Genomic DNA, 56,674 nt, shown 5'->3' on the forward strand with positions numbered 1-56,674 from the left:
CTATCTGGGCGCGCACTTGGTCCCCAGCGGCTCAGATCCGGAAGAATACACCGACCTGGTCTGCGGCCCCATGCTCGACGCCGTCCTCCCGTACGTCCGCTGGGCTGATGTCTTCTGCGAGCGGGGCGCGTTCACGGAGGACCAGTCCCGTCGGGTCCTCACTGCAGCGCGTGCCGCCGGCCTGGGCCTGAGGGTCCACGGCAACCAGTTGGGCGAGGGCCCAGGTGTTGCCCTGGCCGTAGAGTTCGCCGCAGCGAGCGTCGACCACGTTAACTACTTGTCGGACCCGGACATCCGGGACCTCGCAGGAACCTGGGCCGACTGGGATCCGGCCACCGGAATGGGCACCAGAGGCACGGTGGCCACCTGCCTTCCCGCCTGCGACCTCTCCACCCGTCAACCCTTGGCACCAGGCCGTGAATTGATCGACGCCGGTGTCCAGATCGCCCTGGCCGCCAACTGCAATCCAGGGACCTCGTACACCAGCTCCATGGCCTTCTGCGTCACCACTGCTGTGCTGCAAATGCACTTGAGCGTCCACGAAGCCGTCCGGGCGGCGACGTACGGCGGCGCCTTGGCGCTGGGCCGGGAGTCAGGGAACGACGTCGACGGCGAACGGGCGGTGGGTTCGCTCGCCGTCGGACATCGGGCAGACCTGCACCTGCTCAAGGCACCGTCGGCCACACACCTGGCTTACCGACCGGGGATCCCGCTGACGCACTCGGTGTGGCGGGCCGGGGTCCGGGCTGTCTGACAAAAGCACAAAACAGGGGCGGTGTTCCGGTAGGAACACCGCCCCTGTTTGTGGGGGATGAAGGACTACGCGCAGCTGAACTTCGCGTCGGCCCAGTCGCCCCAGTCGTCGCCGGCGTCGTCGCCGTTCTTGTCAGCGATCAGCTCGACGTTGCGGACACCGGTGATGTCCACGGTGAGGGGGAGTGCGGCGGAGTCGGCGCTCAGGACGGGGGTCCGCAGTAGTTCGCGCCCATCACCCTTGACAATGAACACCACGGAACCGTGGAGGCCCTTGGTGAGCTTGGCGTCGTCCACTCCCGCCATGGCAGTGAAAGCGTTGCACTTGGCCTCGGTGGCGATGCTGATCTTGGAGTCGGCATGGACGCCGATGCCCTTGGAGTACACGACGCCGTCCAGCCGCAGTGCGGGCCCGTCACCGGCGTTCTGCTCACCGTTGGCCCGGTCCCGTTCTGCAGGTCCCCAACCGTTGGTGCTGCCGATCCAGGGCAGGTCGGAGGCGAACACGGTGCCCGACAGGACGGGTGCCGGCGGCTCCTGCGAGGTGGTGGAACAGGTGAACTTGGCATCGGCCCAGTCCGCGTGGTCGTTGCCGTTGGAATCGCCGGCATCGTTGGCCACCAGTTCCACGTACTGGGCGCCGGTGACGTCCACCGTAAGTGGCAGGGGAGCGCTCGCAGCGCCCAGAACCGGTGTAGTCACCTTGGTGGTGCCGTCAGCCACCACGGAGAACTTCACGCTTCCCCGCGTCGGTTGGGCGTCGTCTATGCCCACGGTCGCGGTGAAGGCGGTGCAGTAGCCGCCCAGGTAGTAGCGGACGGTACCGTTGGCGTGGGCTCCCAAGCCCTTGGCGTAGACAGTTCCGTTCAGTGTGAGCGGAGTGCCGTCACCGGCCCCGGTTCCTCCATTGGACTGGTCCTTTTCCACAGGACCCCAGCCATTGGTGGCGCTGACCCACGGGTGGTCGCTGGCGAACACGGTGGACTGCGGAGGCTTGGGCAGCGTCCGGACGGCCGTGGTGGTGCTGATGGTTCGGCTGCCTGCGGGTGAAGAAGTGGTGCTGTAGGAAGCCGTCGCCGTGATGGGGTAGTCGCCGTCAGCCGAAGCGGGGGCGGTGACCTTCCAGGTGGTGGTCAAGGTGCCGCCGGCTGGCAGCGTCGAGGCCGTTGCGGGCGTGGAAGGTGTAGCCGTCCACCCCTCGGCAAGGTCAAGCGACACGGTCAGGTCATTGATGGCGGCCGGTTCGTCGGAAACAAAAGTGGTAACGAAGTCCTGGGCCTTGCCCTGCTGGACCACGTCGCCCTGGAGCGACGCCGAGAGTTGCGCGCAGGCCGGGACGGATTCGGAAGCGCCGAGATCCTCCACCAGGAAGTTGTCCAGGGTGAAGTCAGAACCATTTGCACTGCCCGTGCGCTGCAGTCCCACAAAGTAGTCTCCGCAGAAGCCGGTATCCAGGGTCTGCTCGAAGCGTGTGGTGGACGTCGCGGCATCGATCGCCTGGCTGCCTGTCACTGCGGGACCGGCCTGCGAGTCGTAGCCGGAAACCCAGGCGTATTGGCCGTCCTTGGAGTTTTGGTAGTCGAAGGAAACCTTGTATTTGTGGCCCGCCTGGAAGTGAACTGTTGCCTCCGTGGTCCGGTACACCATGCCCGGTCCGCCGTCGGGTGCGCGATTTTCATCGTGCGCGATCAGCGACCACGTTCCGTCCAGTACTTCGTCGATCACGTTGGTGTGCCAGCCCTTTTGAGTGAAGGGTTCGTTGCGTTCGGTGATGTGGGTGCGCGGGTCCGTGGAGCCGCCGGCATCACCCTTCACAAAGGGTCCCCAGCCTTGGTCCACGTTTTCGAAGTCTTCGCTGAGCACGCCGGTGGTGGCCACCCTGGCGGTTTTCACCGCCCGGAAGTCATCGACGCGTACCGTGGCATCGCCGTCGGCCGCTGTGACGGTGACCTTGGCCTTGGTGTTCTTGTGGGGAACGTCCACCAGGACGCGGATGCGCTGGAAGGCTGTCCCGTGTTTCTCGTCCCCGGCTACGAAGTTCTCTGCGTTGGACGAATCAATGGTGACGCTTTCGCTCTTGCCGTTGATGTCCACGGACAGCGTGGTGGGTCGGGTCTTGCCGGGCTGGATTTCCACCCAGGCGCTCACGGACTGGGTTCCGGCGTCCAGCTTTACTTCCTGGCTGATCGACGACGGCGTTGCCCCCATCTCTGCGTAGCGGCGGCCCTTGTCATCGCGGACCTGGGTGACGGTGCCCGTGGGGGTCCACGGGGAGAGATCTGCACTATTGAAGCCGGGATCATTGAAGGCAGTGCCTTCGCCGAAGTCGGCCTTCTTGGGCAGCTCAGATTTGCTGTTCTTCGGAGCCAGGACGTAGGGCTGTTTGGCGTCGGCCGTGACGGTGACCTGTCCGTTGACCACGGGCACATCGGCCACCTTCACGCGTCCGTTGTCCGTCAGTTTGAAGAGTTCAAGCGAGCCGGACGTGGCGAACTCCTTGGTGAGGGTCCAGGTGCTGGCACCACCGGCAGGGTTGTAGTGGTAGAGCTTGTCTGCCGTGCCGTTTTCCTTGGAGGACCACGGGAGCAAGTAGGTTCCACCCTGCAGGACGGAGGCGCCTCCTACGGTGATGTTGCGTTCTGCTGCCGTGTTTCCGGTGACGACCACGCCATCTGCGAGGTCGATCCGGTCAGCCGTCCACTTGGTGATCTGGTGGTGCTGCAGGAATTTGGCCGGCACGTTGGCCGTCCACACGTTCTCGCTGAACGCATTGAAGTCGTTCTGCCCGGTCCAGCCTTCGAACTCCACAATGTGGCTGACGCCAAGCTTGGGATCGGGGTTCCAGACGTCTGACTGGGTGTTGTTGATGAAGCGCAGGATCTGCGAGTTGATGCCCTTGTTGGTGGAGCCCCCGTACTTTTCATCGTTGGCCCAGTGGGACCAGGTGTTGTTCCGGGAAAGGTGGTCAGCCCATTCAGAGCCCACCCGGAAACCGTTCTTGACCAGTTCCTGCTGCAGGCGCTCGGCGAGCCAGCCGAATTCGTAGTAGACGTCCACGTACACGAAGTCCAGGTTCTTGTCCGTAGCTTCGCGTAGTTCCTTGATGCGCTGGGCGAGTTTGCCGGAATTGATGTCCTCGCGCTGGTTCATGTAGTACGACTGGTCCAGCCAGTTCCACCCCAGGCCCTTGTCCGCGCGCAACAGGTCCTCGCTGAAGGATTTGGCTTCAGGGTAGATTTCCGTGGCGTTGATGTGGACGCCGAAGCTGGCGTTCCAGTCCTTGCCCTCTTTCACCAGCTTGTTGAGGTCTTCCAGTCCGCCTGCGCGGGCGTTGAAGTTGTTGCCGTAGTCCGTGTTGGCGGAGTCGTGCCCCTCGCTGGTGTAGCCCTTGAGCATGGCCACCTGCCCCAGTCCGTCGGTGGCCAGCGCGATGCGCTTGACGTCATCCAGAGTCCTCAGGAACGGGTGGGTTGCCTGCGAAGCAAAGTTGAACGGGATGTGCGTGATCACGTTGTCAGGGGTTTGTTCAGCCTTGTTGGCGCTGACCTGGATGGACCTCATGGCGATCGCCGCGTCCTGCCAGTCCACACCGCCGTCGGCATTGGCGTCAGCGGTGATGGCCACGCGAGTCCACGGAAGTTCCTCGGTGGTTGCGGAGCCTTCTGCGCGGTACAGCCATTGGCCACTGGCGACACCCATGGAGACGCCGCCGGCTCCGTCGCTGACGGCTTGCCGCCAGAAGCGCCCGCGGTCCTTCGCGCCCGGTCCAGACGACGTGTCGTACAAGGCGTTGGATTCCACAGCGGCGCCCAAAGCGGCGGTATTTGCCAGGGCGTAGGCGGAGCTCTTGGCGGTGGCGTCCAGGGGAGTGGAAGCGGTGATGGGCATGAACTCGTCACCGGTGACGCTCCGGTCCACGGACAGGTTCGCAGTGGAAACCTGGGCCCCGGGCTGGGTGGATCCGACCGTCACCAGGTTCAGGCGGGGGAGTTGCAGGGTTTTGACCTGATGATCAGCGGAGTCCTTGATCTCCGTGACATTGAAGGAGACCATGTTCTTCTTGACCGAGAGCCGGGCCTTAATAATGGTGTTGCCGAATTCCGGAACGGTCAGCACATACTCCCGTGCGTCGTTTCCGGATCTTGTGGAGGAACCGGTCACCGTGTATTCCACGCCATTGAGGGTGATGGTGCTGAGCCGGGTGACGGTGCCGTCCAACCGCGCCTTCGTGGCGGCATCGGTGTAGCCGAGAACCTGCGGGAAGGTGGTGGAGACATCAACTGCGAGCTGGCCGGAGGTGATGGTGGCAGCCTCGGCAGCACTGACAATGTCTGCTTGCGGAGCGAAAGGTGAGGATGGGGCTGCGGTGGCAGGTTGTACTGCCAGCAGTCCGAGTGAGGATGAGGCGACGACGCAGGCCAAACTCAGCGATGCGAGGCGTCTGGGGGATGACAAGCCGGGCATTATGCTCCTTCTTGATTTTTCCGAGCGAGTAACGATCATGTTCTTGCGGACGGTCTAAGACTGCTGCATAGGACAGAAGTTGACAAGAGTTAACAGGCGGTTAACTTAAATGCACATCCCAGCACACGCTTTCCGCGGTCCGCCGCCTATTCCGGCCGTGCGCACTTAATGATCGGACTTCCCCTGCGGATGATCCTTGTGAGATCGAAAATGATCGTTTAGTGTTTCTATAGATCAGAAAACGTCATTAAGCTGAGCGGGAGCGGAACACACGATGAGCGAGAACACACTGGGCGCCTTCATGGAGGAAGAGCTGGTTTCCCAGCCCGACGTATGGCAGCGGGCTGTGCAGCAAGCTCGTGCCGAGGACTTGCTTCCGGCTGACGGAAAGCGCATCGCCGTGATCGGTTGCGGGACGTCCTGGTTCATGGCCCAGAGCTACGCTGCCGCCCGCGAAGCCGCAGGGAAGGGCGTCACCGATGCCTTCGCCGCTTCCGAGGCTTTCCTCAACAGCAACAGCGCCGATCGCCAGTACGACGCCGTTGTGGCCATTACGCGGTCAGGCACCACCACTGAGGTACTTGAGATCCTGGCCGAGCTTCAGGGGATCGTCCCCACCGTGGCGATCATCGGCGACACCACATCCCCGATCATCGAACTGGCAGATGCCGTGATCGGACTGCAGTACGCCGATGAGCGTTCGGTGGTGCAGACCCGGTTTGCCACCACAGCGCTGGTTTACCTGCTGACCAGCCTTGGCATTGACGTGCAGCAGGCTATCGATGATGCCCGCGACGCCGTGGGCGCGCCGGTCCCGCAGGAACTCCTGGACGCCGAGCAGTTCACCTTCCTCGGCACTGGATGGACGGTTGGGCTGGCCCACGAGGCAGGCCTGAAAATGCGCGAGGCTGTACAGGGCTGGACCGAGTCCTATCCCGCCATGGAATACCGGCACGGGCCCATCTCCATCGCGGCACCGGGCCGGGTCACCTGGTTGTTCGGTGCGCAGCCTGAAGGGCTGGACGCCGACATGGCCGTGACCGGCGCCCTCTACATCCACACCGACAAGCACCCGTTGGCTGAGTTGGCCAGGGTTCACAAGGTCACCCTGGAGCGTGCGCGCGTCCGTGGCCTGAATCCCGATCTGCCCCGCAACCTGACGCGCTCCGTCATTCTCGACGCCTCCGCCTAGGCACCCGTCATGGTTCTTGGAGCCGCAGAATCACCGGTCCTCTCCTTCGACGTTGGCGGGACTGACATCAAGGCCGGCTTGGTGGATGCCCGGGGGAATGTCCTGGGCATGCGCCGCGTCCCTACGCCCTTGGATCCTGCACGTCCCGGGGAAGCGATCCTGGACAGGCTGGCCGAGCTTAAAATCGAACTGTCGACCGAATTTCCGGAGGCCACCGCCAAAGCGGCCGGCATCATCGTCCCGGGCATCGTGGACTCCGTGGCCGGCATCGGTGTCTACTCGGCCAATCTCGGCTGGCGCAATTTCCCGTTCACGGCAGAAGCCGAAAAGCGGCTGGGAATCCCGGTGGCGTTTGATCACGATGTCCGGTCTGCTGCGGCCGTAGAACACACCTTTGGTGGATCCAAAGAGTTCAAGGACGTTGTAGTGATGGTGGTGGGGACCGGCATCGCCGCAGCCGTTTTCTCCGGTGGCAAGGCGGTCACAGCAGGCGGCTTCGCCGGTGAGCTTGGCCATGCCCAGGTCCCGGACCCCGACGCCGGGCCTGGCTCCACGGGCTCCATCATCCTCGAATCAGTCGGTTCGGCCGGTGCCATCGCCAAGCGCTACTACAGGGCGTCCGGAAACAGGGTGAACGGTGCCCGCGGTGTCCTGCTCAGGGCCGGAGACGGCGATGAACTGGCCGCCCGCATCTGGGCCGATGCCGTGGATGCCCTCGCCTTCACCATCTGCCAGTGCGTCAACATCATGGGAACCGAAGCGGTGGTGATCGGCGGCGGCCTGGCTGAAGCCGGTGACGAACTGTTGGAGCCTCTCCGGGCCAAGGTGGACGGGATCCTCGACTTCCAGCGGCGCCCACAGCTGATTCGGGCCGAACTCGGGCAAGACGCCGGCCTGCTGGGTGCGGCCTTGAACGCACGGGCACTCCTGGGAGCAGCACAATGAAGCGAGCCAACGTGAACCGCATCATCACCGTCACCGCCAACCCGGCCATCGACATGACCTATACCGTGCAAGGAATCACCGAGGGCGCCAGCCACCGTGTGCCCACGCCTTTAAGCCGGGCCGGCGGCAAGGGCATCAACGTTGCCCGTGTGACGCACCAGGTGGGCTACCCTGTCCTGGCCATCGCACCCACCGGCGGCGCTGCGGGGCAGACCCTTGCAGCTGAGCTCTGGACCAGCGGCGTTCCCCACGCCCTGGTGGGAGTCGCCGCCGAGACCCGCCGCAGCATCGCCTTGGTGGACACGGTCGCCGGCGAAACGTCCATCTTCAACGAGGAAGGCCAGGCACTCCTGCCGGACGACTGGCGCTCACTCCGGATTGCCGTGGTCGAGGCCGTCAGCGGAAACCGAAACTTGCCGGCCTCCGTCCTGGTCGGGTCGGGAAGCCTGCCACCGGGTGCTCCAGCAGATTTCTATCCGGAACTGGTGCGCCTGGCCCACGACGCCGGTATCCCGGCCATCATCGATACCTCCGGTCCCGGAATCATCGCCGCAGCCAAAGCGGGTGCCGACGTCCTCAAGCCCAACCACCACGAACTCGCAGAGGCCACAGGGGAGTCCAGCCTGGAAGCTGCGGCCCTCTCTTTGATCGAGATGGGCGCCCGCACCGTTCTTGTCAGTGCCGGTGCGGACGGGATGCTCGCCTTCGATCACGCCGCTCCCGGCGGCTACTGGAGCGCGCGCCTGCCTGAGGCGCTGAGCGGCAACCCCACAGGAGCGGGCGACGCCGGCGTGGCGGCTGCCGCCGTCGCACTCGCCGAAGGCATCACGGAACCGCGCGAAATACTCCGCCGGGCCACCGCGTGGTCCGCCGCTGCCGTCCTCATGCCGGCCGCCGGCGAAATTTCGCCGCGGTACCAGGAACTTCAAGACCAACTGATCGTGACATGGAAGGAGACCCGGTGACCCTGGTCAACACGCGGGAACTCATGGACAAGGCCGCGGCCTCCGGCACAGGCCAAGGTGCGTTCAACATCATCCACATCGAAACAGCCGAGGGCCTGGTGGCCGGCGCCGAAGCAGCCGGTGTTCCGTTGATCCTGCAGATCTCCGAGAACTGCGCCAAGTACCACGGCGGGCTCGAACCGATAGCGTCAGCAGCCTTGGCGATCGCCCGCTCTGCCGCCGTCCCGGTCGCCCTCCACCTGGACCACGCGGAGTCCGAGGACCTCGCTCTGGCTGCCGTGGACCTTGGCTTCGGCTCGGTCATGTACGACGGTGCACATCTGCCGTACGAGTGGAACGTCGAAGTCACCCAACGCGTCGCCGCCTATGCCCACCATCGCGGTGTTTACGTGGAGGCCGAGCTCGGCAAAGTAGGAGGCAAGGACGGCGCCCATGCCCCGGGCGTCCGGACCGACCCTGCCGAGGCCCGGGAGTTTGTTGAAGCCACTGGCGTGGATGCGCTCGCCGTGGCCGTTGGTTCCTCCCACGCCATGACGGAACGAAGCGCTGCGTTGGACCTGCACCTGATCACCCGGCTGAAGACCGCTGTGGCAAAACCGCTGGTCCTGCACGGCTCCTCAGGCGTCACAGACGAGATGCTCGTAGCCGCTATCGGCGCGGGTATGACTAAAATCAACGTATCCACACATTTGAACGGGTTCTTTACCCGCGCCGTCCGTGAGTACCTCGATGCCAACCCTGCAGTGGTGGATTCCCGGAAGTACATCAAGGCCGGCCGGGATGCCCTTGTGCTGGAGTCCGCACGTATGCTGACGCTGTTCGCCAAAGCGAAATAGCTCCGAACCCGCGAAAGGCTCGTCATGACCCGCACCGATCGGCTGACCGCCATCCTCGATCTCCTGGCCGAGTCCGGCCATGTGGAAGTCGAGGACATCGTGACGCGTCTGGGTGTGTCACCAGCCACGGCCCGACGGGACCTGGACAGCCTCGCCAAGCAGAGATTGCTCAGCCGGACCCGGGGTGGCGCCACCACAGGATCGGTGGCCTACGACCTCCCGGGACGCTACAACCGCGACGACCACGCCCAGGCCAAGCAGGACATTGCCCAGGCTGCGTCCGCACTGATCCGACCCGGTGCTGTGATCGGCCTCAGCGGTGGCACCACCAACACCGCTCTGGCCCAGTTGCTCTCCACCCGCGAAGACCTCAACGCCCCGTCCAACAGGCCCACGCTGACGGTGGTGACCAACGCCATCAACATCGCCTCGCAACTGGCAGTACGGCCCAACATCAAGATCATGGTCACCGGTGGCATCCTGAATCCGCGCTCCTACGAGCTCGTAGGCCCTTACACGGACGTCATCATGCAGAAAGTAGCTTTGGACATTGCGTTCATCGGCGTCAATGGCGTGGACCCGGACCTCGGTCCCACCATCACCGACGAAGGCGAAGCCATGGTCAACACAGTGATGGCACGCCGCGCCACGGAGTCCTACGTGGTGGCTGACTCCTCCAAAGTGGGCCGCCGCTCCTTCGCTGCCATGGCCGGTTACGACTTCAGGCACCTGATCACCGATGCCGGGATCAGCGCCGAGGACAAGGCCGCCTTCGAAGCCAAGGGCACCGAAGTCATCGTCGCATCAGCCGGCTAGCCACCGGCAAGCTGGGTGCGCCGGCTAGAACCGCATCCTGGGCGCGTGCAGCACCGAATCGTCAACATCCCTGGGCACCCACTGGCTGAACGGTGAATCGAGGCTGTATTGGCCGTCGTCGTTCCTGATCAGTGTGCGCAACTCAGCGTTGTCCGGGTTGTTGAGGGATTCGAAGTACTCAACCGTCCAATGGAACCAGCGCATGCAGAACAGGCGCATGGTCAGTCCGTGCGTCACCAGGAGAGCGTTCGGCGCATACGTGGGCTTTTGCCAGTGGCGGTACAGCGTCTCCATGAAAGACGACACGCGGTCGTACACATCGGAACCGGATTCACCCTCGCGGAACCGGTAAAAGAAGTGGCCATAGAGGTTGCGGAGCTCCTTTTGATCCTCGATTTCCCCGGCAATCTGGAAGTTGGCCCAGTCCTGCTCACGAAGCCGGGGTTCCTCAATGACCCGTTCTATCAGCGAGCCCAGATTCAACGCCTCCAAGGTCTGGTACGCCCGCAAATACGGTGAAACGTAGACGCAGACTTGTTGCCCGTCGAGCTTGCGGCGAAGGTCTTCACCGGCAACGCGGGCTTGCTCCACACCGAGGTCCGTCAATGGGATCCGGTAGTCCGGGACACGGTTGTAGATGGACGTGTCGGCGTTCGCGGCGGACTGGCCGTGCCGGATCATGAAAATTCTCGCTGGGGCACCCATCCCACCAAGCATAGGTGCGCGGTTCCCGGCAAAGTGGCAGGAACTGCGGGCAAGATAGGTACATGTTCCTTGCTTCCCGCCGACGGCTGCGCGCCGAAGTACTTATTGTGCTGGGCCTGTCCTTGGGCCAGTCGGCCGTTTATTCCGTGGTGCAACTCCTGGACAAGATGACGCGGGCTCCCTTGGCCGACGCCACCTCCACCTTGAACCGGTCCCAAAGCACCCGCGAGTACTTTGACCTCACCTACCAACTGCTGGACATCATCTTCGCCCTGGTGCCTGTGGCTCTGGTGTTCTACTTCCTGTCCTCGCATCTCCAGGCAAACCGCGAAGGCGACAACGGCTCGGCGTTCGCCCGGCTCGGCTTCAACTTTGCCCGGCCGGGCAAGGACCTGCTCCACGGTGTGGGACTTGCCGCCCTGATCGGAATTCCCTCACTGGGACTCTATGCAGCCGGTCGGGCCCTCGGCATCACCACGGCGATTGTCCCCAGCGGCCTGGACGCCTACTGGTGGACCGTGCCGGTGCTCATCCTCTCGGCCATGCGGCACGCGATCGTGGAAGAAGTGATCGTGGTGGGGTACCTCATGGACCGTTTCGGCAAGTTCGGTTGGAGCATGCCTGTGGCCATTCTGGTCAGCGCCGTCCTGCGGGGGAGTTACCACCTGTACCAGGGCTTTGGGCCGTTCATCGGCAACGTGGTCATGGGTTTGGTGTTCGCCTGGATCTATACCAAGACCAAGCGGGTCATGCCCTTGGTGATTGCCCACGCGTTGCTGGACATCGTGGCGTTCGTCGGCTTCAGCCTGTTCGGCAAGGCGATGGGACTGGGGTAGCCGGCCGTCAACGGCAACGGGCGCTTAAAAATATCCGGCCGCCATCGGTGGGTGACGTCATTGGCACCCGCTGATGGCGGCCGAAGTTTTACCGGACAGTGGTGACCGGTGCCGGGACTTGCCCGGATGGACGGGATGGTCAGATGGTGACGGCTCCTGAGGCGGTTTCGAAAGTTACTGACATGATTCCCGGAGTGCCGTGCGGTGCCATCCACTGGACAGCGACGTCCTCAAGCGGCTTTTCCACCGGCTCTCCGAGCCATTCGGTGACACGTTCCGCCGAGCCCGCAATGGTGAGGCTGGACATCTTGACGTCGCTTTCATAGATCCTGGACGGGTGGAGTGAAGGGTCGCCCTCCCACTTGAGCAGGTACGGGACCTGGGGATCTGCGATCAAGCCCAGGATACCGATCTGCTGCCACACCAGTTCGCGGCCGTCAGGGAACTTGCGGTTGCCCGGAACAGCTGAGCGGCCAAGGCGGTCCTCGAACGGTGCCAGGTCGTCAACAGCGACGCACCAGCCCATCCAGCCACCACCGGCGGCAGAGCGGGCACGAACTGCTTGGCCAAAGGGTGCTTTGTCGGAAGCGGGGTGGTCCAGGACCTCCACCACTTCCAGGTACTTGTTATCCGCAAGGGGAATGATCATGTTCCGGGTGCCGAAGCGCGGGTGCACTCCGCCCCGGACAGCGTCCACTCCCAGTGCCGCGGAAATTCGTTCGGTAGTGGCCAAAAGGCCATCTCGTTCACAGGCGTAAGAGACGTGATCCATGCGCATGGCTTCATCTTGGCACTTTGTGATCGGGGTCTCAGCTAAGTCAAGCCTAACTAAGGTGGGATGTGTATAACCGGTGCCGTGTGGCGTCATGCAGGGACGCTGAAAGTCCGAAAGATTCCACCGGCGTCACAAAGCTGTCTAAGCCTCCGGACACTTCCTAGACTGGCCCCAGCTCACATGCAGCACGTTTCCACAGAATCCATGCGCCACGAACAGGAGAACTCCATGTCCCAAGGATGGTCTTTCGAAACCCGCCAGATCCACGCAGGTCAGGAGCCTGACTCTGCCACCGGAGCCCGGGCACTGCCGATCTACCAGACCACGTCCTTCGTGTTCCCCAGTGCCGAGAGCGCAGCCAACCGGTTCGCCCTGGCCGAGCTCGCGCCCATCTACACCCGGATCGGCAACCCGACGCAGGATGCCGTGGAGCAGCGGGTCGCGAGCCTGGAAGGCGGCTTGGGTGCCCTCCTGCTGAGCTCTGGCCAGGCCGCGGAGACCTTCGCGATCCTCAACATCGCGGAGGCCGGCGACCACATCGTGGCGAGCCCCAGCCTGTACGGCGGTACCTACAACCTGCTGGCGCACACCCTGAAGAAGTTCGGCATCTCGGTGACATTCGTGGAAGACCCGGACAATCTGGACCAGTGGCGGGACGCCGTCCAGCCGAACACCAAGCTGTTTTTCGGCGAGGTAGTTTCCAACCCGCGCCAGGACGTACTGGACATCGAGGGCGTCGCCCGCACTGCCCACGAGGCCGGTGTGCCACTTATCGTGGACAACACACTGTCCACTCCCTACCTCATCCGTCCCATCGAGTGGGGCGCCGACATCGTGGTCCACTCTGCCACCAAGTACCTTGGCGGGCATGGGTCTGCCATTGCCGGCGTGATTGTGGACTCCGGCAACTTCGACTTCGGCCAGGACCCGGAACGCTTCCCGGGTTTCAATACCCCTGACCCGAGCTACAACGGCCTGGTGTACGCCCGCGATCTTGGCAAGGACGGTGCGCTCGGCGCCAATCTTTCCTACGTCCTGAAGGCGCGGGTCCAGCTTCTTCGCGACCTCGGCTCCGCTGTGTCCCCGTTCAATGCTTTCCTGATCGCCCAGGGGCTGGAGACGTTGAGCTTGCGCGTCGAACGTCACGTAGCCAACGCCACCAAGGTGGCCGAGTGGCTGGAAGCCCACGACGACGTCGAATCGGTCGCCTATGCCGGCCTGCCGTCCAGCCCGTGGTACGACCGTGGCCGGAAGTACGGTCCACAGGGCACCGGCGCCATTGTTGCCTTCAACATCAAGGGCGGCGTTGAAGCGGGCAAGCGCTTCGTGGACGGACTGGAACTGCACTCGCATGTTGCCAACATCGGCGATGTCCGCTCGCTGGTCATCCACCCGGCGTCCACTACGCACAGCCAGCTGACGGTTGAACAGCAGTTGGTGGCCGGCGTGAACCCCGGCCTGGTGCGTTTGTCCGTGGGGATTGAGCACGTGGATGACATCATCGCCGACCTCGAAGCCGGGTTCCGGGCCGCCAAGGGAGCCTGAACCCAGCCCCGAAAGCAGCGGCCCGACCGCACCTGGCACTGTTCCTGGATGCCACCCGGACCGACGATTATTCGCCGGGTGGCATTCCGGAGTGCTGCTTCCTGAACGAAAACGCCCTAAACCGTCACACTGATGTCACATTCTTCGCCATAACCGCCCTGTATTTCCTAGACTCTTCGTATTAGGTCATGAGTGCCAGCACATAGCCCCGGCTTGCTGGCCGGCAACCCTCCTCCGCGGTGGGGTGCCCCGGGTGAAGACCTGGCCTGTTCGCACGCAAGGCGACGGGCAAGCGCGAGGTTAAGGTGTCAAAGGAATGACCATTACTGCTACAGCCCTTCCAAAATCCGGAGAAGAAGACGGCACCGTCAAGTACGCCGCCATTGGGTCGCTGGACCTTGAAGCCGGCGGATTCCTTCCCGACGTCGTCCTCGCTTATGAGACCTGGGGGCAGCTGAACGCCGATGCCTCCAATGCCGTGCTCATCCAGCATGCCCTCACAGGGAGCACGCACGTTGCCCGGGGAGCCACGGACGAAGAGGGATGGTGGGAGCAGCTGGTAGGCCCCGGTGCCACCATCGACACCAACAGGTTCTTTGTCATCTCCATCAACATCGTGGGCGGCTGCTACGGCAGCACCGGACCGTCCTCGGAGGCGCCGGATGGCCGTCCTTGGGGCTCGCGGTTCCCCTTGGTCACCCTGCGCGACAGCACCGAGGCTGAGGCGCGCCTGGCCGAAGCCCTGGGAATCGAGGCCTGGCACGCAGTGTTGGGCGGGTCGATGGGCGGCGCCCGCGCCTTGGAATGGGCAGCGACTTTCCCGGAGCGGGTGAAACGCTGCGCCGTGATATCCGTGGGTGCCTACAGCACGGCCGAGCAGATCGCCTTTGCACAGGCCCAAACCCTGGCCATTCGTCAGGACCCGAACTTCAACAACGGCGATTACTACGGTGGCACGGCCCCCGAACACGGACTCGCCCTGGCCCGGCGCATCGCCCACATCACCTACCGCTCGGCGCTGGAATTGGATTTCCGCTTTGGCCGGGAAGCCCAGCACCAGGAGACACCACTGGCCGCTGCGGTCCTGGGGGAGCGTGGCCGCTATCAGGTGGAGAGCTACCTGGACCACCAGGGAACAAAGCTCGTCCGACGATTTGATGCCAACAGCTATATCGCCATCACCGAAGCCCTGATGTCCCACGACGTCGCACGCGGCCGTGGATCGCTGGAGGCAGCATTGTCACGCGCCACTGCGGAGTTCTTCGTGGCAGCGGTGGACAGCGACCGCTTGTATTTCCCGGCCCAATCCCGGGAATTGGCGGCAGCCCTGCCGGGTGATGTTCCGGTCCACGTCATTGAGGCGCCGATCGGCCACGACGGGTTCCTGACGGAAATCGGCCAGCTCTCAGCCCAGCTCCAGGACGCGTTTTTCGCCTAAGCGCCACGTTCGTTCAACGGCGTCAGCCGTTCATGATGTCGCCGCGCTGCTTCATGTAATCCTCCATGGCGATCTCCCCGTTGCTGAACTTTGCGTCCAGTTCTGCCAGCTTGCGGGCGCGGTAGCCTTGCGGCTCAGATCCGTTGTTGGCCGGGAAAGGCGTGGGGGATGAAGAGTTCGACGGCGGCCCGGACTGCGGTTCGTCATCCACAGGGCGGATGACGGTGGGCCCGGATGGGTAGCCCGGGTAGCCCTGCGAGGGGTAGTTCTGCCCGGGGTAACCCTGACTCGGGTAACCCTGTCCAGGCTGGTCCTGTCCCCGGTAATCCTGCGCAGGGTAGTTCTGCGGCGGGTAATTCTGCGCCGGATAGCCAGGGCCGGGCAGGTTCTGCTGCGGGGGATAGCCGGGGCCGCGGAAGGTTCCGTTCTGGATCCGGCGCGCGCGGGATCGGTTGTACATGCGGATCCCGAGCGGAATCAGCCACGAGCAGACGATGATCCAGAAGATCAGATTGTTCACAGTGCAGGCCTCCTAGGTCTTATCCCAGCTTAGCCCGGTCGTGCGGCGTGAACTCCGGCGCCTGCAGTGAGCGCTTCAGAGGAGCTTGGCCTCCATGCCCAGGAACTGCCCATAGCGTTCCACTTCGACGTCCAGGGCCATCTGTTCGGGAGGGCTTGTTGGCCGGTTCGTGCGGACATCCAGTTGGCAGGCTCCACCGGAGAATCCATGGCGCCACCATCCGGCCAACCTGCCATCCAGCAGGACCACGTGCATGGGCCCGTTGTCCTCGGGGAAGTAGGGTGCAGTCCCGCCCAAGTAGTGCCGGGACTGCGAATAGCCCATAACGTATTCGTCATAGCACTGGATGAGGTCGACGCGGGGGAGCCCTGCGTCATGAAGACGCGGAGGGCCACCGGCTTTGGTGAGCTCGCCGACATCTTCCGAAGCCAGATAAAACTCCAAGCCGTCCATGATGACCGAAGCCACAGCGCCCGGCGACAGTTCCTCAGCCACCTGGAGCCCCAGCTTTACGTCCTTCATGGTCAGTCCTGACCACACGGCGCAGTCTTTGATGGTGGCGGGTCCGCGGCTGCAGAAGTACCGGAGCGCCAACGTGCCCAGGGCCTCTTCACGGTCCGCCCCGGTCAACGGCGTACGAACGAAACCTGGCACCCGCTCCTCGAAAAGGGCGTATGTCTGCTTCAGGGCGCCACCGGCAGAGCGGATGGGGGAGCCGCTCACCAGGACGCGACTGACCTCGGCGTGCATGAGGTGGTAGATAAATCCCAGGCCTTTGCTGGGTAAGCCGGCCTGTCCCAGGACCTCAGCCAGTTCTTCGCGCGTCTTGTGGGCGCCGTCGGCTACGGCTGAAGCCAGGATCCGGCCACTGAGTGCCGATGTTTCTTCGTCCACCCCTGTTTGGCGGTACATGCCTTTGTTTCCCTGGTGCAGCCGGTCCGCGGAGAGCCCCATCAGCCAGCCGAGGTCGTCCCGGTGCACAAAATGCCACGTGGGCCGCAGGATGTGCGTCCGCAGTATGGTTCCATCGGCAACGGCCTGTTCCACCTCGGAGGAAGTGGAGGCGGATGTCCTTTGTGCAAGGGTCCATCGCGCATAGGGAAATTCCTGGGACTGGACTGCCAGCAGGTTGCGGACCACGTCTCCGGCGGTCCCGGAGGAAGGGGCCCGCAGTTGCTGCCTTCGCAGGCGCAGGCGCCGGACATTCTCCGCGAAGGGGGACGCGTTATCCGTCACGGCTGCCCCCAAGGAACCCTGCTGGCACCATCACCTGAACATCGCCCTAGCGCCGCGGAAGCAAGGTGCCGCTCGGGCCGAAGACTGGGCCCGGCGTCGGACGCTTGGGGGTGATGCCGTCACCGGATGACTGGTGCCGGAGCCGTCGGATGACCCACGGGACAAAGTATTCGCGTGCCCAGACAAGGTCCGAGGAGCGGGCCTCGCGCCACGTCCGCGGCGGCAGCGGCTTGGGCATCAAGGGTTCAAGGGTGTGCTGGATGTTCAGGGAGTCCAGGACCATCATGGCGATGGTGTGGTGTCCCAAGGGTGAGAAGTGCAGGCGGTCAACATCCCACATTTGGTGATCTGCCAGCTGCCGCAATGACCACATGTCCGCTATCACGGCGTCATGGCGGGCAGCCACAGTCCTGAGGTTCTCGTTGTAGATGGCCACTTTCCCACGGATGCGTCCCAGCACCGACGTGGCGGTGTCCGGGCCGTTGAACAGCACCACTGTGGCTCCACCCGAGCTCAGCTCTCCCACTGCGGTATCGAGTTTCTCGGCCAGCAGATCGGGGTCGCCGCCGGGCCGGATGAGGTCGTTGCCGCCGGCCGAGATGGACACGAGGTCAGGCTGCAGTTCCAAGCACTGGCCTACTTGTTCATCGATGATCTGCTGCAACAACCTGCCACGGATGGCAAGGTTGGCATAGGCAAAGTCAGACTGGCCGCGGCCCAACTCCTCGGCCACCCGATCTGCCCAACCACGGTGACCGCCGGGGTTCTGGGGCTCGGGGTCGCCGATGCCCTCAGTGAAGGAATCACCCAGTGCCACATAACGGGTCCACGGGTGTCTTTGCACAGGATCGCCGGGTTTCAACAACTGATTGTTCTCACTCACGCTCATATCCTGCCCCCTCGCGGCGAACCTACGCCACCGTAGGTTGTTACTTGTGGGTAACTGCAACAATGGAACCATGACTGAAGCCCCCGTATTCCCCGCGCCCGTTGTCCTGTGGTCCCATGACGAAGCCGAGCGTGCCGGCAAGCCGCTCCTGGTCCTGCTGCATGGGTATGGGTCCAATGAGGACGACCTCTTCAGCCTGGCCGGGTTGTTGCCTGACGGATTTGTGGTGGCGGCCCTTCGCGCGCCGATGCCCATGGGGCCCGGCTTCACATGGTTCCCGCTCACGGCATCGATCGACTACTCCTTGGACGCCGTGAAACTCGCGGCCGAGTACGCCCTTGAGTGGCTGGATACGGTCAAGGCCAACCACTCCTCGGTCACCTTGCTTGGCTTCTCCATGGGCATGGCCATGGCGACCACCATGCTCCGCTACCGTCCCGCAGACTTTGCTGCCGTCGTCGGGCTTTCAGGCTTTGTGATCGACGCCGGTGCTGACGCCGCCTTCCGGGACCACGAACTGGACGGGTCCGTGCCCCTGTTCTGGGGCCGGGACCAGCAGGATCCCGTGATCACCCAGGACAAGATCGACTACACCATGGGGTGGGTGCGCAAGCACGTTGACCTGACCAAGGTGCTTTACACAGGAATGTGGCATGGCATCAACCAGCAGGAGATCGGCCACGTGGGCGAGTTCCTGACCCACAAAGTCCTGACTGACTGACTGACTGACTGAAAAACCCGGGGCGTCAGGCGGCGGCGATCCGGACCGTCCGGCCGTTGACCGTCACGGTGTCGCCTACATGGAGCTGGCGGCCGCGGCGGTCGTCGATCTCACCGTTGACCTTGACCAAGCCGCTTTTGATGAGCTCCGTAGCCTCCACACCGTCCTCCACGAGGTTGGCAAGCTTCAGCAGTTGGCCAAGGCGGATCATGTCGTCGCGGATGGGGATTTCTTCAATTTCCGGAGTGCTCATACAGCAATGATGCCTGAAGTAGTGTGGTGACAGTGCCGCAGCCTTCTCCCCGTCCCACCCTTCCGCTCGCCATTGGCCTCCCTATTGCCGTAGCAACAGGCTTGGTCATCCCGCTTCAAGCGAGGATCAACGGGGCCCTTGGCGCGAAATTGGACGACGGCATCGCCGCATCAGTGGTGAGCTTCACCACAGGGCTCCTGCTCATCAGTGCGATCTCCCTTGCCACGCCACGGGGAAGGGCGGGCCTGCAGCGCATCATCCCCGCTGTCCGGAACCGCAGCTTCCCCCGCTTTTACGTCATGGCCGGTGCCATCGGCGCGTTGTTCGTCTTTGCCCAGTCGTTCACGGTCGCCCTGCTGGGTGTTGCGTTGTTCACAGTCGCGGCTGTCACCGGTCAAACGCTGAGTGGGTTGCTCGTGGACCGAATGGGCATCGGCCCCGGAGGCAAGCGCGCCATCACGGGAGTGCGCGTGATCGGCAGTGTCCTGACAGTGGCTGCGGTGGCCTGGGCCGTTTCGCCGCGGTTCGGCGGGGACGCGGACATAGCCTCGCTGGTCCTTCCGGTCCTCCTGCCACTCGCGGCCGGGTTCTTCATGAGCTTCCAGCAGGCCATGAACGGAACCGCCACAGTTCATTACGGAACGCCCATTGCCGCCACCCTGGTCAATTTCATCGCCGGTTCAGCCATTCTGTGGATCGCGTGGCTCATCAAGCTTGCCGTCGCCGGACCCGGTAATCCGCTGCCTGCCGAGTGGTGGTACTACCTTGGCGGTCCCATGGGCTGCCTCTTCATCGGCCTGGCGGCCCTCCTGGTCAGGAGCCTCGGCGTGCTGATCACCGGTTTGGGCATGATCGCCGGGCAACTGGTGGGCTCGTTGGTGCTCGACGTCGTGATCCCCAGTCCCGGTGCGGTGGTCGCCTTGCCCACGGTGCTGGGTACGGTCCTGACGCTGGCCGCGATCATTGTGGCAACGCTGCCGTGGCCCAAAGGCGCCTTTGCACGGAGAGGCCCGGCCAAAGGCCGGTAGGGTAGGAGTCGCAGGACTTTCAGGTATCTTCGGGTACTTGCAGCAAACTTTCCCCCAACACCCCGCCGGACAACCTCGTCCGGAATCCGGGGCAGACCACCGCGGACCGCACCCAGCGGCCCTGTAGAACAAATGGAGTTACCCATGGCAGCAAAATCCGTCCTTGACCAGGTCATTTCCCTCTCCAAGCGGAGGGGCTTTGTCTTCCAGGCCGGTGAAATCTATGGTGGCTCCCGATCTGCGTGGGACTACGGCCCCCTTGGTGCTGAACTGAAGGAAAACATCAAGCGCCAGTGGTGGCAGAGCATGGTCCGTGGCCGTGAGGACGTTGTAGGCCTGGACTCCTCCGTGATCCTTCCCCGGCAGGTATGGGAAGCATCCGGCCACGTGGACGTTTTCTCCGACCCCCTGGTTGAGTGCCTCTCCTGCCACAAGCGCTACCGCGCCGACCACCTCGAAGAAGAGTATGAGGAAAAGAAGGGCCGCCCGGCAGAAAACGGCCTGAAGGACATCGCGTGCGCCAACTGTGGCACCCGTGGCGAGTGGACCGAGCCGCAGGAATTCTCCGGCCTCTTGAAGACCTTCCTCGGCCCGGTGGCCAGCGACGAAGGCATGCACTACCTGCGTCCGGAGACCGCCCAGGGCATCTTCGTGAACTTCAACAACGTGCTCACCACGTCCCGCAAGAAGCCGCCGTTCGGCATTGGCCAGATCGGCAAGTCCTTCCGTAACGAAATCACGCCGGGCAACTTCATTTTCCGTACCCGCGAATTCGAGCAGATGGAGATGGAATTCTTCGTCGAGCCCGGTACGGACGAAGAGTGGCACCAGTACTGGATGAAGGAACGCATGTCCTGGTACACGGACCTTGGCATCCGCGAGGACAACCTCCGCTTCTTCGAACACCCGTTGGAGAAGCTCAGCCACTACTCCAAGGGCACCACGGACATCGAGTACCGCTTCGGTTTCCAGGGCTCCGAGTGGGGCGAGCTCGAAGGCGTCGCCAACCGCACCGACTTTGACCTCTCAACGCACGCCAAGGCATCCGGCACGGACCTGAGCTACTTCAATCAAGCCACCAACGAGCGCTACACCCCGTACGTGATCGAGCCTGCCGCAGGCCTGACCCGCTCCTTCATGGCCTTCCTGATCGACGCCTACACCGAAGATGAGGCACCCAACGCCAAGGGCGGCGTCGACGTCCGTACCGTCCTGAAGTTGGATCCGCGCCTGGCCCCGGTCAAGGCTGCCGTGCTGCCGCTGAGCCGCAACGAGGACCTGTCCCCGAAGGCCAAGGCGCTGGGCGCCCAGCTGCGCAAGAACTGGAACATCGACTTCGACGACGCCGGTGCGATCGGCCGCCGCTACCGTCGCCAGGATGAAATCGGTACCCCGTTCTGCATCACCGTGGACTTCGACACCCTGGAAGACCAGGCTGTCACCATCCGTGAACGCGACACCATGAGCCAGGAACGCGTGTCCCTGGACAAGGTTGAGGGCTACCTTGCAGCACGCCTGATCGGCGCCTAGCCATGGCTTTGGAGTACCGCGAATGGAAGGAGGGCGACGACCTCGCCCTCCTGGAAATCTGGGGCGGCCCGGAGACCCTTCCCGCTGAGCAGTTCCGTGCGGCCCTGGCGCCGTCCAGCAACCAACCTTGGCGCCGCTGCATCGTGGCCGAAGATGTGGTGGACGGGGTACGGATCCCTGTAGCCGCCGGCGTGGTTCACGAGGCATCCCTGCACCCCGAACGACTCTGGACGTATATCGAGGTTGCCAGGGACCACCGCCGTGAAGGCGTAGGCGCCACCCTGCTGACCATGCTTCGGCGTGAAGCCGGGAACTCGCCGTCGGGCGTTTCCAAGCTGCGCAGCAAGGTGGAGCCGGACACCGCCGGTGCGGCCTTCGCTGCGGCGGCGGGACTCGCGCCCATCCAGCGGTCGCAACTGGTGGTGGTGGAGCCGGAACCACTGTCCTTGCCGCGGTTCGGTGACGGCTCGGAGGAAGCCGCGTCCGAGCGCGTGGAGGACTTGGCTACGGGTTCGGTTGAGTTGAGCGACGTTGTGGGCAAGTACTACTCGCACGTCCACCACTGGGACAGCCCGGGGGAGCTCAGCATCGCCACAGTACAGCGCTTGTTCCTGCATGACCAGACTGGAGCCCACGGCGCGATCGTGCTGCGTGCCCCCAAGGCCAGTGCTTTTGGCCAAGGCGTTCCAGCGACCCGCAAGGGCAAGATCCAGGCCTTCGCCATCAGCTACGCCCAGGGCAACTCCGATGAACCGTCGGATGTCTTCCTGGGGCATGACCCCCAACTGTCTGCCGACGATGCATCGGCGGCTGTGCGTGATCTCTTGGCGCTCATCGCTTACCAGCACCCGGTATTGCTGGAAGTGGACGAATCCATGACGGCGCTCCGGACGGTCCTGGGGCCGCTGCTGGAATCGGGCAAGGCCCACGTGCGCGGCGCGGATACCTTGATCGTCAGCGACTGACCAGTATTTACACGCGGGTTCCCGTGCTGCCTGCTTCCTGCGGGCTGCACGGGATCTTTTGCTTTAAGGCCGAACTCTGCGGTGGGCCTGGTCCCGCGTAGGGTTAAGGGCATGAGGTTTTGCTGCTGATGGGCCACGGTCACTCCCACGGACATTCTGAAAGTTCCGAGCCAACGCCGCAGGCCCTTGCCTCGCGGAAAAGGGCCAACTGGATTCTGGCGGCCATACTGGTTCCGTTGGGCGTCCTGACGCTCGTGGCCATGATGGTCATGTGGCCTTCCGGAAGCCGGGAGGGAATCACGTTCTCGAGCCCGTACCAGGCTGCCCCGGGCGTTACTTTCGATACCGGGAAAATCCAGAGCGTGGTGGTGGAAAGCTGCACGCAAACCGGCCAAACGGACACTGGGCAGCCCAACACCGGCCAAACCGATCCCAACCAAGGTGGGCAGGCCGGCGGTTCGCAGTGCACCTTCGCATTCACCGAGCCGGACAAGGGTGGAGACGTGGTCAAGGTGGTCATCAACCCTGACGTTGCCATGTCCCATGGTGTGGACGTGGGGGATTCCATCAGGTACCTGAACCTCTCCGCAGCCCAAGGCGCCAGTGCGGGCAGCGGGGCTCCGGCCTACGTCTTCGTAGACTTCGTCCGAAGCATCCCTATCGCCATCCTGGCTGTCTTGTACGCAGCGGTGGTCATTGCTGTGGCCCGCTGGCGTGGCTTCCGGGCGTTGCTTGGCCTGGTGGGCGCCTACTTCGTCCTGGTGAGCTTCATCCTGCCGGGCTTGGTGGAGGGCAAACCACCGCTGCTGCTGGCGTTGGTGGGGTCCACGGTGATCATGATCGGGGTCCTGTACTTCGCGCACGGATTCTCGGCGCGAACATCCACAGCATTGCTGGGCACCATTTTTGGGCTCAGCATTACCGCACTTTTGGCGGCTTGGGCTACCGACGCCGCCAACCTGGCCGGCGTGGGAAACCACGATGCCTCCACGCTGGTGAACATGTCACCCCAGATCTCGATCTCCGGGATCATCCTTTGCGGCCTCATCATTTCCGGCCTTGGCGTGCTCAACGACGTCACCATCACCCAGTCATCTGCCGTGTGGGAACTGTATGAACTGGCGCCCAACACCACGGCCCGCAAGCTGTTCACCTCGGCCATGAGAATCGGTCGGGACCACATCGCCTCCACGGTGTACACCATCGCTTTTGCCTACGCCGGCGCCGCCCTGCCGATCCTCATCATCGTGATGCTGTACGACCGCCCGCTGGACGAAGCACTGACCAGCGCCGAATTGTCCGAGGAAGTCATCCGGACCCTGGTGGGATCCATCGGTCTGGTTCTGGCCATCCCCGTCACCACGCTGATTGCCGTCCTGGTGGTCAAAGCCACCGGCATGAAGCGCCTCGCCAACGCGGACGGGCCGTCAGTGACTGCCGACGAGCTGAACGATACCGGCGCGCTGGCAGCAGCCGCCGCCGTCGTGGGTTCCGCTCGCCAGGACAAGCAAAAGACGCAGGACCCTCACGACGCCGGTCCAAGCCTTGACGCTCCCGGCCAGCCTGCGCGTCCGGGGAGCCGCCGCGCCCAGCGGGAAGCGGAGCGGCGCGGAGATACGAGCGACGACGCTACGTAGCACCCAGCCCGGCTCCTGTTCGTCAGGCCCGTCGTACTGCGCACACCTGGGCGAACAAGGCAGGGTTCGGGGCGGGCTGTCCGCCGATTTGCCCATATTTGCAACAATGGATGGGTGACTGTTGTAGCAACGCCCCCCGCACCAAAGCTCGAGCTCCCGCCCTTGAAGCTCGGCGGGATTACCGTGGACACCCCGGTAATCCTCGCCCCCATGGCGGGCATCACCAACTCGGCCTTCCGCAGGCTCTGCCGTGAATACGGTGGCGGCATGTACGTGGCCGAGATGGTCACTTCCCGTGCCCTGGTGGAACGGACGCCGGAATCGTTGCGCATCATCTCCCACGATGAGGACGAGAAAGTCCGTTCCGTGCAGCTCTACGGTGTGGATCCGGTGACGGTGGGTGCCGCAGTGCGGATGCTCGTCGAAGAGGACCGCGCGGATCACATCGACCTGAACTTCGGCTGCCCCGTGCCCAAAGTCACCCGGCGCGGTGGCGGCTCGGCGCTCCCGTGGAAGATCGACCTCTTCACGTCCATCGTGCAGACGGCGGTCAAGGAAGCGTCCAAGGGCGGTATCCCGCTGACCATCAAGATGCGCAAGGGCATCGACGAGGACCACCTGACGTACCTCGACGCCGGCCGCATCGCCCGCGACGCAGGCGTGGCCGCCGTCGCCCTCCATGGACGCACGGCCGCACAGTTCTATTCCGGGCAGGCCGACTGGTCTGCCATCGCCCGTCTCCGCGAAGCGCTTCCGGATATCCCGGTGCTGGGCAACGGAGATATCTGGTCCGCCGAGGATGCCGTCCGCATGGTGCGGGAGACCGGGGTGGATGGCGTGGTGGTTGGCCGCGGCTGCCAGGGCCGCCCCTGGCTGTTCGGTGACCTCCAGGCAGCCTTCGAAGGCAGCGACCAGCGGCACCGCCCCGGACTCCGTGAAGTGGCTGAAGGGGTTTACCGGCACGCCGAGCTCATGGTGGAGACCTTCGGCAATGACGAATACAAGGCGCTCCGCGAAATCCGCAAACACATGGCCTGGTATTTCAAGGGCTACGTGGTGGGCGGCGAGCTTCGCGCCAAACTGGCTACGGTCCCCACCCTTGAGGTGCTGCGCGAATACCTAGAAGAACTGGACATGGACTCGCCTTACCCGGGTGTCGATTCAGAAGGTCCCAGGGGTCGTGCGGGTTCGCCCAAGAAGCCGGCGTTGCCGAAAGACTGGCTGGTGAGCCGTCAGCTGAACGCTGAACAGAGCGCGGATATCTCGGCTGCGGAGCTGGACGTTTCGGGCGGCTAGCCTCACACGTGTAAGACTGACTCAAGAAGCTCCACACCCCGGCGCTTGAAGGAGGCAGATACCCATGGGAACCGAAGCGATACTTGGCCACGACGGTACGGCCCACGATTTTGTGCTGGCCATCCCCGGTTACGCCGAGGCAGATTCCGCGCGGTGGGTTGAAGAGCCGCGCAAGAGCAACTATCGCTCCGATTTTGAACGGGACCGCGCCAGGGTCCTGCACTCCTCGGCCCTGCGCAGGCTCGGTGCAAAAACACAGGTCGTTGCCCCGGACACGGATGACTTTGTCCGAACCAGGCTGACCCACAGCCTGGAAGTGGCCCAGGTGGGCCGTGAGCTGGGTCGTTCCCTTGGCTGCGATCCGGACGTGGTGGACACCGCGTGCCTGAGCCACGACCTCGGCCACCCGCCCTTCGGCCACAACGGCGAGTCCGCGCTGAATGAGGTTGCCCACACCATCGGCGGCTTTGAAGGCAACGCCCAGACACTGAGGCTGCTGACCCGGCTTGAACCGAAGGTTCTCGCCGAGGACGGCAGGCCGGCAGGGCTCAACCTGACCCGCGCCAGCCTCGACGCCGCGTCCAAATACCCGTGGTCCGCCGTCGACGCTCCCGTCATCCATGGCCAACGCACCAGCAAGTTCGGCGCCTACGAGGACGATCTTCCGGTTTTCGAATGGCTGCGCGAGGGCGCCCCTGGGAACCGCTCCTGCATCGAGGCCCAGGTGATGGACCTCGCAGACGACATTTCGTACTCGGTCCACGACGTCGAGGACGCGATCGTCGCAGGCCATTTCCAGCTCAAGTGGATGGAAAACCCGGACCACCGGGCACGTGTGGTGGGCTACACCAAGCAGTGGTACCTGCCGCACAACGACCCCGCCGAAATCGATGCCGCCCTGGCCCGGCTGGAGGCCACCACGGTCTGGGTCCGCGAGGCCGATGGCAGCCGGAAGTCGATGGCCGCCCTGAAGGATATGACCAGCCAGTTGATCGGCCGGTTCTGCCACAGCGCCATGGAAACCACGCGGGCGCACTTTGGCCCGGCCAACCTGACCCGCTATGACGCAGAGCTCATGGTTCCCGAGGACACCGTCACTGAAATCGCGGTGCTCAAGGGCTTGGCCACCACGTTTGTCATCTCCACCGACCACCGCCAGCCCGTTTACGAACGCCAGCGCGAAGTGCTGCACGCGCTCGTGGGTGTCTTGAACGCCTCCGGCGACCGCCACCTGGAGCCGATGTTCGCCGCGGATTGGCGTGACGCCGCCGACGACGGTGCCCGGTTGCGTGTGGTGATTGACCAGGTCGCATCGCTGACGGACGTCTCCGCACTGGCCGTGTACGAACGCCTCGTGGGCAGCCTTCCGTCACTCTGGTAACTCTGCAGCCGCTGACGTTAACGGCGGGGACTCCGGGGGCAAGCGACTAGGATGGTGACGTGGCTGGCCTGATCAAACGTGAAGATATCGACGAAGTACGCCAGCGCACGGATATCAAGGAAGTCGTTGACGGTTACGTCACGCTCAAGGGCGCCGGGCTGGGCAGTTTCAAGGGCCTGTGCCCCTTCCACGACGAACGCTCGCCCTCCTTCACTGTTCGCCCGCAGGTGGGCCGGTACCACTGCTTCGGCTGCGGCGAGGACGGTGATGCCATCTCCTTCGTCCAGAAGATGGACCACAGCTCCTTCCACGAGGCTGTTGAGAAGCTGGCCGCCAGGATCGGCTACGAGCTGCGTTACGAGGACGGCGGCACCGGTCCCAGCCGCGAGGAAGTGGGCAAGCGCCAGCGTTTGTTGGACGCCCACAAGATCGCCGACGAGTTCTTCCGCGCCCAGCTGCTGACCCCCGGCGCGGCCGAAGGGCGCAATTTCCTCGATGGCCGCGGTTTCGACCGCGCCGCTGCCGAGCATTTTGGCGTGGGATATGCGCCCCAAGGATGGGACGCATTGCTGAAGCACCTCCGCGGACGCGGGTTCACGGATGCTGAGTTGAAACTCACAGGGATGTTCTCCGAAGGAAACCGGGGCATCTACGACCGCTTCCGGGGAAGGCTCATCTGGCCCATCCGCGACATCGCGGGGGACACCATCGGATTCGGCGCCCGCAAGCTCTACGAGGACGATCAGGGCCCCAAGTACCTGAACACCCCGGAAACCACGCTCTACAAAAAGTCCCAGGTCCTCTACGGGATCGACATCGCCAAACGGAACATCGCCAAGGAACGGCAACTGGTGGTGGTGGAAGGGTACACGGACGTCATGGCCTGCCACCTCGCAGGAGTCACGACGGCGGTAGCCACCTGCGGTACTGCGTTCGGCACCGAACACATCAAGGTAGCCCGGAGGCTCCTTTCGGACGATGGCAGCGGCGGCGAGGTTATCTTCACCTTCGACGGAGACGCCGCAGGACAGAAGGCCGCCCTGAGGGCCTTCGAGGAGGACCAGCGATTCACGGCCCAGACCTACGTCGCCGTGGAACCTTCCGGCGCGGATCCTTGCGATCTTCGCCAGCTCAAGGGCGACGCCGCTGTGCGCGATCTGATCGGTACCCGGAAGCCGCTCTTTGAGTTCGCCATCCGGGCTACGCTTCGGCGGCACAACCTGGACACGGTGGAAGGCCGCGTGGCGGCACTGCGCGAAGCTGCCCCCGTGGTGGCCCAGATCAGGGATTCCGCCACGAGGCCCGGCTACACGCGCAACCTGGCCGGCTGGCTGGGGATGCCCATCGAAGAAGTCAGCAGCTACGTCGGGGCGGCCGCCAAGCGCGCAGCATCCGGCGGCAGCGCCTCAGCTCCGGCCGGCCCAGGCGGGCAATCGGCCGCGGCAGCACCGCCGTCGAACAGTCCTGTCTTTCAACGGCCCGATCCCAGGGATCCCATCGCCGGTATGGAACGTCAGGCGCTGGAGGTTGTCCTCCAGGAACCGGGGGTGCTGGGCGGGGGAGCATGGGAGCGTTTCGAGGCCTCGCACTTCGCCACCCCCGCGTATGCGGCGGTTCACACGGCCGTGCGGGCTGCCGGACTTGCCCATGCGGCTGATCCGGTGGCGTGGGTGGAGCAAGTGCGCCAGGAAGTTCCCGAGCCTTTGCGGCCCTTGGTGTCCGAGTTGGCCGTGACGCCCTTGCCCGCCAGTACACCGGAGGCCATGCAGCGGTACTGCCGCGACATCCTGGCCCGTCTCTTCGAGCTGCAGATCACCCGTATCAAAGCAGACAAGATGGGCCAGCTGCAACGCCTGGATGCAGGAGCCAATCCGGAGGAATTCCAGCGGTTGAACCGTGAGTTGATGTTGCTGGAAATGGAGCGCCGATCTTTGCGATCGGACGGCTGAGAACCTCGATTTCGTTTTCCGGCGGGCCCCTGTTAAGCTAGTAACCGCTTCATTCCTCCGTAGCTCAATTGGCAGAGCATTCGACTGTTAATCGAAGGGTTACTGGTTCAAGTCCAGTCGGAGGAGCGTACAATACCCCCGTTCCGAGCTTTCGGAACGGGGGTATTTTTATACCCCCGAGGGGTATCCGGAGTCGATTTCGCATTCCGGTAGAACCTTTGCTAAAGTCATAACCGCTTCATTCCTCCGTAGCTCAATTGGCAGAGCATTCGACTGTTAATCGAAGGGTTACTGGTTCAAGTCCAGTCGGAGGAGCATCAGAACCCCGCATCGGCATCACGCCGGTGCGGGGTTCATCTTTTCCTAGACGAAATCCATCTCCACTTGCAGGAAACGGGCGGCCTCGGCCACAGCTGCCAGGAACGAGTCCTGCTCAGTGGGCGGGGTCCTGGGGTCGCGCGGATGCCACTCGTGAGGGGCTGAGTAGACGCGGGTGAAGCCGCCACCGGGCGGGGCGTAGAAGATTCCGAATCGCTGGACCGGCCACTCAGGGGAGGTCTCCGGCGCAACCAGCAGTGCGGCGTCCGCCTCGGGGTTGTACCACTGGGCGATGGGTCGGCGGCGGTCGTCCGTGAAGAGGCCTGCAGCGTAGAGGGCAGCCGACTGTGGGCTGGTCACCGAGCACAGACGGTCCCACCACAGCGGCAGGATGCGTTCATCCCGACGCTGCCACGGTGCCGGAAGCGGCTGCAGCTCTTGCCAATGTGGCACACCCCAACTTTATCGCCGGGGCGGGGCGCGCAACAGGGGAAGCCCTAGCGGGAAAGTCCCAGCCGGGGGTAAAGCACCTCGAAACCTTTGGTCAGGCCCGCGTTGAGGGCCAGTCCCACGTGGCCGCCGTTGGGAACCTCGTAATAGGTCACTGTCATGCCTGCCGACCGTGCGGCGGCGGAGACTGCTTTCGCGGCGGCCACGTACGTCACGTCGTCGGAGCCGACAGTGAAAACGGCCGTCGTATCAGGGAATTGCTTGCCCTTCATGATGTTGATGGGCTTCTGGGCGTCGTAGTCCGCCTGGTTGCCGCCGAAGATGGTTGCGAGGTTGCCTGCGGGGTCTTCGGCTCCCGGGAACTCTTCGCCGGAGATGTCCACCACGTTGCCCCACATCTTCGGGTACTTGACGGCGAAGGAGATGGCGCACTGGCCGCCGTTGGAGTAACCGGCGATGGTCCAATGCTCCCGGTCAGGGAGGATGGAGAGATTGGCTTTGGCCCAGTTCACTACATCTTCGTTGATGTACTTCTCCACGTTGCCGTACTTGGCGGTGTCCAAACAGAGGTTGTCGTTCTCACCCGGGCCGATCTGGTCAGCCACGATCGCAATCGGCGCCAGCCCGTTGTTCTTCGCCGCGAATTCATCCAGTGCTGCCGAGACATACTGGGGGTCGGGAAGCCCGGGTTGACCCATCATGAGGACGAACAGGGGCAACCGGGGTGGATTGTCCGTCAGGGCTGCCGGAGGCAGGTAGATGCCGGCGGGCCGGGCGTCAAAGCCGGACGCCGTTGCCGGTATCACCTGCGTGCCCACCTTGCCCTTGGACGGCATGGTGGCCGGGGGTTTCCAGCTTTGCCAGAGGGGTCCTGCCGGTATGGACGCGTCCGGGTTGGGCTTGTTCAACTGGATGGCGCCCTCAGTGGATATCCCCAGGGCCGAGCCCAGAGTCTTGTTCAGCCCGAACTCGGTATTGATGCCCAGCGCCGCGACCAGGAGAAAAACAGGGATGGCGACCGCAGCCACCACTTTCCGCCACGCACGGCTGTGGCGGAAGCTGACCACGGCCAGTCCAAGCGCAGCGAAGCAGGAGACAGCCCAGAACCATACGCGCGGCGTCAGTCCCACGTGGAAGACGTCCATGACGTCCTCAACGATCCACACAGTCAGCCATCCCAGCAGCGCAGCGGCCACAATGGCAATGATCGCGGTCAGCGCCCACCGGGCCGACGGCCTGAGGAAAAGTACCAGGAAGAACACGACGCCGATCACCGCGGCGACCGTCATGACCACGGGGCCGCTGATCTCAAGTTTCAGGAGGTCGTCCACGGCTAGGAACTCCGCCCGCTGCTCATGCTGCGGGCTCCCTGGCGACCATTTGCCGCAGGAGGCCTGCGCTTTGCGCGGGGGACAGGCCCGGCAGGTAGGCGGAGCCCACCGCGATCCCAATGGATGGCAATGCCAAGGGGTCCTGGTAGTACATATACAGGGTGCGGTGCTCGGGTTGGAACCGCGACTTGAACGCTGCCAGGGACTTGAAGCCGTACATGGGCTCCAAAGCATTGCCGAGCAGCGCCAGGACGCGGTCCAGGGAGCTCCGGTCGCCCTCCGCGGTGTCAGCCCCGGCATTGGCCAGCGGCGAGCCGGACAGGGAGATCTGGGGGACTTCTTCCTTGAAGTGGGTGACGGCCGAGGCGATAAGGAATTCCATGACGCCCTTGAAACCGGTGGTCCGCCGCCGCATGAAGTCCAGGGTCCATCCCGAGATGACGCCGTTGCGGAACACGGGCAGCCAACTGGTGACTCCATGGACCAAGCCCTCGTCGTCCAGGGCCACGCAGCAGAGTACCTCGGGATCCTTCAGCTCATTCAGGCCTCCCAAGGTGAATCCCATTTCCGGCAGGGCTTTGTCCGCTACCCACTCTTCGGAGATCTCTGCCAGTTGAGCCCTGACTCCCGGTGGCATCTCCTGGTAGGGATACCAGTGGTCCTTGATGGACAACTTCTCTGCGCGGTTCAGGGCGGTGCGCACGTTCTGCCATTCCTTGCCCTTGAACGTCATGGCCTGGACGTTGAGAAGGGTTTCTTCCGCCACTTCCAATTTGCGGAACCCGCGGGGGAGGAGCGGGCCGTCCAGTTCTGCGGTGGCTGAGTAGAAGCACGGGGTGAGTCCCAGGCCGGCGCAGTGCTTCAGGAACCCCGTGGCTGCTTCCGCATGGTGCTCTTCAGCGCCGAAAGGACCCGCAACCGTCAAGGCCACGCCGTTGTGCACTTGATACGCAACGCCGGCCTTCCGGTCCGGTGTGAACCAGTACTGGTTGTTGTCCCACAAGGCCATCCAGGACAGCGTGCCGCCGCCGTCATGGAGCAGCTCCCGGGTGTGCCCCAGATCCGCTGCGGGATCTGTGGCAAGCATCCTGAACCGCCGGAAGTTGTTCAAGACCAGCACCAGGATGCAGAGCCAGATGATGTCCCCACCCAGCCCGTACACCACGGTGCTCAGCAGGCCTTGTGGGAGGGCCACCACAAACGGAACGGGAAAGGGAACCAGGATGTGCGTCAACTGCCCGGCAAGGTCCCACAAAGTGGAGCGCCCCGGATTGCCTTCGACGAACCAGAACGCCACATAGAGAACTATCGCAGCGACGGCCAGGATCAGTGAGGTCCTGCCCAGGACCCTGTATCCGGCGTCGCTGGATTCCACCCGGAACTTGTGGCGGTTGGCCAACAGCAGGGCCACGATGATCACCGGTGCGAGGACAGCCGGAACCGCATAGAGCAGGAGGTAGCCGAAATCGTCATCGCCCAGAGTGACGTCCGGATCAGTGATGTATTGGACGATGGACAGGACTGTCACTGCTGCGAGGTACGCCTGGATCACCAGTGTCAGGCGGTAGGCGAGCCGGCGGCCGCGGCGGAGTCCCTCAGCGCAAACAAGCAGCAGGAGGACCGGAATCAATGTAAGGATTGCTGCGCCGAAGCTTTGGACGCCTACGATGCCCTGCAAAGTGACGCAGTTGGTGTCGTTGTTGCAGGCCTCCTTGACTTCATCGGCGTCGGGGCTGGCTTGGAGCATGACGTCCGAGACCACGGACAGGGGGCCTATTTCCCACGTGCCGGTGAGTTGCGTGAGCAAAGGTCCCACCGCGAAGACGCCCACCACCGTGCCCACCAGAAAGCGCGTCTCACGGAGAGTCGAAGAATGCAGTGATCCTGCCCTGCGGCGGAGCATCAGGGACTGGACGGCCCAGCCGGCCAGGATGCCCATCACGGCTCCGGCCAGCGCCTGAAGGGTTTGGGCCACTCCTACGAACAGGGCAAACATCAGGGTCGCGGCCAGCAGCCACGTCCTCAGCCGACGGCGCCAGAGGGCGTCCAGTGCCGCCGTCGCGCATCCCAGCGCGGCAGCTGCGCCGCCGTAGGCGCCAACAACGTATTCGCCGCCCAGGAAGCTGAGCCACTGATCGCTGGCGTCGGTTCCGAACGCAACCAGCGCCACCAGAACCAGGGCGCTGAGGGCCGAACCCGCCACGAACGCTGCAAGCGCCAGCCACGGGCCCATGACACGCTCGGCGATTCCCACGCCCACCAGGATCGCGGCCGCGCAGGCAAGGTAGTCGAGCAGGGAAGACGCAAAGAACGCCGACGTGAAAATTGACCACCATGGCCCTGGCTCCACTGCCAGCCCCAGGCCCATTTGGTCCAGCAACGCCTCGCTGGGTCCATTCAGCAGGCTCCCTGTCGCAGCGCCCAGGACCCACAGCAGCCCTGCCAGGCCCAGTGTCAGGGGCAGCCGGCGAACTGTTGCCAAGCCGCGGACACCGCCCCGCAAATCAACAGCCGCGCTCATGTGATGTCCCCTTGCACCGGTCCGGCACCGGTTACCCCGGCTGGCCACCATTCTGCCTTGCGGGACGCTGTAACGGGAGAGGCTGGGCAGTCCCGACGGCGGCGGGTCGCGTTTTGTGCGGTAGTCCTAGTCCCGTTTCCAGGGACCTGGGTTCACCCGGTAGAGGACGGCGGCGCCAATAACGGCACCCAGAATCGCTCCGAACAGGGCACTTCCTGCGGCGCGGCCAATGAGCGCGCCGGCAGTGGCGCCAAGCAGGGCGCCGAGGAAGAGGCCCCTGCCGTTGCGGTGCGGTTTCTTGGTCATGGTCTCAGCCTACGGGTGGGTTCCTAATGGATGGAGGGAACGGTGCGGGGCCGGACCACCAGCCAGAGTGCGGCGATGGCCCCGGTAATGCAGACCGCCATAACCGAGCCCATGGGAACAGCCGAACTGACGCCCAGCCAACCCACGACCGGCGGGACAATTCCGGCCATCATGAACTGGGATGCCCCCAGGAGGGACGCTGCCGTGCCTGCCTGGGCGCCGTGGTTGGCGAGGGACAGGACCTGGACACAGGGGAACATGAACCCGGTGGCGCAGATATAGAACCACAACGGAATGAGGATGCCCCAGAGGCCGACGTGCAAGAGGTCAAGCACCACGATGACGAGGGCAGTGAACAGCATGAACAATGTTGCCCCGGCCACGATCCACTGCGGGGCCACCCGCCTGATCAGGCGTGAACTGATTTGAACGCCCGCAACAATGCCCAGTGAGTTGATGCCGAACAGGAGCCCGTATTCCTGCGGCGAGAATCCGTAGACGTTTTGGAACAGGAAAGTGGACGCAGAAAGATAGGCGAACAAACCACCGAAGTTCAGGCTTCCCACCAGCACCATGCCCACGAAGATCCGGTCCGTCAGGACCGATTTATAGCGCTGTCCCACGGTGATGGTGGATTTGCCGCGCTGGTCTGCGGGCAGCGTCTCCCGGATGAAGAAGATGGAGGCAAGGATCACCAACAAGCCGTAAGCGGCCAGGAAGTAGAAGATTCCGGGCCACGGGAAGGCCAGCAGCAACTGCGATCCGATGACAGGGGCAAGGATGGGGGCCAGCCCGTTGACCAGTGACATCCTCGAGAACATCCGGACCATGGAGTAGCCGTGGAAGAGGTCCCTGACCATGGCCATGGCCACTACGCCACCGCCAGCTGCGCCGATGCCCATGAGGACACGGAACAGGGACAGCATCCCGATGTCTGTTGCCAGCGCTGCCCCGAGCGATGAACCGATATGGACGGCGGTGGCAAGGATCAGGGGGAGCCGGCGCCCCACTTTGTCGCTGAACGGACCTACCACCAGTTGGCCGAGCCCGAAGCCTACGGTGGTTCCCGTCAGGGTGAGCTGGATGGCGGCAGCAGAAACGTCGAAACTCTCCTCCAGCGCCGGGAACGCCGGGAGGTAAAGGTCGATCGTGAAAGGACCCAGCGCAGTCAGTGCACCCAGCAGGAGAATATAGACAAGTTTTTCGCGTCGGCTCAGGGAGTCGCCCGGAGCAATGGGAGAGGTCACGATCATCTATCCTATGGCCCGGATCATATTTATTGGGCGTATGACGGGCGCGCCGCGGTGTGGTCCCGAAAGTTCAGCAGGAGCCTGAATGATAGCTTTGTGAACAGGTGTCTGCGGTGAGAGATTTCAGTCCGCGTTCGCCCCATACGATGCCCAGAGGAAAGCAGTTAGGCGGAACCCATGAGTGGACGTCACACCGGCCGGACCAGTCAAGGACCAGCCATTCGTACTTTGCCGAGGACCCTCAAGCTCGTTGCACGGTTGGCCCCACGGCAAATCAACGACGAAATTGCCTTGGCCAAGGTGGAACTCAAACGCAAGGCCACCCAGGTTGGGATTGCCGGTGCCTTCTTTGGCGTTGCCCTTGTGTTCCTTGCGCTGTTGGTGATCGCCCTCGTTGTTGCCGCCATTTTGGGACTGGCCACCATCATGCCGGGATGGCTCGCGGCGCTGATCGTCGCAGCGTTCTTCCTGGTCATTGTGGCCATTGCATCCCTGATTGGAATCGCCAAGTTCAAGAAGGCCATGCCCCTGGTACCCGAGGACACCATCCGGGGTATCAAGCACGATCTTGGAATCGCCAAGGAGGGCTCAGCTTTTGATGAGTCCATCCTCGATCCCAACTCGCCCGCTGCCAAAGCGGCCAAGGCAGAGAAGGAAGCTGCGGCGGAGAAAGCCAAGGCAGAGAAGGCTGCGAAGGAAGCTGCCAAGGAATCGGACGCAGTCAAGGCACCCACGGAAGCGGAGCTTCGCTCGCGCCTGAAGAAGCGCCGCGAACACCTGACCGGGGTCCGCGACGAACTCGGCGAGCAGCTGGACGTCAAGAAGCAGGGGCAGGCCCTGCTGGACAGCGCCGGCGGAAAGTTCCAAGAGGGAAAGCAGTTCGCTGCGGCGAAGTTTGCCGACCTCGGAGACTCCGTCCCCGAAAGCCTCACTGAACGGCTCGCCGCCCGGTGGAAGGACCTCGCAGCGTTTGCCACTGCTGCCGTAGTCTTCGTTGTTGCCCTGCGGAAGCTGCTGAAAAAGTAGGCAGCCATCCGCGGCACCAACAATGACAACGAGGAAGGGGGACACGCGTGAAATTGATCGGTGCTGGTTCACACCCTGACCGGCCGCAGGTTGACCACGACCTCATCTTCACCGTCCCCAATATCCTCACGGTCCTCCGCTTCATGGGGGTTCCGCTGTTCGTGTGGCTCGTTTTGTCGGAGCAGGAGTATGGCTTCGCGGTCCTGGTGCTTGTGATCATGGGCAGCACCGACTGGGTTGATGGCTACATCGCCAGACGCTTCGACCAGACCTCCAAGCTGGGCCGCATCCTGGACCCCATGGCCGACCGGGCCGCGCTGCTGGCCGTAGCCTTCACGTTGGCGATTGCCGGCGTCGTGCAGTGGTGGTACCTGGCCGCGCTGTTGGTTCCGGACGCCATCCTGGCCATTGCTTCCCTGATCTACTTCCGCAGCCACCCGGACCTTCCCGTGAGCATCATTGGGAAAATCCGCACAGCGCTGTTGCTGCTCGGCACCCCGCTGCTTGTCCTCTCCAAATTGCCCATCCCTTTCACTGAGGTCTACTTCGTTGCCGCTTGGACGTTCCTTGGCTTCGGGCTCCTCGGACACTGGATTGCGGCCTACAACTATTTCTGGGCCATCTTGCGTAAGGGTAAAGAACTGAAAAACGACGACGGCGGACACGGCTGATGGTCTGGCTGGCGGTTTTCCTTGCGGTACTTGGTGCCTTCTTCCTCGCAATAGGCGCCCAACGGCAGGGCAGCGCAGTCAAAGCCGATACCGGGGGCCTGGCCCTGAGCTCCAACGGATTCCTGAGGCTGCTGCGGAATCCCCGCTGGATGCTCGGGCTGTTGTTCCTTGCCCTCGGTATGGTGATGAACGCCATCGCCCTGGTGTCTGCTCCGCTCACCGTAGTGCAGCCCATTGGTGCCATTGCGTTGGTGATCACCACCGTGGTCAACGCCAAGGACCAAGGCCTGAGCATCAACCGTGCAACTGTGGTGGCCATCAGCGCGTGTGTCACGGGTTCGGCGCTGTTCGTGTTGCTGGCAGTCTTCGTCACACAGGAAAACCATCACGTCACCAGTGAGGACGAACTGACCATTGTTCTCCTGCTGGCTCTGGCCGTGGGGATCTTCGGAACCTTGGCCGTCCTGTTCAAACACCGCATGAGTGCCTTCGTCTACATCCTGGGCGCTGGTGTCCTGTTCGGGTTTGTTGCCGTCCTGACCCGCATCATCGGCAAGCATCTGCTGGATCCCAACGGGTTGTTCCTGCTCAACGTCCAGTGGTACACCCTCATAGCCATCGTGGCCGCCGGGGGATTGGGATCCTGGTTTGTGCAGAGTGCCTACTCAGGTGGACCACCGGACCTTGTCATCGCCGGACTGACCGTGATCGACCCCATGGTGGGCATCGCCATCGGCATTGTGATCCTTGGTGAACTTCGTCCCGATGTCCACGCCGTGATGGCCATCGCCATGGCTGTGGCCGCTACCCTTGCTATCGTGGGGGTTATTGCCCTGAGCCGGCACCATCCGGAAGTCACCAAACGCAAGAAGGACGCGAAGGCGGCTGCCAACAAGAAGGCCTAGGGCAGCGCTTGACCTTGCGCCGCCGCTGTACGCGGACCGGCAACCCGGCGACACCGCAGTATTGCCACAAGCAGTGCTGTCCGCACCGTGAACATCAGGAGTTCTCCACGTGACCATTCCCGACACCACCAAGCCCCTCACTCTTTTGATTGCCGCGGATACTTATCCACCGCATGTCAACGGTGCCGCGCAGTTTGGCTACCGCCTGGCCAAGGGAATGACGGCACGTGGGCACAACGTCCACGTGTTGGCCTGCCGTCCGGACACGGGCAAGAGCTTCACGGAGTTCCGCGACGAAGCCACGGTTCACCGTCTCCGTTCCCACGGCGTTTTCACCCATGAGTACTTCCGCATTTGCTTCCCTTGGGAGATCAAGAAGGAAATCAGCCTGCTGTTCGACAAAGTCCAGCCGGACGTCGTCCACATCCAAAGCCATTACATGATTGGCGAGCACGTCCTGTACGAGGCCGTGAAGCGTGGCATCCGGGTTGTGGCCACCAACCACTTCATGCCGGAAAACCTGAATCCCTTCCTGCCGTTCCCGCAGTGGTTCAAGGACATCGTTGGCCGCATCTCCTGGAAGGATATGGGGAAGGTCATGAGCCAGGCCGATGTGGTCACGACGCCCACGCCGCTCGCTGCCAAGGCAATGCACCAGCACGCGTTTTTGCGTAAAGTGCTGCCGCTCTCCAACGGCATTGACTCCTCGGCTTACGAACTGCAGCCCGGTGAAACCATTGAACCGCACGCCAACCCCACGGTGCTGTTTGCCGGACGTCTGGCCGAGGAAAAGCATGTCAACGTCCTGATCGACGCCGTGGCCAAGACGTCCCCGGCGTTGAACGTGCACTTGGAGATTGTTGGGGGCGGCGAAGTCCGTCCCGCCCTTGAGGCGCAGGTAGCGAAGCTGGGGCTGGGGGACAGGGTCAGGTTCCTGGGACTCGCCAGCGACGAAGATTTGCGCGAGGCCTACATCAAGGCCGACATATTCTGCATGCCCGGCACAGCCGAGCTCCAGTCATTGGTGACACTGGAAGCCATGTCTGCTTCCACTCCGGTGCTGCTGGCCAACGCCATGGCCCTGCCGCATCTGGTCCGGGATGGTGAGAACGGGTATCTCTTCACGCCGAACAACAGCGATGAACTGGCGGCCAAGATCACCAAGCTGGTGGAGCTTCCCCAGCACGAGCTGGAAGCCATGGGCAAGCTGAGCCGCGAGATGGTGGAGCCCCACAGTATTAACGGCACTCTCCAGACGTTCGAGGACCTCTACCGCGGGGCCTCTTACGAGGACATGGTGGTGTGACAAAAGCACTCCCCGGCACCTATTAGAATTGCTGGAGTGCTTTGCCCGGAACTGCTGCTTTGCGGTGGCTCTCCCGGGCATCACGGGGCTATAGCTCAGCTGGTTAGAGCGCGGGACTCATAATCCTAAGGTCCTCGGTTCAAGTCCGAGTAGCCCTACATTTCACGTAAGAGCCGTGGCCGACAATCCATGATTGCGAACATGTCCAACGCTGCATTCGACGCCACTACCCTTCCGTATGCCGACGGCGACTTCTACGCCTTCGAGCAGATGCTGACAGGAAAAGAGCAGGACCGATTGGCTGAGGTCCGGGAATTCCTTGCCCGCGAGGTCAAGCCCATTGCGGTGGATTGCTGGAACCGTGGCGAGTTCCCCATGGACCTTATTCCCAAGCTCGGCGAACTGGACCTTGTGAGCCCCGTCCGCCGCCAGGGGTACTCCAATCTGTTCGCCGGAATGCTCCATGCGGAGGTGACCCGGGCGGATGCCTCCATTGCTACCTTCATGGGCGTCCACGATGGCTTGTTTACCGGCTCCATTGAAGCCCTCGCTTCCCAGGAGCAGAAGGACGCCTGGCTCCCGGACATCTACTCGCTGAAGAAGATCGGAGCTTTCGGCCTCACCGAACCGTTGGGCGGCTCGGATGTTGCCGGCGGCACCCGGACCACGGCAAAGCGCGACGGCGACACCTGGATTCTCAACGGCGCCAAGCGGTGGATCGGCAACGCTACCTTCTCCGACTGGGTAGTCATCTACGCCAAGGATGTGGCGGACAACCAGGTGAAGGCGTTCCTGGTGGACACCACACTGCCCGGCTTCTCTGCCAGCAAGATCGAAAACAAGATCTCCCTTCGTACGGTCCAGAACGCGGACATCACCCTGGACAACGTGGTGGTGCCGGACTTCTTCAAACTTGCCAACGGCAACAGCTTCCGGGACACCAACAAGGTCCTCAAGGTCACGCGTTTGGCGGTCGCATGGCAGGCTGTCGGGCTTCAAATGGCAGCTTTCGATGTCGCCCGGAGCTACGCCGTGGAGCGTCAGCAGTTCGGCCGGCCGCTGGCTGCGTTCCAGTTGGTGCAGAACCAACTGGTCCAGATCCTCGGGAACACCGTTGCTTCCATGGGCATGATGGTCCGTCTGGCCCAACTCGAAGATGCCGGTGTCGCCAAGGATGAGCAGTCAGCCTTGGCCAAGGCGTTCACCACCGCGCGCATGCGTGAGAGCGTCGCCCTGGGGCGCAACATCCTGGGCGGCAATGGGATCGTCACGGACTACGGGATGGCCAAGATCTTCTCCGACGCCGAGGCCATTTACTCCTACGAGGGCACGCACGAGATCAACACCCTGGTCACCGGCCGGGCCATCACGGGCGTTTCGGCCATCGTTTAGGAGGTCTGCAAACAAGGGCGGTGTCCCCGGCGGGTGGGGAATCAGGAGAGCGGGAGCAGGATGGACGGGCGCAAGTCCGCCACGAAGCCCAGCGGGTTGAGATAGTCCTCTCCCCGGCGGACACCCCAATGCAGGCAAGTGGTGACGCCGCAATGTCCGGGTTCCAAGGTCCCAATGACCTGGCCCTTGCGGACAACATCTCCGGTATTCAATCCGGTGGTCACGGGTTCGAAGCTGCTCTTGAGTCCATCGCCGTGATCGATGGTCAGTACCGGACGATCAACTACGACGCCGGCAAAGGCCACCACGCCGTCCGAGGGTGCGGTGACCTTTCCGTCGTCGGACACTGGTCCCAGATCTACGCCGCGGTGGCCGCTCAGCCACGGTTTGTCCGGCGGATCGAAGATCCGGAGCACGTCAGGTTTGGGGGAGAGCGGCCAGCTCCACCGGGGGGAGGCCTGGTCCGGCGCAGCCGGCCCGGATGGGCCGACTGCGCCCGCGGCCATCACCAAGGTAACCAGCAGGGTCATCAAGGACTTCACAGGGGTCATGGACCAAGCCTCCCGGGGAGGCGGCGGTGGGTCGATCCCCGGTCTTTCGTATGTGGACAACCGGCTGCGGTGGCGGTCAAACAGGTGGGGTCGCTGTAGTACACTTGGTGGAGCAGTTTGCTGTGCCCTCAGGCTAGTTCAGGAGCATGTCTCATTCAGATATGTGAGGGTCCCAGGCTGACTACGCGTATCCAGCCCTCCACCAGCGAAGCCACGTGGCTTCAGGCTGCGGAGGATTGTGCCTCTTGCGGTCCGGACGAGCCTTTGGCTTCACCCCGGATGAGAAGTGCAATGGATGCCAGGAGCCACGCCCATCCGGGCAAAGGCTAAACAACCGTCAACTATTGGCAGGGTAAGAGCAGCCCCATGGGCTCTCTCATGAATGACCTGCCGGAAGGAGCGTCGGCATGCCCGTCGTAACTATGCGCCAGCTGCTTGACAGCGGCGTCCACTTTGGACACCAGACCCGTCGTTGGAACCCGAAGATGAAGCGCTTCATCTTCACGGAGCGCAACGGCATCTACATCATTGACCTCCAGCAGTCGCTGTCCTACATCGACCGCGCCTACGAGTTCGTCAAGGCTACTGTCGCCCACGGCGGCACCGTCCTGTTCGTCGGCACCAAGAAGCAGGCTCAGGAAGCAATTGCCGAGCAGGCTACCCGTGTTGGCCAGCCGTACGTCAACCAGCGTTGGTTGGGCGGTATGCTCACCAACTTCCAGACCGTCGCCAAGCGTATCCAGCGCATGAAGGAACTCGAAGAGATCAACTTCGACGACGTCGCAGGCTCGGCTTACACCAAGAAGGAGCTCCTGCTCCTCAAGCGCGAACTCACCAAGCTTGAGTCCAACCTCGGTGGTATCCGCAACCTGACCAAGGCTCCCTCGGTTCTCTGGGTTGTTGACACCAAGAAGGAACACCTTGCTGTTGACGAAGCCAAGAAGCTGAACATCCCGGTTGTTGCCATCCTGGACACCAACTGCGATCCCGACGAAGTCGACTTCCCGATCCCGGGTAACGACGACGCCATCCGCTCCGTCAACCTGCTGACCCGCGTTGTTGCCGACGCCGTAGCTGAGGGCCTCATCGCCCGTAACCAGCGCGCAACGGGCACCACCGAGGCTCCGGAAGAGCCGCTGGCTGAGTGGGAGCGCGAGCTCCTCGAAGGCAGCAAGGCCGAAGAAGCAGCGGCAACCGAGGCTCCGGCCGCAGAAGCTCCCGCAACTGAGGCTCCGGCCGCAGAAGCTCCCGCAGCTGAGGCTCCCGAAGCAACTGAAGCTGCAGCCGGCGAAGCCGAAGCAGCCAAGTAAATCTGGACCTTCCCTGATGCCGGAAACAGCATCGGGGGCAACTGACAGGATGGCGGCTCACACGGTGGGCGGCTGTCCTGTCAGTCCGTAAACACACAAATTCTAGACAGAGGGGTTCACATGGCGAACTACACTGCTGCTGACATCAAGGCCCTGCGCGAGCGCACCGGCGCCGGCATGATGGACGTCAAGAAGGCTCTTGACGAAGCCAACGGTGACGCCGAGAAGGCCATCGAGATCATCCGCATCAAGGGCCTTAAGGGCGCTACCAAGCGCGAAGGCCGTTCGACTGCTGAAGGCCTGGTTGCTGCCAAGGTCAACGGCGGCGTTGGCGTAATGATCGAGGTCAACTGCGAAACTGACTTCGTTGCCAAGGCTGACAAGTTCATCCAGTTGGCTGACAAGGTCCTCAGCGTTGCAGTCGAGTCCGGCGCAGCCGACCTCGAGACCCTGCTGGCCACCGAGGTTGACGGCAAGCCGTTGTCCGAGGTTGTTGTCGAAGAGGGCGCTGTCCTCGGCGAAAAGGTTGTTGTCCGCCGTATCTCCCGCGTTGAGGGAACCACGGTTGACGCTTACCTGCACAAGACGTCCAAGGACCTCCCGGCCCAGGTAGGCGTCCTGTTCGCTGTTGACGGTGAAGGCGAAGCCGCTGCCACCGCCGCTCACGACATCGCTGTCCACGTTGCAGCCATGGCTCCGAACTACCTGACCCGTGACGACGTTCCGGCCGAATTGGTCGAGTCCGAGCGCCGCATCGCCGAAGAGACGGCCAAGGCTGAAGGCAAGCCCGAAGCTGCTCTTTCGAAGATCGTGGAAGGCCGCGTGACGGGCTTCTTCAAGGGTGAAGTTCTGGTTGACCAGGCATTCGCCAAGGATTCCAAGAAGACTGTTGCACAGGTCCTCGAAGAAGCCGGCGTCAAGGCAACCGCAGTAACCCGTTTCCGCGTAGGAAACTAGTAATTCATGAAAAGGGGTGGTCACTTCGGTGGCCGCCCCTTTTTCATGCACCCGTCCGGGTAGTACCTGCGCGGACCCACAGCACGATAATCTAGCCAGAGTCCACCAACGGGAGGCACCATGGAAACCGTCAACACTGCAATCCAGCCCGAGAAGACCCGCCGACGTGTACTTCTGAAACTTTCCGGCGAGGTCATCGGCGGAGGCAAGCTCGGCGTCGATCCCGAAACCGTCCGGGCCATCGCCAAGCAGATCGCGGCAGCAGTCTCCGACGTCGAGGTAGCCATCGTCGTAGGCGGCGGTAACTTCTTCCGCGGCGCAGAACTTTCCCAGAGCGGCATGGACCGCTCCCGCGCCGACTACATGGGCATGCTCGGCACGGTCATGAACTGCCTGGCCCTGCAGGACTTCCTGGAGCAGGCAGGCGTTGAAACCCGTGTCCAGAGCGCCATCACCATGGGCCAGGTTGCCGAGGCTTACATTCCCCGCCGGGCCATCCGCCACATGGAGAAGGGCCGCGTTGTCATCTTCGGTGCAGGCGCCGGACTGCCCTATTTCTCTACTGATACCGTGGCGGCCCAGCGTGCCCTCGAAGTCCATGCCGACGTGGTCCTCATGGCCAAGAGCGGCGTGGATGGCGTGTACACCGCTGATCCCAAGAAAGACCCCGCTGCCGAGAAGCTGGATGTCCTCAGCTATGACGACGCACTGCGCCGGGACATCCGCGTCATGGACCAGACAGCCATGACCATGTGCAAGGACAACAAACTGTCCATGGTGGTCTTCGGGATGGAAGGCGAGGGCAACGTTACCCGTGCCATCCTCGGCGAAACGCTGGGAACCCTGGTTACTCCCTAGCAAGGGCTAGGATATTTCTAGGACCGTCCGCCTCTCACGGCGGAACTTTACTGTGCACTGCGGCCTGCATGAGGGCAGCAACTATTTTCTGAGGAGAAACCCGTGATCGAAGAGACCTTGCTCGAAGCCGGCGAGAAGATGGACAAGGCGGTTGAGGTAGCCAAGGACGATTTCGCCACGATCCGTACGGGTCGGGCGAACCCCGGTCTCTACAACAAGGTGATTGTCGAGTACTACGGCACGCCCACGCCGCTTCAGCAGCTGGCTTCCTTCGGTGTGCCCGACGCCCGGACCATCCTCATCACGCCGTACGACAAGACCGCGCTGCGCGACATTGAGAAGGCGTTGAGCGATTCCGAGGTTGGTGCCAACCCCTCGAACGACGGCAACGTCATCCGAGTCACCATTCCTGAGCTCACCAAGGAGCGTCGCAAGGAGTACGTCAAGATCGTCAAGGGCAAGGGTGAAGACGCCAAGGTCTCCATCCGCAGCATCCGCCGCAAGGCAAAAGACACGCTGGACAAGCTCGTCAAAGACGGCGAAGCCGGCGAAGACGATGGTGCCCGCGCTGAGAAGGAGCTCGACGCCCTGACCAAGCAGCACGTTGACAGCATCGACGAACTGCTCAAGCGCAAGGAAGCCGAGCTGCTCGAGGTCTGATGAACCAGGCTGAGCCGGCACCCGCTGGACGGGTCCCGACACGCGTTACCCCCCAACGCGCCAGGCGCGTACGGACGAACCCCACGCCAAAGGCCGGCCGGAATCTTCCGGCGGCCATCGGCGTCGGGCTTTCCATGCTGCTGGCGGTTTTGGGCGGCTTGCTTTTCCTCCCTCTGGGTTTCGTCCTGCTCACCACGGCTTTTGCTGTGTTGGGTGTGTGGGAAGTTTTCCGGGCCCTTGAGGCCCAGGGCACCAGGATGCCGATCATCCCCGTGATGGTTGGCAGCCTGGTGATGCCGGTGTCGGCCTACTTCGGTGGCCTGGAAGGTTTGCTGTTCACCATGACGGCGAGTTCCGTGGCCGTCCTGCTGTGGCGGTCCATCGAGAGTGCCGCCGGAGCGCCGAGGAGCGTGTTCGCCGGTGTGTTCACGCTGGCGTGGATTCCGTTCCTCATCAGCTTCGCGTCGCTGTCCTTGCACACCACCAGCGGGCCCACTCCTGTGGGCTTTTGGCCGGATGGGATCCCCGAAGGCGCATGGCAGATCGCGTCGATGCTTTTGTTGGTTGTTTCCAACGACACGTTTGGGTACATCGTTGGGGCGTCCTTCGGGAAGCACCCCATGGCTCCAAAAATCAGTCCCAAAAAGTCCTGGGAGGGTTTCGCGGGGTCGGTGGGTGGAGCCATGCTCATTGGCGTCCTGGCGTGTATCTTCCTCCTCGACAAGCCCTGGTGGGTGGGCTTGCTCCTGGCCGTTGGCATGGTGGCCGCCGCTACGGCAGGCGACCTCGCCGAGTCCATGGTCAAACGTGAACTGGGGGTCAAGGACATGAGCAGTATCCTGCCTGGCCATGGTGGCGTCATGGACCGCCTGGACTCCATTGTGTTCGCGGCCCCTGTAGCCTATGTTCTGTTCGCGCTGCTCAGCGGCGTCTGACAATCAACGAAGGAAAATTAGTGTCCGTGGATATTCGACGCCAGATTCCCGCAACGTTCGATCGCGTAGAGCGCAGCAAGTACGGCTATAACGCCAAACAAGTTGACGAGTTCCTTCAGCGAGCCAGGACGTCGTTTGAAAACCCTGTGGGTACCGCTGACCAGGTGGCCAGCGTGGACGTGCGGGACGTGGCTTTTGACCCGGTCAAGGGTGGGTACGACGCCCACAGCGTGGATGCCGCCCTGGATCGGCTCGAGGACGCGTTTGCGCGCCGCGAGCGTGACGACCTCATCGGCCAACAGGGCGAAGAAGCCTGGCTGCGCCAGATCGGCAAACTCTCCGGGATCCTGCGGGGCCGGCTTCACCGGCCCGACGGCGAGCGGTTCCGTCGGCCTTCCAGCAAGCGGGCGCGCAGCTACAACATCCAGGACGTTGATGCCCTGTGTGCTGAGCTGGTGGGTTACCTTGAGCACGACCAGGTCCTGAGCGTCGACACTGTCCGCCGGGCCGTCTTCCGGGCGGCCAAGGGCAATGAAGGCTACGAAGAGGCCCAGGTGGACGCTTTTCTGGCCCGCGCTGTAGAACTTATGGCGGCCATCGACTAGTCCACACCCCGTTCAGCGGGAGCAAGGCTAGTGAGCGCTGGGGGAAACGGGCAGGTTGTTCTTCCATACTGCCAGGTAGCGTCTGTGGCCGCGCGCCAGCGACGTACCGAAGAAGGCCAAGGCGACCAGAACAGCCACGGGGACTGCCACCACTGGGGGAAGCCCGGCTGTCAGGAGTGCCGATCCCAGCAGCAGGGCGATCAAGGCCGAGTTGACGAACCCCATGAAGACCATGCTGCTGCCAGCAACTTGGCTGAAGTCGGTCCGAACGCCCAGGAAGTAATACGTCCTTTTGGCGCCTTCTTCGTCATCGTGAGCGCCGGCCATGAGGTAAGGCCCTATGCCGGGATCCATGTCGACGTAGGCCGCCCGCAGGCGGTTCATTGCCAGGACGTACATCAGGTCCTCCATTCCCACACTCATGACGCGCACGTGGGTGAGCAGGCCAACCACCAGGTCGATGCTGAGGACGGTCAGCGCGAAGGCCCTGAAGGCATCTGAAAACTGTGTGGCGTTACCCACCAGCGCCACGCTCAACAGGCTTGCCGACGTGAAGGTCAGGAACATGCTGATGCGTGTGAGGACTTCGCCTTGGGTGGTACTGCGCGAGGCGAGCAGGCTCCAGTGTTCGGTGGCCAGCAATTGCGCGCGGACACTCGGTGACAACTCCGTCGGTCGTGCCGGCGGCTCTGGGCTGGAGGCGCCCGGTTCCTCGGACATGGCGTCATTGTCCACCCTTGCTGCTGCGCGGACAACAGGCCACTGCATCTGCGGGCCTAGCGCTCGGTGGCCACCGGCCGCTCCGGGACGTGCAACCGCGACATCACGCGATTCACGGACGCCGGCACACGGCTTTTCGTTGCGAGGGAAACGAGCACTGTCACCGCGAAAGCTGCCGGAACGCTCCACGCCGCCGGCTGGGCAAGCCACGGGGGTGCATTGCCTGATCCCATGAGCGTACCTACCACCATGGCACCACCGCAGAGCAGCGCACCGGTCAGCATTCCGGCAATTGCGCCGGCGTCAGTGAGTCCGCGCCACCAGATTCCCAGCAGCAGGACCGGGCAGATGGTGGAGGCCGTGAACGCGAAGACCAGGCCAACGCTCCCGGCCAACGCCAGGGTGTCGGTCATCAGGGCAAAACCCAAAGGCACGACGGCGGCGAGCACCGCTGCGAGGCGGAAGCCCCTGACGCTTCCGCCGAAAAGGTCCTGGCTGATGACGCCCGACAGCGAAACCACCAGCCCTGAGGTGGTGGACAGGAAAGCGGCGAACGCTCCGGCTACGACGAGGGCGGAGAGGAGGTCTCCGGCGGTGCCTCCTATCAGCTTGCCGGGGAGCAGGAGGACCAAAGCATCGGCCTGGCCGGATTGTGCGAGTTCGGGCGCGAACATTCTTCCCACCGCGCCGGACGCGGTGGGAAAAAGATAAAAGACGGAGAGCAGGCCCAGCACAATGAGCGTGGTTCTCCGGGCGGATTGCCCGTCCGGATTGGTGTAGAACCGTACCAGTACGTGGGGCAGGCCCAGGGTGCCGAAGAGCAACGCCACCAACAGGGAAATGTGCTGGTACGCGCCGGCTGAGGCCTGGCCGGTGGGGTTGATGGGAAGCGGCGCCTGGGCTGCTGTGCCGTTTCCGGCGAGCACCAGCAGCACGAAGACCACCGGAACAGCCAAGGCAGTCAGTTTCAGCCAGTATTGGAACGCCTGGACAAACGTGATGGAACGCATGCCACCTGCCACCACCGTGAGGCACACCACCACAACAACCGCCGTCGAGCCTACCCACGACGGCAGGCCGGTGGTGATGCGGATGGTGAGCGCCGCCCCGTGGAGTTGCGGGACTATGTACAGCCAGCCAACAGCAACCACCACCAGGCTGGTCACGCGGCGGACCAGCGCGGAATCCAAGCGGGCTTCGGTAAAGTCGGGAATGGTGTAGGCGCCGGATCGACGCAGGGGAGCAGCGACGAAGAGCAACAGCATCAAGTACCCGGCGGTGTAACCCACCGGGAACCAAAGCGCGTCCGTTCCTGAGAGCAGGATGAGTCCGGCGACGCCCAGGAAACTGGCGGCGGACAGGTACTCGCCGCCGATTGCGGAAGCATTCCACCAGGGCGGGACCGTTCGTGAAGCCACGTAGAAGTCGCCGGTTGTCCGCGAGATGCGCAGACCGTAGAAGCCGATCACCGCGGTCACAAGCGACACGGCAAGGAATGCGAACATACCTACAGCCGGGTTCACTTGTCCTCCACCAGATCCCTGTATCGGGCTTCGTTGCGGGCCGCCGCGCGGGTGTACAGCCAGGCGCTCAAACCGATCACCGGGTAGATGCCGGCGCCCAGCACCATCCAGTCCAGGGGGATGCCGAATATCCGTGTTTCCGCCACGCCCGGCCCGTACACCAGGAACAGTGCGATCACCACGAGGATGAGCAGGAAGCAGCAGGCCACCACCAGCGCCAAGCGCAATTGGGATCGGATCAGGGACCGGATGAAGAGCTTGCCGGCGTCGGAGTCTTCGGCGACCTCGCCTGGGTAGGGCAGCCGGCCGGGAGCCGTTGTGGCAGATTGGCGGGGTGCCGTTACACGGACGCGCGTCATCCCTGCGGCCGGATACGCGTGGACTGCAGTTTGTCCCGGACGGAGGGCAAGTGGCGTCGGCTGATGGGCAACTCAGCTCCGGCCACGGCTACGCTGGGACCCGTTGCAGACAACTTGAGGTGCTGGACGTGGTTCAGGGCGATCAGGTAAGAGCGGTGGATCCGGATGAACCCTGCCTCTGCCCACTTCTGTTCAAGGTCGCTGAGGGGAACCCGGATGAGATAGCTGGCTTCGGCTGTGTGCAGCCGCGCGTAGTCGCCCTGGGCCTGCACGTAGCTGACGTCGTCCCGGCGGATCATGCGGGTGGTGCTGCCAAGATCCACAGTGATCATCTCCGGCGATGGGGTGCCTTCCTTGATCAGGTCACTGATCCGATCCACGGATCGGGAGAGCCGTTCCGCGCGCAGCGGCTTCAGGAGGTAGTCGATCGCGGCGAGGTCGAAAGCTTCCAGCGCGCAGTCTTCATCGGCGGTGACAAAAACGACGGCAGGTGGATTGTTGCTCCGGGAAATGGCCCGTGCAATGTCCAAGCCGGACAGGGCAGGCATGTGTATGTCCAGGAAAACGGCGTCGACAGACTCCGTTTCCAGGGTCCGCAGGGCCTCGGCGCCGGAGGAGGCCCGGTGGATGGCACCAATCCGTTCGTCCCGTCCCAGCAGGAAGGCAAGCTCCTCTACGGCGGGCAGTTCGTCATCAGCGACGAGCACGTTGATCATGTTTAAAGACTAACCGTCGCCTCACGCGTCATGGCCGGGCTGGGATTTGGGCACCCGCATGGTGATCAGGGTTCCTTCCCCGGGAGCAGTGTCGATGACCAGCCCGTGCTCGTCCCCGTAGACCTGGCGCAAGCGGGCATCTACGTTGCGCAGTCCCACATGGATCCCATCCGTGTGCCCGGCGAGCACTGACCTCAGGTGCTCAGGGTCCATGCCCACGCCGTCGTCCTCGATGGTCACTTCAGCGAACGCGCCGGAGTCGTTGGCGCAGATGGTGATATGGCCCGGGCCCTCCTTGGCCTCCAGGCCGTGCCGGACTGCGTTCTCCACCAACGGTTGGAGGCTAAGAAACGGGATGACCGTGCTGAGGACCTCGGGGGCGATCCTGAGACTCACCTGAACGCGTTCGCCGAAGCGCGCCCGTTCCAGCAGAAGATAACGGTCGATGCAGCGCAGTTCCTCGGCCAGCGTGGTGAAGTCGCCGTGGCGCCGGAAGGAGTACCGGGTGAAGTCGGCGAACTCCACCACCAGCTCCCGGGCCCGGGCGGGGTCTGTGTTGATAAACGAGGCGATGGCATTGAGGGAGTTGTAGATGAAATGCGGGCTGATTTGGGCACGCAACGCCCTGACCTCAGCCTCCATCAGCAAGGTCCGTGATGCTTCGAGTTCCGTCAGCTCCAACTGGGCGGCAATCCAGTCGGCCACCTCGCTGGTGGCCCTGACCAGCCCGGCACCTGCCGCCGGCGCCAAGGCAGCCACCGAGCCGACCACCCTGGACCCGGAGCGGATAGGAGCAATCACGGCACTGAAGTCATGGTTTCCGTGCTCGGCTTTGGCCGTGGTCCGATGCCCGGCGTGGGGTACCACCGCGGTTCGGCCAGTGGCCAGTACCTCGGCAGCAAGTCGCATCAGCGATGGCCTGAGTTCCTCGGCTGCACCGTCCCAGGCGAGCACCGAATCGGTGTCCGTGATGGCCAGCGCATCGCAGCCCAGCAGTACGCGCAGTTGCTTGCTCGCTTTCGCTGCACCTGCCGGTTGGAGGCCGCCGCGGAGATGCTGCCCGGCCCGGGAGGCCGCGTGCAAGGTGTTGTAGGTGGCCCGTTCAGCGTCGGTGCCCAGGTCCCGGAAGGAACGCATCACCTTCAGCCCAACACCCACGACGACGGCGATGGCCAGCACGATCACGGCGATGGCAGCGGCTGTGAACAGCGGGGAGTCGGGCATAAGGCCAGCGTAGTCGGATGCTCCTCCACCTCCGGCCCTGATTCCACGGATGGTGGTTCACATCCACCGTTTGGCGCAGCGCCGCAACCGTTGAGCGATGGCAGTGAGCGATGCTCTGGAACAGTTACCGGACGGCGTTTGATAGTGATAGCAGTCACATTGGCAAGGCATGTGGAGCTGGTGTGGACACATCACAATCAGGAGGAACCATGGGTAATGAGGCCCAACCCCAGGACGCACAGGCGTCCGTGGACTTCCATGAAGTCCAACAGACGGAACGGTTCAAGACATTGCGCAAGCGGCATCGCAGCTTTGTCTTCCCGATGGCCGTCGTATTCCTGCTCTGGTATTTCGCGTATGTCCTCTTGGCCGCCTATGCGGTGGACTTCATGTCCATCAAGGTCTGGGGCAACATCAACGTCGGCCTGATCCTCGGCCTGCTGCAGTTCGTCACTACCTTCGGCATCACGGCATGGTACGTGAGCTACTCCAACAGGAAGCTGGACCCGATCGCTGCTGAAATCCGTCACGAGATCGAGGGCCACGAATTTGATAAGGACGGCAATGTGATGAGCGGGGGAGTCAAATGAACACCATGGTCCCGGCGGCAGTCAACGTTGAAGCGCTGAAAGACACCACCCTGCTCAACATGGGCATTTTCGCCCTCTTCGTGGCGGTCACCATGGTGATCGTCTTCCGGGCCAGCCGGAACAACAAGACCGCAGCGGATTACTACGCAGCCGGACGTTCGTTTACTGGTTCGCAGAACGGCACGGCCATCGCCGGCGACTACCTTTCGGCAGCATCCTTCCTCGGCATCACCGGTGCCATCGCCATCAACGGCTACGACGGGTTCCTGTACTCCATCGGCTTCCTCGTCGCCTGGCTGGTGGCGCTGCTGCTGGTGGCCGAACTGCTCCGCAACACCGGCAAGTTCACCATGGCTGACGTTCTGTCCTTCCGCTTGCGTCAGCGCCCTGTCCGAATTGCGGCCGCCCTCTCCACCTTGGCCGTTTGCTTCTTCTACCTTCTGGCCCAGATGGCAGGAGCAGGCAGCCTGATTTCGCTCCTGCTGGGCATCAGCGACTGGGGCGGTCAAGCCTTGGTGATCATCGTCGTCGGCGCATTGATGATCATGTACGTACTGATCGGCGGCATGAAGGGCACCACCTGGGTGCAGATCATCAAAGCCATCCTGCTCATTGCCGGCGCAGGGGTCATGACAGCCATGGTGCTGGCAATCTATGGCTTCAACCTGTCCAGCCTGCTGGGCTCTGCAGCTGAAGCAGCCAACAACCCGGCCATCCTGAACCCAGGCCTGCAGTATGGAAAGACCGAAACATCCAAGCTCGACTTCATGTCCCTGGGCCTTGCCTTGGTCCTCGGCACAGCCGCACTGCCCCACGTGCTGATGCGCTTCTACACTGTTCCTACAGCCAAGGAAGCCCGCAAGTCCGTGGTTTGGGCGATCTGGCTGATCGGCCTGTTCTACCTCTTCACCCTGGTGTTGGGCTACGGTGCAGCAGCCCTGGTGGGGGCGGAAACCATCAAGTCCGCACCCGGCGGCGTCAACTCCGCCGCACCCCTGCTGGCCTTCCACTTGGGCGGCCCGTTGCTCCTGGGCTTCATTTCGGCGGTTGCCTTCGCCACCATCCTGGCGGTGGTGGCCGGCCTGACCATCACTGCGGCCGCATCCTTCGCGCACGATATTTACGCCAATGTCATTGCCAAGGGCAAAGCCGATGCAGTCACCGAGGTGAAGGTGGCACGCCGCACTGTGGTGGTTATTGGTGTCCTTGCGATCCTCGGTGGCATCTTTGCCAACGGCCAGAACGTGGCATTCCTGGTGGCGCTCGCTTTCGCGGTTGCAGCGTCGGCCAACCTGCCCACCATCGTCTACTCCCTTTTCTGGAAGAAGTTCACCACCCAGGGGGCGGTCTGGAGCATGTACGGCGGTTTGGCTGCGGCCATCCTGCTCATCACGTTCTCACCCGTGGTTTCGGGTGCCAAGACGTCCATGATCCCCGGGGCGAACTTCGCTCTGTTCCCGCTGAGCAACCCGGGCATCGTGTCCATCCCGTTGGCTTTCTTCCTGGGATGGCTCGGAACCGTTCTGGACAAACGGCGCGAAGATCCGGCCAAGCAGGCGGAAATGGAAGTGCGCTCGCTGACCGGCGTCGGTGCCGAGAAGGCAGTAGACCACTAGCGCCGGCTCGACCAACGTCACCACCCAAGAAGGCCCCTCCTGCGCACAACGTGCAGGAGGGGCCTTCCTGTGTGCCGGTCGGCTCTTCTCAAGGCTGCGCCTAGTTCTTCAAACTGTGTCTACTTCTTCAGGCTGAGCCATTCCGTCAGCTGTTCCAGCGGCCACGTGGTGACAATCCGTTCCTTCGGGACGCCCAGGGCTTCGGCGCGTTCGGCACCGTACTGCAGGAAATCGAGTTGGCCAGGAGCATGGGCATCACTGTCGATGCTGAACAGGCAGCCGGCGTCCAAGGCCATCTTGATGAGGTTGTCCGGTGGGTCCTGGCGCTCGGGACGGGAATTGATTTCGACGGCGACGCCCCACTCCGCGCACTCCTTGAAGACTCTTCCGGCATCAAACTCGGACTCAGGCCGGGTACCCCGTGATCCTTGGACGAGGCGGCCGGTGCAGTGTCCCAGGACGTTGGTGTGGGGATCGCTGATGCCGCCCAACATCCGCGTGGTCATGGTCTTTTTGTCTGACCGGAGTTTGGAGTGGACACTGGCCACCACAACGTCCAGCTGGCCCAGCATGTGGGGAGTCTGGTCCAGGGTTCCGTCTTCGAGGATGTCCACTTCAATGCCTTTGAGGAGGCGGAAGCCTTCCTGGGTTGAGTTGATTCCCTCCACGATGTCGAGCTGCTTCTCAAGCCGCTCCACGCTCAGGCCATTGGCGATCGTGAGATTGGGGGAGTGATCCGTGAGGGCAAGATACTCGCGGCCGAGGGTCCGTGCCGCTGCCACCATGGCTTCGATGGGGGAGCCGCCGTCGGACCAGTTGCTGTGGCTGTGAAGATCGCCGCGCAGCGCTGCCCGGAGAGTGTCTCCTCCGGATGCCAACGATTCCGTGCCACGTTCGCGCAGGTCGGCAAGATACTCGGGGACCCGGTCTTCGAGGGCCTGTGTAATGACTTCGGCGCTGCGGTTGCCGACGCCTTTGAGGCTGGTGATCCGCCCGGTGCCCACGAGCTTCGCGAGTTCTCCGGGCGGAAGCTGCCGCACGGCGTCGGCCGCTTTCCGAAAGGCCTGGACCTTGAAGGTAGGGGCCTGGCTGCGTTCGAGCCAAAAGGAGATTTCGTCGAGCGCCTCTATGGGATCCATGGCTCCATGATCCACGAACCAGGCGCACCATCAACAGTGGGCAGTGTCAATGGTGCGCCGGTTCGGTCGCCGTCACCTAGTGGTGGCGACCCGGGTCCAGGGCGGGATTGGAGCCCTGGCCGTTTTCTCCGTGCGGGGCCTGGCCGTGCTCGCCATGCGGAACAGCGTGCTGTCCTGCCATCGAGGCGGCCAGTCCCGGTGTTGCCACTGTTGCAACAACGACGGCGGCTCCGAACGCGGCTGCCAGAAGCCGCCCGGTCCTTGGCTGGCCGTGGGCGCCGCCGTCGTTGGTCTTGTGCTGCCGCCTCAGCCAGCCGGCTCCGGCAAGTGCCATGAGCGTCAGGCCGAGGGCGGCAAAGTGGCTCACGTCCAGTGAGCGCAGGGAGCTGATCCCGATAACTGAGACTGCGAGGTGCGCAGCAGCAGCAACGGCGAGTACAGGAAGCGCGAATCGTGCGAAGACCAGGGCGTTGCGGTGCAACCCCCGCAGGGACCAGGCCAAAAAGGCCAGGCCCGCCGCGAGGGTTGCCACGCCGGCAACCACCATCCCGGGTGTCGCTGACGATGTTCCGGTGAGGTATCCGGCGGCAAGGGAAAGCTCGACCATCCCGGCGGCCATCGCTGCGAAGTACACGAACAGGAGGGTCGCTGCGTTCAGTGTGGGGTGGTGTTTGCTTTCCATGGTCCTTGCCGTCCTCTCGCTGCTTTACTCGGTGATCAGGCGGATCAGGCGCGGGCGGAAGCTACGGCTGCCTTGTCCTGGGACAGTGCAACTCCCAGCAGGACCACAGCGCTGGCGAGGTGCAGCACATTGTCTGCGCCGTTGAGGGCGATGATGTTCAGGGACGAACCCACCAGGAAAAGTCCGAGGATACCTACCAGAAGGTAAACGCCGCCTACGGCCGTGTTGACGGATTTGGACAGCGTGACGCTGTTCATGCCGGCGTAAAGAAGGGCAGCGCCGATGGCCAGGTGGATGATGTTGTGAAGCGGGTTCACGGCGAAGATGATCAGGTTGGCGCCCTCGGTGGCGAAGAAGCCGATTCCCGAGGTGACAAAGAATCCGAGCACGCCTACCAGAAGGTAGACAGCTCCGAAGATGGTGGCGATCAGGCGATTGGGCGAAGTACGCATGGTCCGAACCTTCCGGTGATGGCCGGATATCCCGGCCGTCCTGCTGAGCCCCGGGTGGGGCTCTCAAGCAGTGATTCGGACCATAGGCGCAGGTGGATGGGTGGTGGTACGGAAATTCTTTCCTGCGGCTAGGGGCGGAGGCGGATGCTGCTCATCTTGAGGTCGTTGGTGCCCTCGAAGACGTATTGGAGATCGATGGTCTTGCCGTCGCATTGCAAGGTACCGGAGAGATCGGCCTTGTTGTTGCCGTTGTTGTTGTTCACGTTCACCGAGTTGTAGTTCGGCTTGCACGAGCTATCAAGCTCAAGGCTGGCAATGCCGTCCACGAACGACTGCTTGTCCAGCTCGTCCTTTAGTGGCTGGCTTAGGTAGTTGTCGTAGGCCTGCTCGGTTTGGCCTGTGACCACCAAATTGGTGAATTCGTCCGCCAATGACCTGGCCTTGGACGTTGCATTGCCCACCAGGTTGACCAGCAGCAACACGCCCACCACTGCCAGCACGATCACGCCGGCGACGATGCTGAGGACGATCCACAGCACCTTCCTGCTCTTCCGGGCCGGTGGCTGGCCGAACTGGCCCGGAGGGTACTGCCCTGGTTGGAATTGGCCCTGCGGGTAAGGGTTCTGGGCGTACGGCTCCTGGCCGGGTGCTCCGTACTGGGGGCCGCCGTATTGGGGGCCGCCAGGTTGGGGCCCGGCGTTTTGGGGCCCGCCGGCTTGGGGAGCAGCGGACGACGGCGGCTGTTGCCACTGCGGCGAGCCGCCGGTCTGAGGGGGGTACCCGGGTCCGGGCGGCACCGGTGGCGGGTTCTGGCCCGGGTAGTTGGGCTCGGGTTGTTGCGGGTTGCTCACGGTAGTGCCCCTTTCGGCAGCCTTAGGCAGCGCCACCACATGGCCGGGGTCCTCTGGCCGGCCCCCGGTACGTCCTCTTGCATCAAATCGCATGCGGGTTCGGCGGGCAAGTACCGTGTCGCGAATAACAGCAGGTGGAGAAGGTTTTTAGTTCCCGGAGCGCCTTCCCAGGAGCGGCTGGACGCGGTAAGGGATCATCTCGCGCATCGCCAGTGCTGTGTCGGTCCGTTCCACCCCATCGCAGCCGAGAATTTTTCCATTGATGCGGTAGAGGTCCTCCGCATCCAAGGCGACGACACGCAGCAGCAGGTCCGCCGAGCCGGTGAGGCCAAAGCCTTCGAGGATTTCCGGAATGTCTGCCAAATCCTGTGCCAAGGAAGCGAGCTTTTGTTGTTGGACGTGGACCGTGATGAATGCAGTCAACGGATAGCCGAGTGCGGCCGGGTTGATCCTTCGCTCAAAGGACAGGAAGGCATGCTTCTTCTCCAGCTGGGCCATGCGGGCTTGCACCGTATTACGGGACAGGCCCAGCTTTTGGGCAAGGGCCACCACTGTTCCGCGGGGGTCTTTGGCCATCGCAGAAAGGAGCCGGGTGTCAGTGCCATCCAGGGGTTGCATAATGCGCAAGATTAGCACGGTGAGCTCACCCGAAACAGGGCAGAATGCTCAATTTGCAGAAGGGTAGTTGTACCCGATGCGCGTTGTGAGTAGGGTCACAATTAACTCCGGCGAAGGTGCCGGAGGGCCGGTCTGCGGCAGGATCACAAGTCCAGCC

The 56,674-nt window shown here is 63.2% G+C and carries 53 protein-coding genes, 3 tRNA genes and 1 riboswitch (1 of these 57 running past the window's edge); of the genes, 33 read left to right on the plus strand and 23 right to left on the minus strand.

Annotated features, from left to right (window positions below):
* Positions 1-754, plus strand: partial view of an imidazolonepropionase gene (hutI, locus tag AB4Y77_RS07245; protein ID WP_442013428.1) — the 3' portion only. The gene continues 485 nt to the left of window position 1, outside the view; 754 of the gene's 1,239 nt are visible here — the last part of the coding sequence; its start codon lies off the left edge, out of view; the stop codon is at positions 752-754.
* A gap of 65 nt (positions 755-819) precedes the next feature.
* On the opposite strand, the gene AB4Y77_RS07250 is transcribed toward hutI, so the two are convergent.
* Positions 820-5,217, minus strand: a complete 4,398-nt coding sequence (locus AB4Y77_RS07250; RefSeq protein WP_442013429.1) for an endo-alpha-N-acetylgalactosaminidase family protein — start codon at positions 5,215-5,217, stop codon at positions 820-822.
* Between the two features lie 274 nt (positions 5,218-5,491).
* Between AB4Y77_RS07250 and AB4Y77_RS07255 the strand changes: the two genes are divergently transcribed.
* Genes AB4Y77_RS07255 through AB4Y77_RS07275 form a run of 5 tightly spaced genes read left to right on the plus strand, consistent with a single transcriptional unit; the run spans position 5,492 to position 9,971 of the window.
* Positions 5,492-6,409, plus strand: a complete 918-nt coding sequence (locus tag AB4Y77_RS07255) for an SIS domain-containing protein (RefSeq protein WP_442013430.1) — start codon at positions 5,492-5,494, stop codon at positions 6,407-6,409.
* A 9-nt stretch (positions 6,410-6,418) separates the two neighbouring features.
* Positions 6,419-7,354, plus strand: a complete 936-nt coding sequence (locus AB4Y77_RS07260) for an ROK family protein (RefSeq protein ID WP_311214351.1) — start codon at positions 6,419-6,421, stop codon at positions 7,352-7,354.
* Complete coding sequence (locus tag AB4Y77_RS07265; RefSeq protein WP_442013431.1) at positions 7,351-8,319, plus strand: 1-phosphofructokinase family hexose kinase; 969 nt, start codon at positions 7,351-7,353, stop codon at positions 8,317-8,319. Before AB4Y77_RS07260 ends, AB4Y77_RS07265 begins: the two co-directional genes overlap by 4 nt.
* Positions 8,301-9,155, plus strand: coding sequence for a class II fructose-bisphosphate aldolase (locus tag AB4Y77_RS07270; RefSeq protein WP_311214353.1), 855 nt, complete (start codon positions 8,301-8,303; stop codon positions 9,153-9,155). Before AB4Y77_RS07265 ends, AB4Y77_RS07270 begins: the two co-directional genes overlap by 19 nt.
* A 24-nt stretch (positions 9,156-9,179) precedes the next feature.
* Positions 9,180-9,971, plus strand: a complete 792-nt coding sequence (locus AB4Y77_RS07275; RefSeq protein ID WP_089594303.1) for a DeoR/GlpR family DNA-binding transcription regulator — start codon at positions 9,180-9,182, stop codon at positions 9,969-9,971.
* Positions 9,972-9,995: 24 nt separating this feature from the next.
* Here the strand turns inward: AB4Y77_RS07275 and AB4Y77_RS07280 are convergent, their stop codons facing one another.
* Entirely contained in the window at positions 9,996-10,676 is a 681-nt protein-coding gene (locus tag AB4Y77_RS07280; protein WP_442013432.1) for a histidine phosphatase family protein, read from the minus strand.
* A 62-nt stretch (positions 10,677-10,738) separates the two neighbouring features.
* On the opposite strand from AB4Y77_RS07280, the gene AB4Y77_RS07285 reads away from it, so the two are divergent.
* Positions 10,739-11,512 (plus strand): CPBP family intramembrane glutamic endopeptidase, encoded by a 774-nt coding sequence (locus tag AB4Y77_RS07285; protein ID WP_311214355.1) that lies wholly within the window; start codon positions 10,739-10,741, stop codon positions 11,510-11,512.
* 139 nt (positions 11,513-11,651) lie between these two features.
* On the opposite strand, the gene AB4Y77_RS07290 is transcribed toward AB4Y77_RS07285, so the two are convergent.
* Positions 11,652-12,290, minus strand: a complete 639-nt coding sequence (locus AB4Y77_RS07290) for a VOC family protein (RefSeq protein ID WP_089594306.1) — start codon at positions 12,288-12,290, stop codon at positions 11,652-11,654.
* Between the two features lie 201 nt (positions 12,291-12,491).
* Between AB4Y77_RS07290 and AB4Y77_RS07295 the strand changes: the two genes are divergently transcribed.
* Together AB4Y77_RS07295 and metX are read left to right on the plus strand one after the other, a co-directional pair.
* Positions 12,492-13,832: a bifunctional o-acetylhomoserine/o-acetylserine sulfhydrylase gene (locus tag AB4Y77_RS07295; protein ID WP_311214371.1), complete on the plus strand. Its 1,341-nt coding sequence runs from the start codon at positions 12,492-12,494 to the stop codon at positions 13,830-13,832.
* Between the two features lie 184 nt (positions 13,833-14,016).
* Positions 14,017-14,133, plus strand: a riboswitch (SAM riboswitch).
* Between the two features lie 15 nt (positions 14,134-14,148).
* Positions 14,149-15,270: a homoserine O-acetyltransferase MetX gene (gene metX / locus AB4Y77_RS07300; RefSeq protein ID WP_311214356.1), complete on the plus strand. Its 1,122-nt coding sequence runs from the start codon at positions 14,149-14,151 to the stop codon at positions 15,268-15,270.
* A gap of 22 nt (positions 15,271-15,292) precedes the next feature.
* On the opposite strand, the gene AB4Y77_RS07305 is transcribed toward metX, so the two are convergent.
* The 3 genes from AB4Y77_RS07305 to AB4Y77_RS07315 form a co-directional block, all read right to left on the minus strand.
* Positions 15,293-15,790 (minus strand): hypothetical protein, encoded by a 498-nt coding sequence (locus AB4Y77_RS07305; RefSeq protein WP_311214357.1) that lies wholly within the window; start codon positions 15,788-15,790, stop codon positions 15,293-15,295.
* A 75-nt stretch (positions 15,791-15,865) separates the two neighbouring features.
* Positions 15,866-17,026 carry a winged helix DNA-binding domain-containing protein gene (locus AB4Y77_RS07310; protein ID WP_311214358.1) on the minus strand — a complete coding sequence of 387 codons (1,161 nt, stop codon included), beginning with the start codon at positions 17,024-17,026 and terminating at the stop codon, positions 15,866-15,868.
* 46 nt (positions 17,027-17,072) lie between these two features.
* Complete coding sequence (locus AB4Y77_RS07315; RefSeq protein WP_311214359.1) at positions 17,073-17,915, minus strand: SGNH/GDSL hydrolase family protein; 843 nt, start codon at positions 17,913-17,915, stop codon at positions 17,073-17,075.
* 70 nt (positions 17,916-17,985) lie between these two features.
* Between AB4Y77_RS07315 and AB4Y77_RS07320 the strand changes: the two genes are divergently transcribed.
* Positions 17,986-18,636: an alpha/beta hydrolase gene (locus tag AB4Y77_RS07320; RefSeq protein ID WP_311214360.1), complete on the plus strand. Its 651-nt coding sequence runs from the start codon at positions 17,986-17,988 to the stop codon at positions 18,634-18,636.
* Positions 18,637-18,661: 25 nt separating this feature from the next.
* Here AB4Y77_RS07320 and AB4Y77_RS07325 read toward each other — a convergent pair whose 3' ends face one another.
* The gene (locus tag AB4Y77_RS07325) at positions 18,662-18,889 is read right to left on the minus strand and encodes an RNA-binding S4 domain-containing protein (RefSeq protein ID WP_311214361.1); all 228 of its coding nucleotides are present in this window, start codon (positions 18,887-18,889) and stop codon (positions 18,662-18,664) included.
* 23 nt (positions 18,890-18,912) lie between these two features.
* Between AB4Y77_RS07325 and AB4Y77_RS07330 the strand changes: the two genes are divergently transcribed.
* The 9 genes from AB4Y77_RS07330 to AB4Y77_RS07370 all read left to right on the plus strand — a co-directional run bounded on the left by AB4Y77_RS07330 (position 18,913) and on the right by AB4Y77_RS07370 (position 28,990).
* Positions 18,913-19,917, plus strand: coding sequence for a DMT family transporter (locus tag AB4Y77_RS07330; protein ID WP_311214362.1), 1,005 nt, complete (start codon positions 18,913-18,915; stop codon positions 19,915-19,917).
* Between the two features lie 144 nt (positions 19,918-20,061).
* Entirely contained in the window at positions 20,062-21,447 is a 1,386-nt protein-coding gene (locus AB4Y77_RS07335; protein ID WP_311214363.1) for a glycine--tRNA ligase, read from the plus strand.
* A gap of 2 nt (positions 21,448-21,449) precedes the next feature.
* Complete coding sequence (locus AB4Y77_RS07340) at positions 21,450-22,412, plus strand: GNAT family N-acetyltransferase (protein ID WP_442013433.1); 963 nt, start codon at positions 21,450-21,452, stop codon at positions 22,410-22,412.
* Between the two features lie 128 nt (positions 22,413-22,540).
* On the plus strand, positions 22,541-24,049 hold the full coding sequence (locus AB4Y77_RS07345; protein WP_442013434.1) for a YibE/F family protein: 1,509 nt from the start codon (positions 22,541-22,543) through the stop codon (positions 24,047-24,049).
* Between the two features lie 114 nt (positions 24,050-24,163).
* The gene (dusB, locus tag AB4Y77_RS07350) at positions 24,164-25,345 is read left to right on the plus strand and encodes a tRNA dihydrouridine synthase DusB (protein WP_311214366.1); all 1,182 of its coding nucleotides are present in this window, start codon (positions 24,164-24,166) and stop codon (positions 25,343-25,345) included.
* Between the two features lie 64 nt (positions 25,346-25,409).
* Positions 25,410-26,726, plus strand: coding sequence for a deoxyguanosinetriphosphate triphosphohydrolase (locus tag AB4Y77_RS07355; RefSeq protein ID WP_442013435.1), 1,317 nt, complete (start codon positions 25,410-25,412; stop codon positions 26,724-26,726).
* Positions 26,727-26,785: 59 nt separating this feature from the next.
* Positions 26,786-28,675, plus strand: coding sequence for a DNA primase (dnaG, locus tag AB4Y77_RS07360; protein WP_311214368.1), 1,890 nt, complete (start codon positions 26,786-26,788; stop codon positions 28,673-28,675).
* Positions 28,676-28,728: 53 nt separating this feature from the next.
* Positions 28,729-28,801 (plus strand) — tRNA-Asn (locus AB4Y77_RS07365).
* 116 nt (positions 28,802-28,917) lie between these two features.
* Positions 28,918-28,990 (plus strand) — tRNA-Asn (locus tag AB4Y77_RS07370).
* A 48-nt stretch (positions 28,991-29,038) separates the two neighbouring features.
* Here the strand turns inward: AB4Y77_RS07370 and AB4Y77_RS07375 are convergent.
* From AB4Y77_RS07375 to AB4Y77_RS07395, 5 genes are all read right to left on the minus strand, one after another.
* A complete protein-coding gene (locus tag AB4Y77_RS07375) occupies positions 29,039-29,446 on the minus strand; it encodes a hypothetical protein (protein ID WP_089594319.1) in 408 nt (135 codons plus the stop codon).
* A gap of 44 nt (positions 29,447-29,490) precedes the next feature.
* The gene (locus AB4Y77_RS07380) at positions 29,491-30,774 is read right to left on the minus strand and encodes an alpha/beta hydrolase (protein WP_442013436.1); all 1,284 of its coding nucleotides are present in this window, start codon (positions 30,772-30,774) and stop codon (positions 29,491-29,493) included.
* Between the two features lie 22 nt (positions 30,775-30,796).
* Entirely contained in the window at positions 30,797-33,295 is a 2,499-nt protein-coding gene (locus AB4Y77_RS07385; RefSeq protein ID WP_311215195.1) for a bifunctional lysylphosphatidylglycerol flippase/synthetase MprF, read from the minus strand.
* Positions 33,296-33,421: 126 nt separating this feature from the next.
* Positions 33,422-33,601 (minus strand): glycine zipper domain-containing protein, encoded by a 180-nt coding sequence (locus AB4Y77_RS07390; protein WP_089594322.1) that lies wholly within the window; start codon positions 33,599-33,601, stop codon positions 33,422-33,424.
* A gap of 23 nt (positions 33,602-33,624) precedes the next feature.
* Entirely contained in the window at positions 33,625-34,854 is a 1,230-nt protein-coding gene (locus AB4Y77_RS07395) for a multidrug effflux MFS transporter (RefSeq protein WP_311215196.1), read from the minus strand.
* A 174-nt stretch (positions 34,855-35,028) separates the two neighbouring features.
* Here AB4Y77_RS07395 and AB4Y77_RS07400 point away from each other — a divergent pair, with 174 nt between their 5' ends.
* From AB4Y77_RS07400 to AB4Y77_RS07425, 6 genes are all read left to right on the plus strand, one after another.
* On the plus strand, positions 35,029-35,877 hold the full coding sequence (locus AB4Y77_RS07400) for a phage holin family protein (RefSeq protein WP_311215197.1): 849 nt from the start codon (positions 35,029-35,031) through the stop codon (positions 35,875-35,877).
* 47 nt (positions 35,878-35,924) lie between these two features.
* A complete protein-coding gene (locus AB4Y77_RS07405; RefSeq protein ID WP_442013437.1) occupies positions 35,925-36,548 on the plus strand; it encodes a CDP-alcohol phosphatidyltransferase family protein in 624 nt (207 codons plus the stop codon).
* Positions 36,548-37,453 (plus strand): DMT family transporter, encoded by a 906-nt coding sequence (locus AB4Y77_RS07410; protein ID WP_311215199.1) that lies wholly within the window; start codon positions 36,548-36,550, stop codon positions 37,451-37,453. The genes AB4Y77_RS07405 and AB4Y77_RS07410 overlap by 1 nt, the downstream gene beginning before the upstream one ends.
* A gap of 109 nt (positions 37,454-37,562) precedes the next feature.
* The gene (locus AB4Y77_RS07415) at positions 37,563-38,759 is read left to right on the plus strand and encodes a glycosyltransferase (RefSeq protein WP_442013438.1); all 1,197 of its coding nucleotides are present in this window, start codon (positions 37,563-37,565) and stop codon (positions 38,757-38,759) included.
* An 84-nt stretch (positions 38,760-38,843) separates the two neighbouring features.
* A tRNA-Ile gene (locus AB4Y77_RS07420) sits at positions 38,844-38,917 on the plus strand.
* A 43-nt stretch (positions 38,918-38,960) separates the two neighbouring features.
* A complete protein-coding gene (locus AB4Y77_RS07425) occupies positions 38,961-40,151 on the plus strand; it encodes an acyl-CoA dehydrogenase family protein (protein WP_442013439.1) in 1,191 nt (396 codons plus the stop codon).
* 41 nt (positions 40,152-40,192) lie between these two features.
* Here the strand turns inward: AB4Y77_RS07425 and AB4Y77_RS07430 are convergent, their stop codons facing one another.
* Positions 40,193-40,702 (minus strand): M23 family metallopeptidase, encoded by a 510-nt coding sequence (locus AB4Y77_RS07430; protein ID WP_442013440.1) that lies wholly within the window; start codon positions 40,700-40,702, stop codon positions 40,193-40,195.
* 407 nt (positions 40,703-41,109) lie between these two features.
* Between AB4Y77_RS07430 and rpsB the strand changes: the two genes are divergently transcribed.
* From rpsB to AB4Y77_RS07460, 6 genes are all read left to right on the plus strand, one after another.
* On the plus strand, positions 41,110-42,012 hold the full coding sequence (rpsB, locus tag AB4Y77_RS07435) for a 30S ribosomal protein S2 (RefSeq protein ID WP_311215206.1): 903 nt from the start codon (positions 41,110-41,112) through the stop codon (positions 42,010-42,012).
* Between the two features lie 120 nt (positions 42,013-42,132).
* Positions 42,133-42,969: a translation elongation factor Ts gene (tsf, locus tag AB4Y77_RS07440; RefSeq protein WP_442013441.1), complete on the plus strand. Its 837-nt coding sequence runs from the start codon at positions 42,133-42,135 to the stop codon at positions 42,967-42,969.
* Positions 42,970-43,089: 120 nt separating this feature from the next.
* Positions 43,090-43,827, plus strand: coding sequence for a UMP kinase (gene pyrH / locus AB4Y77_RS07445; RefSeq protein WP_231342155.1), 738 nt, complete (start codon positions 43,090-43,092; stop codon positions 43,825-43,827).
* 102 nt (positions 43,828-43,929) lie between these two features.
* Entirely contained in the window at positions 43,930-44,487 is a 558-nt protein-coding gene (gene frr, locus AB4Y77_RS07450) for a ribosome recycling factor (RefSeq protein ID WP_159707894.1), read from the plus strand.
* Positions 44,487-45,422, plus strand: a complete 936-nt coding sequence (locus AB4Y77_RS07455; protein ID WP_442013442.1) for a phosphatidate cytidylyltransferase — start codon at positions 44,487-44,489, stop codon at positions 45,420-45,422. Before frr ends, AB4Y77_RS07455 begins: the two co-directional genes overlap by 1 nt.
* A gap of 20 nt (positions 45,423-45,442) precedes the next feature.
* Complete coding sequence (locus AB4Y77_RS07460; protein WP_311215209.1) at positions 45,443-46,027, plus strand: DivIVA domain-containing protein; 585 nt, start codon at positions 45,443-45,445, stop codon at positions 46,025-46,027.
* 27 nt (positions 46,028-46,054) lie between these two features.
* On the opposite strand, the gene AB4Y77_RS07465 is transcribed toward AB4Y77_RS07460, so the two are convergent.
* From AB4Y77_RS07465 to AB4Y77_RS07485, 5 genes are read right to left on the minus strand one after another with little or no spacing between them, the layout of a single operon-like run.
* Positions 46,055-46,747, minus strand: coding sequence for a hypothetical protein (locus AB4Y77_RS07465; protein ID WP_442013454.1), 693 nt, complete (start codon positions 46,745-46,747; stop codon positions 46,055-46,057).
* Positions 46,748-46,803: 56 nt separating this feature from the next.
* On the minus strand, positions 46,804-48,270 hold the full coding sequence (locus AB4Y77_RS07470) for a sodium/solute symporter (RefSeq protein ID WP_311215210.1): 1,467 nt from the start codon (positions 48,268-48,270) through the stop codon (positions 46,804-46,806).
* Positions 48,267-48,629, minus strand: a complete 363-nt coding sequence (locus tag AB4Y77_RS07475; RefSeq protein WP_442013443.1) for a hypothetical protein — start codon at positions 48,627-48,629, stop codon at positions 48,267-48,269. Before AB4Y77_RS07475 ends, AB4Y77_RS07470 begins: the two co-directional genes overlap by 4 nt.
* Positions 48,626-49,345: a LytR/AlgR family response regulator transcription factor gene (locus AB4Y77_RS07480; RefSeq protein ID WP_442013444.1), complete on the minus strand. Its 720-nt coding sequence runs from the start codon at positions 49,343-49,345 to the stop codon at positions 48,626-48,628. The genes AB4Y77_RS07475 and AB4Y77_RS07480 overlap by 4 nt, the downstream gene beginning before the upstream one ends.
* 21 nt (positions 49,346-49,366) lie before the next feature.
* Positions 49,367-50,569, minus strand: a complete 1,203-nt coding sequence (locus AB4Y77_RS07485; RefSeq protein ID WP_311215213.1) for a sensor histidine kinase — start codon at positions 50,567-50,569, stop codon at positions 49,367-49,369.
* Positions 50,570-50,778: 209 nt separating this feature from the next.
* On the opposite strand from AB4Y77_RS07485, the gene AB4Y77_RS07490 reads away from it, so the two are divergent.
* Positions 50,779-51,159: a DUF485 domain-containing protein gene (locus AB4Y77_RS07490; protein WP_311215214.1), complete on the plus strand. Its 381-nt coding sequence runs from the start codon at positions 50,779-50,781 to the stop codon at positions 51,157-51,159.
* Complete coding sequence (locus tag AB4Y77_RS07495; RefSeq protein ID WP_311215215.1) at positions 51,156-52,775, plus strand: solute symporter family protein; 1,620 nt, start codon at positions 51,156-51,158, stop codon at positions 52,773-52,775. The genes AB4Y77_RS07490 and AB4Y77_RS07495 overlap by 4 nt, the downstream gene beginning before the upstream one ends.
* Positions 52,776-52,894: 119 nt before the next feature.
* On the opposite strand, the gene AB4Y77_RS07500 is transcribed toward AB4Y77_RS07495, so the two are convergent.
* The 5 genes from AB4Y77_RS07500 to AB4Y77_RS07520 form a co-directional block, all read right to left on the minus strand.
* On the minus strand, positions 52,895-53,914 hold the full coding sequence (locus tag AB4Y77_RS07500) for a PHP domain-containing protein (protein ID WP_311215216.1): 1,020 nt from the start codon (positions 53,912-53,914) through the stop codon (positions 52,895-52,897).
* Between the two features lie 76 nt (positions 53,915-53,990).
* Positions 53,991-54,596: a hypothetical protein gene (locus AB4Y77_RS07505; RefSeq protein ID WP_311215217.1), complete on the minus strand. Its 606-nt coding sequence runs from the start codon at positions 54,594-54,596 to the stop codon at positions 53,991-53,993.
* 44 nt (positions 54,597-54,640) lie between these two features.
* A complete protein-coding gene (locus AB4Y77_RS07510; RefSeq protein ID WP_011774231.1) occupies positions 54,641-55,048 on the minus strand; it encodes a DUF4383 domain-containing protein in 408 nt (135 codons plus the stop codon).
* A 128-nt stretch (positions 55,049-55,176) separates the two neighbouring features.
* Positions 55,177-55,899 carry a hypothetical protein gene (locus tag AB4Y77_RS07515; RefSeq protein ID WP_311215218.1) on the minus strand — a complete coding sequence of 241 codons (723 nt, stop codon included), beginning with the start codon at positions 55,897-55,899 and terminating at the stop codon, positions 55,177-55,179.
* Positions 55,900-56,046: 147 nt separating this feature from the next.
* Positions 56,047-56,517: an Lrp/AsnC family transcriptional regulator gene (locus AB4Y77_RS07520; RefSeq protein ID WP_442013445.1), complete on the minus strand. Its 471-nt coding sequence runs from the start codon at positions 56,515-56,517 to the stop codon at positions 56,047-56,049.
* Between the last annotated feature and the right edge of the window lie 157 nt (positions 56,518-56,674).

This window comes from Paenarthrobacter sp. YAF11_1 (genome assembly GCF_052113445.1).
Classification (GTDB): domain Bacteria; phylum Actinomycetota; class Actinomycetes; order Actinomycetales; family Micrococcaceae; genus Arthrobacter.

Bases quoted from the DNA above. Each gene is read 5' to 3' on its own strand.
- AB4Y77_RS07250 (WP_442013429.1), bottom strand. From the start codon at position 5,217: ATGCCCGGCTTGTCATCCCCCAGACGCCTCGCATCGCTGAGTTTGGCC.
- AB4Y77_RS07255 (WP_442013430.1), top strand. From the start codon at position 5,492: ATGAGCGAGAACACACTGGGCGCCTTCATGGAGGAAGAGCTGGTTTCC.
- AB4Y77_RS07260 (WP_311214351.1), top strand. From the start codon at position 6,419: ATGGTTCTTGGAGCCGCAGAATCACCGGTCCTCTCCTTCGACGTTGGC.
- AB4Y77_RS07265 (WP_442013431.1), top strand. From the start codon at position 7,351: ATGAAGCGAGCCAACGTGAACCGCATCATCACCGTCACCGCCAACCCG.
- AB4Y77_RS07270 (WP_311214353.1), top strand. From the start codon at position 8,301: ATGGAAGGAGACCCGGTGACCCTGGTCAACACGCGGGAACTCATGGAC.
- AB4Y77_RS07275 (WP_089594303.1), top strand. From the start codon at position 9,180: ATGACCCGCACCGATCGGCTGACCGCCATCCTCGATCTCCTGGCCGAG.
- AB4Y77_RS07280 (WP_442013432.1), bottom strand. From the start codon at position 10,676: ATGGGTGCCCCAGCGAGAATTTTCATGATCCGGCACGGCCAGTCCGCC.
- AB4Y77_RS07285 (WP_311214355.1), top strand. From the start codon at position 10,739: ATGTTCCTTGCTTCCCGCCGACGGCTGCGCGCCGAAGTACTTATTGTG.
- AB4Y77_RS07290 (WP_089594306.1), bottom strand. From the start codon at position 12,290: ATGCGCATGGATCACGTCTCTTACGCCTGTGAACGAGATGGCCTTTTG.
- AB4Y77_RS07295 (WP_311214371.1), top strand. From the start codon at position 12,492: ATGCGCCACGAACAGGAGAACTCCATGTCCCAAGGATGGTCTTTCGAA.
- metX (WP_311214356.1), top strand. From the start codon at position 14,149: ATGACCATTACTGCTACAGCCCTTCCAAAATCCGGAGAAGAAGACGGC.
- AB4Y77_RS07315 (WP_311214359.1), bottom strand. From the start codon at position 17,915: ATGAGCGTGAGTGAGAACAATCAGTTGTTGAAACCCGGCGATCCTGTG.
- AB4Y77_RS07320 (WP_311214360.1), top strand. From the start codon at position 17,986: ATGACTGAAGCCCCCGTATTCCCCGCGCCCGTTGTCCTGTGGTCCCAT.
- AB4Y77_RS07325 (WP_311214361.1), bottom strand. From the start codon at position 18,889: ATGAGCACTCCGGAAATTGAAGAAATCCCCATCCGCGACGACATGATC.
- AB4Y77_RS07335 (WP_311214363.1), top strand. From the start codon at position 20,062: ATGGCAGCAAAATCCGTCCTTGACCAGGTCATTTCCCTCTCCAAGCGG.
- AB4Y77_RS07340 (WP_442013433.1), top strand. From the start codon at position 21,450: ATGGCTTTGGAGTACCGCGAATGGAAGGAGGGCGACGACCTCGCCCTC.
- AB4Y77_RS07345 (WP_442013434.1), top strand. From the start codon at position 22,541: ATGGGCCACGGTCACTCCCACGGACATTCTGAAAGTTCCGAGCCAACG.
- AB4Y77_RS07355 (WP_442013435.1), top strand. From the start codon at position 25,410: ATGGGAACCGAAGCGATACTTGGCCACGACGGTACGGCCCACGATTTT.
- AB4Y77_RS07385 (WP_311215195.1), bottom strand. From the start codon at position 33,295: ATGAGCGCGGCTGTTGATTTGCGGGGCGGTGTCCGCGGCTTGGCAACA.
- AB4Y77_RS07390 (WP_089594322.1), bottom strand. From the start codon at position 33,601: ATGACCAAGAAACCGCACCGCAACGGCAGGGGCCTCTTCCTCGGCGCC.
- AB4Y77_RS07395 (WP_311215196.1), bottom strand. From the start codon at position 34,854: ATGATCGTGACCTCTCCCATTGCTCCGGGCGACTCCCTGAGCCGACGC.
- AB4Y77_RS07400 (WP_311215197.1), top strand. From the start codon at position 35,029: ATGAGTGGACGTCACACCGGCCGGACCAGTCAAGGACCAGCCATTCGT.
- AB4Y77_RS07410 (WP_311215199.1), top strand. From the start codon at position 36,548: ATGGTCTGGCTGGCGGTTTTCCTTGCGGTACTTGGTGCCTTCTTCCTC.
- AB4Y77_RS07425 (WP_442013439.1), top strand. From the start codon at position 38,961: ATGTCCAACGCTGCATTCGACGCCACTACCCTTCCGTATGCCGACGGC.
- AB4Y77_RS07430 (WP_442013440.1), bottom strand. From the start codon at position 40,702: ATGACCCCTGTGAAGTCCTTGATGACCCTGCTGGTTACCTTGGTGATG.
- rpsB (WP_311215206.1), top strand. From the start codon at position 41,110: ATGCCCGTCGTAACTATGCGCCAGCTGCTTGACAGCGGCGTCCACTTT.
- tsf (WP_442013441.1), top strand. From the start codon at position 42,133: ATGGCGAACTACACTGCTGCTGACATCAAGGCCCTGCGCGAGCGCACC.
- pyrH (WP_231342155.1), top strand. From the start codon at position 43,090: ATGGAAACCGTCAACACTGCAATCCAGCCCGAGAAGACCCGCCGACGT.
- AB4Y77_RS07455 (WP_442013442.1), top strand. From the start codon at position 44,487: ATGAACCAGGCTGAGCCGGCACCCGCTGGACGGGTCCCGACACGCGTT.
- AB4Y77_RS07465 (WP_442013454.1), bottom strand. From the start codon at position 46,747: ATGTCCGAGGAACCGGGCGCCTCCAGCCCAGAGCCGCCGGCACGACCG.
- AB4Y77_RS07475 (WP_442013443.1), bottom strand. From the start codon at position 48,629: ATGACGCGCGTCCGTGTAACGGCACCCCGCCAATCTGCCACAACGGCT.
- AB4Y77_RS07480 (WP_442013444.1), bottom strand. From the start codon at position 49,345: ATGATCAACGTGCTCGTCGCTGATGACGAACTGCCCGCCGTAGAGGAG.
- AB4Y77_RS07485 (WP_311215213.1), bottom strand. From the start codon at position 50,569: ATGCCCGACTCCCCGCTGTTCACAGCCGCTGCCATCGCCGTGATCGTG.
- AB4Y77_RS07490 (WP_311215214.1), top strand. From the start codon at position 50,779: ATGGGTAATGAGGCCCAACCCCAGGACGCACAGGCGTCCGTGGACTTC.
- AB4Y77_RS07495 (WP_311215215.1), top strand. From the start codon at position 51,156: ATGAACACCATGGTCCCGGCGGCAGTCAACGTTGAAGCGCTGAAAGAC.
- AB4Y77_RS07500 (WP_311215216.1), bottom strand. From the start codon at position 53,914: ATGGATCCCATAGAGGCGCTCGACGAAATCTCCTTTTGGCTCGAACGC.
- AB4Y77_RS07505 (WP_311215217.1), bottom strand. From the start codon at position 54,596: ATGGAAAGCAAACACCACCCCACACTGAACGCAGCGACCCTCCTGTTC.
- AB4Y77_RS07510 (WP_011774231.1), bottom strand. From the start codon at position 55,048: ATGCGTACTTCGCCCAATCGCCTGATCGCCACCATCTTCGGAGCTGTC.
- AB4Y77_RS07520 (WP_442013445.1), bottom strand. From the start codon at position 56,517: ATGCAACCCCTGGATGGCACTGACACCCGGCTCCTTTCTGCGATGGCC.